We start from the raw sequence: 56,241 nt of genomic DNA on the forward strand, positions 1-56,241 counted from the left end.
GATCGGAAGCCCGCTGTTTACCCACACGCTGTTCGGACTGTATCTCGGTCTCATGCTATGGGGTGGGCTGTGGCTGCGCGATCGCAACCTGCGCACGCTGATCCCCTTTCAACGCTGACTCATTTTGAAACCATTCACGTAACCGGAGTTGGACATGCTCGAAGTCATTGCCGTCATCGCCGTCATCCTGGCGGTCGCCATCGCCGTGGTGCTCGTTCTCGCCGCGACCAAGCCGGGCCGTTTCAGCGTCCGCCGCGAAATCAGGGTGCACGCGCCGGCGGAAAAGATCTTTCCGCTGATCAACGATTTTCATCGATGGGTCGACTGGTCGCCCTATGAGCACAAGGATCCCGCGCTGAAGCGCACCTATAGCGGCCTGGAGAGCGGCAAGGGCGCGGTCTATGCGTGGGACGGCAACAACAATGTCGGTTCCGGCCGCATGGAAATTCTGGAAAGTGCCGCGCCGTCGAAGATCGTCATCCAGCTCGATTTCTTCAAACCGATCGAGGGCCACAACACCGCCGAGTTCACAATGCTGCCGCAGGGCGATGGCACCCATGTGATCTGGCTGATGCACGGTCCGGCGTCGTTCATGAACAAGCTGATGCAGGTGTTCATGAATCTGGACCGGATGATCGGCAAGGATTTCGAAGCCGGTCTCGTCAATCTGAAAAACGTCACCGAAAAATAGTAGATCCACGCCAGCCACCAAGGAGCTAACGATGCAAATCAATCCCTACCTGTTCTACGACAGCAATTGCGAAGCGGCGTTCAAGTTCTATGAGAAGGTGCTGGGCGGCAAGATCGAACTGATGTTGCGCAACGCGGAAGGCCCGCCTGAGATGGGAACGGCGCCGGATCGCATGCAGAAAATCATGCACGCCCGGATGTCGATCGATGGCGAGGTGCTGATGGCCTCGGACGCGCCGCCCGATCATTTCAACAAGCCGCAGGGCTTTGCGGTATCCCTCACCGTCAACGATCCCGCCGAGGCCGAGCGCAGGTTCAAGGCGCTGTCGGAAGGCGGCAGCGTCAACATGCCCTTCAGCAAGACCTTCTTCTCGAAGGGCTTTGGCATGTGCAACGACCAGTTCGGCATACCCTGGATGGTCAACTGCCCGCTGGAAGACTGAAGCGAGGTCTGTAGGGTGGGTTAGCCGAAGGCGTAACCCACCAGCATCTCGATGCGTGGATGGTTCGTCGGTGGGTTACGCGGAGTTTATCATCGGGCGCGCGTACGCGCGACCCGTTGGCTAACCCACCCTACGAAATTCTACCTGCATGTCGGATAGATCGCGGCGAGTTCCCTGCCGCGCAACAGCAGCAGCCGCGACGTCAATCCGCCGCGGCGGCTGATCCAGCCTCGCACCGGCGCCGGGTAGGCCTCCAGCACCGCCTGCGAGGCTTCCGGTTCCGCATAGAGCCGCCCGCTGCGGTCGATCGAGCGCGCAGCGTGAAATCCGAGCACGGCACGGCGCGTCACGCAGATGCGGTCGCTCGGCACCGTGCTGAGCACCAGCGTGCAGGCCGAGAGACAGGGACCGTCGATCACGACGCGTTCGCCGGACTCGCGAACGCGGTCGAACAGTTCGAGGAACGGCCCGACCTGTCCGCCGGGGCTGGCGAGAATGCGCACCTCGGCCTGCACAGGTGCCATCGCGGCGAACAGCGCCGCCGTGACCAGAACTGCCTTCATCACCGCCATGCACATGCGCGGTTCCCTCGCATCGATCGTCCGTTGATCTAATGACGCCCGCGCCCGCGACAAGGTTTCGTCAATCGCCTGCGCCGGAAACGCCGGCCTCGGCGAAGGTTGCCATTCCGAGGTGGCAGGCAAGCGCCGCGCGCAGCAGCAGGATCGCAACCGCCGCGCCTGAGGCTTCGCCGAGCCGCATGTTGAGATCGAGCAGTGGGTCGAGATGGAGTTCGCGCAGGAGATCGCGATGGCCCGACTCGGCCGAGACGTGCCCGGCACGGCAGTGATCCAGCATGCCGCCGGCAAGCCGCGCCAGCGGCAGCACCGCGGCTGTTGCGACGAAACCGTCGAGCAGCACCGGGACGCCACGTTGCCGTGCGGCGAGAACGGCGCCCGATATCGCCGCGAGTTCGCGGCCGCCGAGGGCTGCGGCCACCGCCAGGGGATCGCCGAGAAGGCGCTCGTGCACCTTCAGCGCCGCCTCGATCGCGGTGCGCTTGCGCGATAGCCCGTCATCGTCGACGCCGGTGCCGCGCCCGGCCCAGTGGCTGGCGCCGCCGCCGAGCAGCGCCGCGCACAGCGTCGCGGCGGTCGTGGTGTTGGCAATTCCCATTTCGCCGACGACCAGGAGATCGCAATCGTTGGCCACCGCGTGACAGCCGGTATCAATCGCGCTGAGGAAATCTTCCGTGTCCATCGCCGCCGCCACCGTGAAATCCCGCGTCGGCCGGTCGAGTTCGAGTGGCACCACGCGCAATTCGGCGCCGGCGAGCGTGGCGATCTGGTTGATCGCGGCCCCGCCGGCGGCAAAATTCGCCACCATCTGCGCAGTGACTTCCGGCGGATAGGCCGAGACGCCGCGGGAGGCGATGCCGTGATTGCCGGCGAACACGGCAATGGTGATCCGGTCGAGCCGCGGCGTGGCGTTTTCCTGCCAGCGTGCCAGCCAGATCGCCAGCTCTTCGAGGCGACCGAGGCTTCCCGGCGGCTTGGTCAGGTTCTGCTGCCGGAGCGCTGCGGCATCGGCCGCCTGCGCATCGCCCCCGGGCAGGTCGCGACAGAACGCGCGGATGTCATCTAGACTGTTAAACCGCATGCGATTTCCCTACAACGTCACCTGAAAAAGCAAACCGGTTTCCCGGGCAACACCATGCCCGGACATGTCGAGCCGATCGCACGCTAAAACGATTCCTTGGGCACCACCATGAATGAATGGCTCGCCGATTTCAAAATGGCCACGGGTTTTCTGACCCGGCTGCCGGTGCCGCATCCGGACGGCGCGGGGCCGGCAAATTTTGCCCGCGCTTACCGGCTGTTTCCGCTCGTCGGCGCCCTGATCGGTCTCGCGATGGGCGTGCTCTGCCTGGCGCTGCGGCAGGTCGGTGTGCCCGATCTGGCGGTCGCGGCGCTGGTGTTGGGCGCCGGCGCGGTCTTGACCGGCGCGCTGCACGAGGATGGCCTCGCCGACGTCGCCGACGGCTTTGGCGGCGGCCGCGACGTCGAAGCCAGGCTTGCGATCATGCGCGACAGCCGGATCGGCACCTATGGCGCCATGGCCCTGCTGGTCAGCTTTGCGACCAAACTTTCCGCGCTGGCGGCGATCCCGGACGGCTATGTCGTCCATAGCCTGATCGTGGCGCATGCGCTGGCGCGCGGTATGTTGCCGGCCATTGCGGCAAACCTTCCCTATGCGCGCCAGGATGGTTTGGCCCGCACCTCAGGCCAGCCGGATACGACGACGGCGGCGATTGCAGGTGCGCTCGCGCTGTTGATCGCGCTGCTGTCGCTGTCATGGGCCGAGGCGCTGTGGGCCGCGGTTGCGGCTGGCATCAGCGGCTTCGTCATCGCGCGGCTGGCGCTGCGGCAGATCGGCGGCCAGACCGGCGACGTGCTGGGGGCAGCCGAGCAGGTCGCCGAAACCGCGATCCTGGTGCTGCTCGCCGCAAGACTGGCATAGGCCCGAGATGAGCGCTGCGACACAGCTGTGGCTGATCCGGCATGCGCCGGTCGATGGCCCGCGCGGCGTCATTCATGCCGCCGACGCGCCGGCCGATCTCAGCGACATCGCCGCCTTCGCGGCGCTGAAGGCGCGGTTGCCCGCTTCCGCGCATGCCGTCTGCAGTCCGATGCGCCGCACGCGGGAAACCGCTGCGAGGCTCGGGCTCGATGCGGTCAACGAGTCCGATTTCGCCGAGCAGGATTTTGGGGCCTGGACCGGACGGCGTCACGACGATCTTTCTATCGAGCTCGGCGCTCCCTATCAGGAATTCTGGAAATCGCCGGCGGTTAGCCGCGCGCCCGGCGGCGAAAGTTTTGTCGATCAGATCGAACGCGCCAGAGCGGGCCTTGCGCGTTTGCCCGCCGGCGACGCCGTGCTGGTCGTGCATTCCGGCACCATCCGCGCCGTGCTCGCCATCGCGCTCGACCTTTCGCCCGACTCTGCCTTGCGCTTCGCGATCGATCCGCTGTCGCTGACCCGGATCGATCGGCTGAAGGATGGATGGCGCGTGGTTGGCGTCAACCAGCGCTACCCGTTCCGCCGTTCGCCGCGCAGGGTCGGCAGGCCGATGCCGGCGGCATCGAAGCCGCCGTCGACGGCGAGAACTTGCCCGGTGATGTAGCTCGAACGGTCGCTGCACAGAAAGAATACCGCTTCCGCCAGCTCCTCTTCGAGGCCGTAGCGGTTGAGCGGAATGGCGTCGTGATAGTCGGCGCGGATTTCCGGCGTGTGCACCGCTTTGGCCATCGCGGTTTCGACCGGGCCGGGCGCCACGGCATTGACGCGAATGCCGAGCGAGGCCAGTTCGACCGCGAGCTGTTTTGTCAGATGCGCGAGGCCGGCTTTGCTGGTGCCGTAGGCCGAGCGCAGCGTGGAAGCGCGCACCGCGGAAATGGAAGTAATGTTCACGATGGCGCCGCCGCCGTGCTCGCGCATCAAGGGTGCGGCCGCCTTGGTGCACAGGAACGGCCCGGTGAGGTTGACTTCCAGCACCCGGCTCCAGTCCTCGTCCGAGGTCTCGAGCAGCGGTGCGAATACCGCGACCCCGGCATTGTTGACCAGCGCGTCGAGCCGCCCGAACCGCCGTTCGATCCCGGCGATGGCGGCCGCCACCGCCTTTGCAATGGAGACGTCGCAATGCAGCGCCAGTGTGTTTTCAGGATCGGCGAGACCGGCGACCGCGCGATCCAGCAATTCGCCTTCGATATCCAATAGCGCCACGCGCCAGCCGTCAGCCAGAAACCGTTTCGCCGTCGCCAGTCCAATGCCGCGCGCGGCGCCGGTAACGAGTGCGACTTTTTGCGGGGAGGTGGCCATGGGGATCCGTTCGCGAAAGGTGAGGTTTCGCGACCCTATAGCCCATGCCCCGCGCCGAGTCCCGGCAACCGTGGCGCACATCTCCCCGGCCCGGGCCGCGCCGTGCGGCGACCCCGGGGGCAGAGGCGCCAGGCGCCCCGCTTACGATTCAACGATGGTTCAAGCGGTCTTGTTCTTGAGGGCGCCGACGATTGCGGTGAGAACCGCACCCGCAACGCCGCCACCGGCGACCTGGCCGACAATGCTGCCGATATCCGGCGTCGAAGCCGAATTGGCGAGCAGCGGAATCAGCATGCCGAGGATCTGGCCTCCGGCGCCGCCGCCGATGGCGCCCGCGACCGTGTTTCCGAGTGTACCGAGATCGATATTCTTGGCCGCCCCCGCAGCGACGTTTCCACCGATGGCGCCGCTGACGATCTGGATCAGCAGGTTGATGAGTAATCCCGACATGACGCGATGCTCCCCTAGTCCGGAGAATCAGTTTCAGCGTGTGCGGTGCCGGACTATCGCCGCAGGGTAGAGCTTAGGCGCTGGAACGCCAAAGGTCATGCTGCGTGCGTGAAGGATTGCGACGAAATATGCGTTTCTACCCGGTGATGTTGCCGATCGGTTCGACGATCCCGCCCATTACCTGCGCCGCGTCGCGGTTCTAATAACTATTTTCGATTCACGACGCTCAAATACGCCGCCTGCAACCGCTCGCCCACCGAAGGTCCTCGCTTCCGCCTGACGGCGCCGAGATGGATCTCGCGCAATTCGTCCATGAACTCGGCCCACATTTTCGGTCCGCCCTCGCTCAGGAGTCGGGCGCGGATGCCGAGCTCCTCGCTGACGGGAAGATACTTGTAACCCCACGCCGACATCTGCGCGAGAACCGGCAGCAGTTCGATGCCCTGTTCGGTCAGCGAATAGATTCCCTTCTGCTTGTGGGTGGGGTCGCCGTCGCGGGTGATGATGCCTTGCTCGAGCAGCGTCTTCAGCCGGTCGGCGAGGATGTTGGAGGAGATGCCCTCATCGGACTTGGTCAGCAACTCGCGAAAATGCCGCCGGTTGCCGAACATCATGTCGCGGATGATGAGCAGGCTCCATTTGTCGCCGACCACTTCCAGCGTGAGGTTGATCGGGCAGCCGGAGCGCTGGGCGTCGGTCATGGCGTGGTCTCGCGGCAGGCGGCGCCGTCAAAAAAACTGCTTGCAATATTGCACCGGTTTGGCCAGAGTACAACCAGTTGCAAAACGCAATCGGTTTGACGAAGCTGATCGGCGCGCCGGCTGCGAAATAATTCGCGTGATCCATGTCGGCGGACCTCAACACGGTTCGTCTTGCCTCTATACCGGGAGTTTCCATGTCGCTGACGCTGCATTTCCACCCCTTGTCGTCGTTCTGCTGGAAGGCGCTGATCGCGCTGTACGAGAACGACATTCCGTTCACGCCGAATTCGGTCAATCTCGGCGATCCGGTCGAGCGCGCGGCGCTGCTCAAGCTGTGGCCTGTCGGCAAGTTCCCGGTGCTGCGCGACGACGCACGCGGCGAGACCGTGCCGGAGTCCAGCATCATCATCGAATATCTCGACCGCCACTATCGCGGCCCAACCAGGTTCATTCCCGACGACGTTCACAGCGCATGGCAGACGCGGCTGCGCGACCGGTTCTATGATCTCTATGTCCATCTGCCGATGCAGAAGATCATGGGCGACCGGCTGCGGCCGGACGGCAACAAGGATCCTCACGGCGTCGCGGAGGCGCGCGCCCAGTTGCGGACATCGTATGCGATGATCGAGCACCAGATGGCCCGTGGCGGCTGGGCGATGGGCGGCGAATTCGGCCTTGCCGATTGCGCCGCGTTGCCGCCGCTGTTCTACGGCAACATGGTCGAGCCGTTCGGCGCAGCCCACGGCCGTGTGAGCGCGTATCTCGAGCGCCTGAAGGCGCGCCCTTCGGTCGCCCGCGTGCTGAAGGAGGCCGAGCCTTACTTCCACATGGTGCCGAAGGAGCGCTAGATGGATCAGGCCAACCGGGCGGATACCATCCGCGCCATCTTTGCGGCCTATCTGTCCAGCAACCGCAAGCTGCTCGAAGACGCGCTCAGCGACGATTTCCGCTTCACCAGCCCGTATGACGACAACATCGACAAACCGGGTTATTTCGAGCGGTGCTGGAAGAACAGCGACTGGATCGAGCGGCATGAGCTGGAGCGCATTTTCGTGGAAGGCGACGAGGCCTTCGTGACGTATCTTTGCGTGGCCAGAGGCGGCAAGCGCTTTCGCAACACCGAGTTCTTCGCCTTCGATGGCGACAAGGTGAAACGCATCGACGTCTATTTCGGCGCGACTTACGAAAACGGCCTCTTCGTCAGGCAGAGCGAAAGCTGATTTGCGATGGCTGCGGTCAGCAGTGGCGACAAATCGCGAGCTTGCGATCGAACTCTTCCTCGTTTCTGATAAAGGCATCCTGCCTGGCTTCGGTCGGAACATCGCTGGCACGGGGTTGGCGATGCCCGGTCGGCGCCGGCCATGGTTTGACGCCGGCGTCGATCGGCAGATTTGCCGGAGGACGCGGTGTGGCGATCTCCGCCCGTGCTGCGGCGATGGGAGCGGCGAGTATTGTCGCGGCGAGGCCGAGGACTTTCAGGTGTGATGAGAACGGCATGGCAACTGGCTCCGTTGTGACCATGCATTGCCTATCGTCGCCGGGTCCGCGATATTCCAATGCGCGCTGGCCGGATTTCCGGAGGCCGCCGATTCGTCGGCAATGACTTCCAAAATAATTCTCAGGCCATGTCGGCGCCGCAAAACCCCGTTCGTCTAGTTGACGAGCGCCGATGTGATACGGCCTGATGAGACCTCAAACGGAGCGTGACGATGCGATTTATGGTGATTGTGAAAGCCAGCAGGGATTCCGAGGCCGGCGTGATGCCCAGCACGGAATTGTTGACCGCGATGGGCAAGTTCAACGAGGAGATGGTCAAGGCCGGCATCATGGAGGCCGGCGAGGGCCTGCATCCGACCTCGAAGGGCGCGCGGATCAAATATTCGGGAGGGCAGGGCACTGCGACAAATGGTCCGTTCGCGCTGAGCGGCGACCTCATCGCCGGCTTCTGGCTGATCAAGACCAAGTCGCTGGACGAAGCGATCGCCTGGATGAAGCGCGCGCCGTTCGGCGGCGGCGACGAGATCGAGATTCGCCAGGTGTTTTCCGCCGAGGACTTTGGCGAAGCCCTGACCCCCGAATTGCGCGAGCAGGAAGAACGCCTGCGGGCGCAGGCGGCAAAGAAATAATTCTCTCCGCGTCATTCCGGGTCTGGTCCTTCGGACCATCCCGGAATGACGGTAATCATCAAGGACACCCCACCATGCGATTCATGATGCTGATGATCCCCCTCGGCTACGAGACCGCGCCGCCGGACGTACAGCTCGATCCCGAGCGGATGACGGCGATGATGAAATACAACGAGGCCCTGAAGGACGCCGGTGTGCTGATCACGCTCGACGGCTTGCACCCGCCGTCGATGGGCGCGCGGGTCTCCTTTGCATCAGGTAAACCTGTCGTGACCGACGGTCCGTTTACCGAGGCCAAGGAAGTGCTCGGCGGTTACTGGATGATCGACGTTGCCTCCCGCGAGGCCGCGATCGCCTGGGCCAGCCAATGTCCGGCCTCGGCGAACGAGATCATCGAAATCCGCCAGGTGCACGAGATGTCTGATTACTCGGAAGAGTTTCAGCAGGCCGCCGGCGGATTCGAGGATCTGCCGGGCAGGGCAAGGCTTCGGTAATCCTTAAAGGTTCCGTTAATCTTTCTGAACACCGGAGGAACGGTTCAAAAACCGTAGCGTTTTCGGCCGGCTCATGTAAAAGCCTTTCACATGAGCTGGCGCAAGGAAGAGCGCCGCGCCGAGCGCGGCTACCATCACGGCAATCTGAAAGAGGCGTTGCTGCAGGCAGCCCTTGGCCTGATCGCCGAAAAAGGCGCGGCCGGTTTCACCTTCGCCGACGCCGCCCGCATGGCCGGCGTGAGCCCGGCAGCGCCCTACCGGCACTTCCGTGATCGCGAGGAATTGCTGTCCTCGATTGCCCAGCGCGGCTTCGAGCAGTTCGAGGCATTGCTGACGCAGGCCTGGGACGACGGCCGCCCCGACACGGTCACGGCGTTCGAACGGGTCGGCAAGGCCTATCTGGCGTTCGCCCGCAATGAGCCCGCGTTCTATTCGGCGATGTTCGAATCCGGGCTCCCGGTCGATGCAAACCCCACCTTGATGGCCGCCAGCGAGCGCGCTTTCGGCATTATCCGCGCCGCAGCCGAGCGGTTGGCCGCGCTGGCGCCACCCGGCACGCCACGTCCGCCGGCGATGATGATGGCGCTGCACATCTGGTCGATGTCGCACGGCGTGGCGTCGCTGTTCGGCCGCGGCGACGCAGCGCGGCGCAAATTGCCGATGTCCGCGGAAGATCTGCTGGAAGCCGAAGTGCTGATCTATCTGCGCGGTCTCGGTTTCCCGACCGACCGCCGGCCTGAGGCCGCGAAAGCGGACCCAAAACCGTCTGGTCCGCCGCCGGTGCCGCCGTCAGGTCCCTGGGGCACCCCAAAATAATTTGGCGGGCGCGGTTTGCGCCCGGCTTGACAAAATCGCGGGATGGTTTAGGTATGTAAATGTTATTTACATTCACAACGGCGTGAAGCCGTCATGGAGAGGGAAATGGCCTACACCGCAGATGTCAATCGATGGCGCGGCCCGACAGAAGAGCCCAACCGCCCGCATATGCTTGATAGCCCCTGGCATCCCGGCTGGATCGCCGTGACCATCCTCGGCTTCATCATCTGGTGGCCGATCGGACTTGCCCTTCTCTTTTTCACACTAGGGAGCAGAAAAATGGGTTGCTGGAGTCACCAGGATCGCTGGGCGAACAAGATGGAGCGGATGCAGTACAAGATGGAGCGGATGCGCGGTCGCATGGAACGCCGTGGCTTCGGCTTCGGCGGCTTCGGTCCCGCCTCCAGCGGTAACCGCGCCTTCGACGAGTACCGCACCGAAACGCTGCGGCGTCTCGAGGAGGAGCAGGTCGAGTTCCGCGACTTCCTCGATCGCCTGCGCCACGCCAAGGACAAGGAAGAGTTCGACCAGTTCATGGCGCAGCACAAGACGCGTCCGACCCCGCCGAACGACCAGCCGCAGAGCTGAGGCTCTCACCTGGGGTCTCCATAGCGTTTTCGAGCGAAGTGGACACCGGTTCGCGTAAAGAAAACGCGTCAAACTAAAAGACTTCAGCCCTCAGGCGATGTGCCCCCATAGAACCTGATGGCAACGAGCCGCCCGTTTGCGAACAGCAAGCGGGCGGTTTGGTTTTGGGCAGGCTTTGCGCGAGCGCCGCCGTGGGCAGGGCGGTTATTCCCAGCTGCCGAACCTTCGCGCGAACGTCGACGATTCGATTGAGCCGAAAGATTTCCTGATCGACGGGAACTTTCCAGCGTTTCGGAGACTATGTTCCATACGCGTTAGTGCTCGACGGGCCCCAGGTAGGCGAGGTTCAGCTCAGCGAGCAGCGTAGAAGAGTAAAGCCCTCCTTCTTCCACTCCGCACACCTTGCATCCACGCATCGCTTCCGCCGCCGCCCGTCTCCGCAGGGGCGTCGACGCCGGCCGGGTCATCCGGCCGGTGGCGCTGTCGCATAGGCGCATATCATCCATCAGGATCAACATCATGATTACGCAAATACACGTCCCAACGATATCAAATGCCGGACCCAAATTGTCCGTCGGACGATGGTTCAAACGGGTGGGTGATCCCGTCACCGTCCAGGAGCCGCTGGTTGAAATAGAAACCGACAATGTCACCCACGAGATCCACGCTCCCGTCACCGGCGTGCTGTCGCAAATTTCAGTGAAGGCCGGCGCGTCGGTTGAATGCGGAATGGTGCTGGGAAACATCAGCCTGTTCTGATCGCGCTCGACCCGGGCGCCCCGACTCCCATTCCTGCCTGTCGATTTTGAAAGAATCTCATGGACATGATCCACCAACTTGTCACAGCGCAGCCCCTGCTGGCCCTCTTCGTCACTATCGCGCTCGGCTACTTGGCCGGAAAAATCAGAATCGGTGGTTTCGTGCTCGGCGGTATCGCCGGAACGCTGCTGGTCGGTGTCCTGATTGGTCAGTTCGGTGTCGCAATCGATAGCGGCATCAAGGGCGTGTTCTTCGCTCTCTTCATCTACGCCGTTGGATTCCAGGGCGGACCGCAGTTCTTTCATGCGCTGAACCGACGCTCCCTGAACCAACTCGCTTCCGCATTCGTCATGTGTCTGACCGGTTTGCTCTGCGTGCTCGCCGCGGCCTGGCTGTTCGGCCTCGATCGCGGTTTGGCGGCCGGACTTGCGGCCGGCGGTCTGACGCAATCGGCGATTATCGGAACTGCCGGCGACGCCATCGGCAAGCTCGGGCTCTCGCCCGAGTTGATCAAGACCATGCAGACCAACGTCGCGGTCGGATACGCCGTTTGTTATATCTTCGGCTCGCTGGGGCCGATCGTCATGGTGAGCTGGTTTCTGCCGCTCATCATGAGGTGGAACATCCGGACCGAAGCCGTCAAGCTGGCCAAGGAGCTATCAGGCGGTCACGCCGAACTCGAACCCGGTGAATTCAATGCAGCCAGCCAGATCGCGACCCGTCTCTATGAGATGGGGACGGACAGCAAAGCCACCGGCCTCACCGCGATCGAGATCGACAGGCAGCTCTCGGACGCATCCGTTGAGGCCGTCTATCGCGAGGGCAAGACGCTCGATCTCAATGAGGCCGTTGTCGTTGTTGCACGTGACAGAGTAGCGATCACCGGGATTATTTCGCAACAGGCAGCCGCAGCAGTCCTGTTCGGTCGCGAGGTGACACCGTCCAATGGCCTGTTACTGGTCCAGGAAAACCGCGAGATCGTTCTCACCAATCACGCATTGAGCGGTCGTGCGATCAGTGAAATCCACGATCAAGTCAACGTCGAAACGCGCCACGGCGTGTTCCTTACGGCAGTCAAGCGTATGGGGCTGGATCTGCCCGTGCTGGACAAGCTTCAACTCAAGCGCGGCGACGAGTTGCATTTCACCGGAAGTCCGGCCGATCTCGATCGCGTGGAGCCGAAGATCGGCTACCGGATCACCGCTGCGGCGATCACCGACTTTGTGTTCTTCGGCCTCGGCATGTCGATCGGTCTGTTGATCGGCATGATCGAGTTCAAAATCTGGGGCATCCCGATCTCGATCGGAAGCGGCGGCGGTTGCCTGTTGGCCGGCCTGCTGTTTGGCTGGCTGCGCAGCGTCCATCCGAACTTCGCGGCGCTGCCGGTCGGCGCGTCAAACTTTCTGCGCGATTTTGGCCTGGCTGTGTTCGTCGGCATCGTCGGTATCACCGCGGGCCCCCAGGCCCTGGTCGCCATCGAGAAATACGGACTGACGCTGTTCTTCTTGGGCGTCGGTGTAACCTTGATCCCGCAGATCCTCACCTTCTTCTTCTCCTACTATGTTCTGCGCATTCAAAACCCGATCGAGGCACTCGCATGCGTCGCCGGCGGCCGCAGTGCCAACCCGGCATTTGCTGCTCTTTTGACGAAGGCAGGCAATGCCACACCGGTGGTGTCGTTCACCGTCACCTATGCCGTTGCCAACGTGTTTCTCACCCTATGGGGACCGCTGATCGTCGGCATCATCGCAAAAAATGCTTCGTAACAGATCAGCATCGAGGAATTCAGCATGTTAGAACGTAATTTCAAGCAATACGCCGCTCTCAGTCCGTTCGAACTCAAGGACAAGCTCATCGCGGTTGCGTCCTCGGACGCGCAGCGGCTGATGCTGAACGCCGGGCGCGGCAATCCCAATTTTCTGGCGACGTTGCCGCGCTGGGCGTTTCTCAGTCTGGGCGATTTTGCGCTGCGTGAATCAGAGCGCTCCTATTCATATCTCGACAGTGGCTTCGGCGGCCTGCCCGAGCACGAGGGCATCGTGCAGCGCTTCGAGTCCTATGCCGTGAACCACAGGCAGACCGACGGGGTGCGGTTCCTGCGTGCGGCGATCTCCTATGTCAGCGATCAGCTCGGCCTCAATCGGGATGCGTTTCTGTTCGAAATGGTCAGCGCTTTTCTGGGCAGCACTTATCCGACCCCGCCGCGGATGCTTTGCCATGTCGAGGAGATCGTCAAAGCCTATCTGGCTCAGGAGATGTTCGGCCCGCTGCGCCCCAGTGGGGCGTTCTCGGTTTTCGCGACCGAGGGTGGCACGGCTGCCATGACCTACATCTTCCAGACACTGCGTGTGAACGGGTTGATCAAGCCTGGCGACAAGATTGCCATGGCGACGCCGATATTCTCGCCCTATCTGGAAATTCCCGTACTTGCGGAATACGGACTCGAGATCGTCGACATACGCATGGACCGTGTCGATGACTGGCAGCTGCCGCAGGCGGAAATCGACAAGCTGATCGATCCCGCCATCAAGATATTCTGCCTGGTCAATCCGAGCAATCCACCGTCGTCGAAATTGTCGGACGCCGTTCTCGATCAATTGGCCGCAACGGTCGCGAAGCGGCCGAATTTGCTGATCGTGACCGACGATGTCTATGGCACCTTCGCTGACGACTTCGTTTCGCTGTTTGCGAAATGCCCAAAAAACACCCTGTGTGTGTATTCGTTCTCGAAATTTTTCGGTGCGACCGGCTGGCGGCTCGGCGCGATGGCCTTGCATGAGGACAATGCCTTCGATGCTGCTCTGGCGGCCCTGCCGGAGACCACCAAGCTTCTGCTCGACAAGCGCTACAGTTCCTTGACCACAACGCCGCGAAACCTGCGCTTCATCGATCGCCTGGTTGCCGACAGTCGCGCGGTGGCGCTAAACCACACGGCAGGTCTTTCGGTACCGCAGCAGTTGCAGATGGCACTATTTGCCTTGAGCGGACTGATGGACAGGGAACATCGGTACAAGGACGCAGCTAAGCAGTTGATCCGAAAGCGGTACCTCACGCTGTACCGCCACATGGGTGTGGCGGCGCCGCATGAGCTCAATGACGTGAACTACTATTCCCTGATCGACCTGCAGGAGATCGGGGGGACACTTTATGGGCCGGAGTTCAAGGCATGGTTCATCAGGAGCAACCTCGGAGTGAGTTTTCTATTCCGTCTCGCCGAGGAGACCGGCGTCGTCCTGCTGCCGGGCAATGGATTCGAAGTGGTCGATACCTCGGCGCGGGTCTCGCTCGCCAACCTGACCGAGATTGAATATGCCTCGATCGGAAAGTTCACCCGTCAGGTTCTCGACGAGTGCCATGCGGACTTTGTGAAAGCCGCTGCATGAATCGTTCCTGATGTCTGCCAAACCACGAGAGGGCTTTCGCCTGCGTCCGCCGTATTGCAGAGGCTGAGCAACGAAGTACCGAAGGAGATACCCAACGTCGGTCCGCACAGGCCCTTCCAGCAACCAAATATCGGTGGCATTCTGGAAGAACCCAAGTGCGGTGGTTGGAGCGAATATTACCGGCTACGTGAACCTGGATGATGCTGTTTAGCGCTCAGGGGCTGACGTCCATGATTCAGAACGCAATGGTAACGGCCGGGCAGCTTTGGCAATCCGTTCGCGGCGAGGCCGAAAGCGCCCTTGCCCGCGATCCGCTGTTTGGCGGCACGTTGACGCGCGCGATCCTCGATCATGCCGATCTCGGCAGCGCGGTGGCGCATCAGATCGGCGAACGGCTCGGCAGGAGCGCGGCGGACCGCGCGCAATTCGCACGGCTCACGCGTGAGGCACATCGCGCGGCGCCCGATCTGGTCGAGGCGGCGAGCCGGGATCTGCAAAGCATTGCCGTTCACGATCCCGCCGTAACAGGATTTCTGCCGCCGCTTCTGAACTACAAGGGATATGTCGCGCTGCAGGCCTGGCGGGTGTCGAACTGGCTCTGGCGTCAGGACCGCACCGATCTGGCGCTGTTGCTGCAGAGCCTGTCGTCGGATTCGCTTCAGGTCAGCATTCACCCCTCGGCGTCGATCGGCACCTCGGTGTTTCTCGATCATGCCACCGGCATCATCGTCGGCGCCAACGCTGTCGTTGGCGACGAGGTGACGATCCTGCAAAACGTCACCATCGGCCGAAAGCAGGCGATGCCTGGCCGCGCGCCGAGAATCGGGCGCGTCGCGCTGCTCAGCTCGGGCGCCTCGATCCTCGGCGATATCCGCATCGGCGATTTCGCCAAGATCGGCGCCGGCTCGGTGGTTGATCGCGACGTGCCGGATGGATGCACCGCCGTCGGTGTGCCGGCGCGTCTCGTCAATTGCGCGGAAGCCGGACTGCCGGCCTGAACGTCCACCTTTTGCGGTGGAAAACATCGTCAGAACTTCCGCGGCTGGCGCTTGATTTGCCCGACGACGCAACCCACAAGGCCCGCGACAAATTGGCACGACGGGCAAATCACCAAAAGTCTGTCCAGCCCTTCGCGCAAAAATAATTTCGTTGCCCCGTCGGGCAAATCAGACGTTTAACTCCGCGCATCCTGTCCCACCAGAGCAACTGTGCTGAAGTAGACCGGTGATCGGCTGGCCTCAAGGCTGGCGCGAGGCGCGCCCCCGCCTTCGGCGGCTTACGGCCTTGACGCCGTCCGCTCCCCGGTCTGTTGGCTAGGCATGCGCTCGGTCGAGGACCGAGCGCGGTGAAGTGCGCTCGCTCAATTCAGTGCGTAACGGCTGGGATCCCATTTCTGCCGGCGTGCGATCATTGTGTTGAGGATGATGATCAGCTTTCGCATGCAGGCGACGAGCGCAACCTTCGGCTCCTTCCCCTTGGCAAGTAGCCGTTGATAGTAGGCCTTGAAGACAGGATTGTTCTGTGTGGCCGCGCCGAGGCACGGCATGTAGAGGGCGTTTCGGACCCAACGGCGGCCGCCCTTGATGTGGCGTTCGCCGCGGCGCTTTCCGCTATCATCGTCATAAGGGGCAACGCCTAACAACGCCGCGGCGATCTCGTCGCTCACTTGGCCAAGCTCCGGCATTCCAGCAATGAGGTTCGCTGAGCTCGTTTCGGCAAAGCCCGGCACGCTCTCGACGATCTCGGCGCGTTCGGCAAGATGAGGTGTGGCCCTGACCTGGGCCGAGATCGCGACTTCGAGCTTGGCAATTTCCTCGAGCAAGCTCTTCAAGATACGGGTCCGCGCTTTCCGAGCCTGTCCTGGTGCAGCATGCTCGTTTTGAGCTTCCAGTCGTATCTTGAGATCGACCAGATTGAGACGAGCTTTCACCAGCGCCTGCAGCTCTTCGCGCGCGGCATCGTGCACTTGGCCCGGCGCCTCGCTGAACGTCTCTGCGAACCAAGCGATCATCTCTGCATCAATCGTATCGTTCTTGGCCAGGCGTCCGGCCGACTGCGCAAAGCTGCGGACTCGCTTGGGGTCGACGATCCGTACGGCGATGCCGGCCAGACGGAGCACCTTCCCCCAATCGCGCTCATAGCCGCCGCTGGCCTCCATCACCGCCCTGTTCACCTTGTGCTTGCGAAGCCAGGCAACCAGCTTGCGATGACCCTGGGCAGTGCTCGGATACGTCTGCCGCAGCGCCAACTCGCGAATGCACGCATCGACCTTGTCCTTTGCTACATCGATGCCGACGACAACGAGACCATTTTGTGCCATCATCCACTCCCTTCCTTGCTCGGTACGGGCTCAACGGCCCTTGCAACTGTTCGGGTTGAGGAAGACACCGGAGCTGTCCCTCGCTCTCATACAGGCTCTGCCGCTTTGGGGCGTTACGGGCTCAGTTCCAGCAACGGGCGGTTCTGCTTCAACCGCCCGTTCGCACATTCTGCCAGTTTTTGCCGACACAAGGGGCGTTGGCCATCGTCGCAAACGAGGGGCAGGGAGCGGTGGACGCGGCAGCACGCGAGACGAACGAGCTGTAGCGTACGGCGAAATCGTTTGGGTCCGACGCCCCGGTGCTGGCGTCAAGTTGGCGGAGCAATCTGCAAGCGATGGTGGCAAGAAAGCCGGTCACCAGGACGATTACGTATAAGCCGTAAAGCCATTGCGCAGGGAAGGCCGGAGGCTCTCCGCTGAACCTGTATGCTCGTGTGCGTGTTCTTGTTGCAACTATTGCACGCGAGACCGCGGGTGCAGCGCGCATCCGGTCTTCCCTGCGCCCTCTGATTTCGAGGGCAAGGTTTCCAGCAAAACTTCGGGCAGGTCATGCCGCGAGAATGCTTCTTGCTGTCATCACCGGCGAAAGCGGGTGATCCAGTATTCCAGAGGCCGCAGTGGCTGAAACGAGGGGCCGCGGCGTACTGGGTCGCCTGGGCCGGGCGATGACAGTTGGGGGGGCGGTTTGACGATTCTGTCAAAATGGAACCCGTGATAACCCGCCGTACCGCCAGCATTTCCCGCAGCCGAATTCCCCTTTGGTAACCTCGCGTTAACCACGCGTGGCGTCTGGTTGGAGGCGTAATGACGCGCGAATAGCCCTCGTTTTGACATGTTGGCAGGGGATGCAGGACCCGGCTTTCGGCGGGCCCCCCATGTGACGCTAAGTGAGGCTCTTGCGCTGGCGCACATCGCCGCGCCCGACGCGCGGCTGTGGAACCGGCAGCCCGTTGCTCCGGAAGATTTGGGACCGAGCATGATCCGGAAAAGTGGAAAAGATCACGCTCAAACCGGAGCTAAAGCGTTGAGAGGATACCGACTATGAATCCCGCCGACGTGGCCCAATCAGCACTGCCGCTGGCGTCCAGCGACGTGTCGCTGATCGCGCTGTTCCTGCAGGCCCACTGGGTCGTGAAAACGGTCATGCTGGGGCTATTGTCCTGCTCGGTCTGGGTCTGGGCGATCGCGATCGACAAGATCATCCTCTACTCCCGCACCAAGCGCGCCATGGACCGCTTCGAACAGGCGTTCTGGTCCGGGCAATCGATCGAGGAACTGTATCGGGCGCTGTCGGCCAAGCCGACGCAATCGATGGCGGCGTGTTTCGTCGCGGCCATGCGCGAATGGAAGCGCTCGTTCGAAAGCCAGACGCGGTCCTTTGCCGGCCTGCAGATGCGGATCGAGAAGGTGATGAACGTTTCCATCGCCCGCGAGGTCGAGCGGCTGGAACGGCGGCTTCTGGTGCTGGCAACCGTCGGTTCGGCCGGGCCGTTCGTCGGCCTGTTCGGAACCGTCTGGGGCATCATGTCGAGCTTCCAGTCGATTGCAGCCTCGAAAAACACCTCGCTGGCGGTGGTCGCCCCCGGTATCGCCGAGGCGCTGTTTGCCACCGCGATCGGCCTTATCGCCGCCATTCCGGCGACTATTTTCTACAATAAGTTCATTTCCGAGGTGAACCGGCAGGCCCAGCGCCTGGAAGGTTTCGCCGACGAGTTTTCGGCCATTTTGTCGCGCCAGATCGACGAGCGGGCGTGAGGACGGCACATGACGAGCGCATGGTGAGATCAAGATCATGGCGATGAACATGGCAGGTTCGTCGGGTGGCGGCGGACGCGGCCGGCGTCGGGCCGCTGTCATGGCGGAGATCAACGTCACGCCGATGGTCGACGTCATGCTGGTGCTGCTGATCATCTTCATGGTGGCGGCGCCGCTGATGACCTCGACCATCGACATCGACCTGCCGGTCGCCAGCGGCGGCAAGTCGCTCGCCTCGAATGCGCCGCCACTGACGCTGTCGGTCAAGCGCACCAATGGTGCCTGCAATTCGAACGTCGAACTCTACCTCGGGGACACCCTGATCTCGTCCGCCGACCTGCTGCCCAAGATCAAGGCGATCCGGGAGACCCGGTCGGATGCCGACAGCGTGGTCTTTCTGCGTGGTGATAAAGACGTCTGCTACACGGATATGATGAAATTATTGGGATATATTCGGACCGCGGGGTTCAAGGCGAACATCGTCATCGTGCCAGAGCAGGGCTCGTGAGCCATGACGGGGCGGGCCAAATGGCAAGCAATGGCTGACGGCGGAGCGGGAAGGGCCGGGTGAAGGTCAAGTGAAGGTCAAGGTCGACAAGACACTGGTTGCGTCGGTGGTCCTGCACGTCCTCGTGCTGGGCTGGACGATGGTGTCGTTTTCGACCCGGGCGCTCGAAATGACACCGGAAGACTCGGTCCCGGTGGACGTCGTCTCGCCCGATCAGCTCGCGCACATCATGGCCGGCATGAAGACCGGCAAGAAAGAAAACCCGAAGCCGCTGGTCGACAAGGTCGCCGAAGCCAAGCCGGTCGACGACGCCGTCGGCAAGGTGAGCGAGAAGGCGCCCGTCGTCACCGATACCTCGCCGCCGCCGCAGCCGAAGGTCGAGGAAAAGCCGGTCGAGAAAAAACCCGATCCGCCGAAGGTGGTCGAGAAGCCGAAGGAAGAACCGAAGCCGATCGAGAAGAAGCCCGATCCCGTCAAGCCCGATCCGATCGCTGAGGCGATCAAGAAGGAAGAGAAGAAGCCGCCGCCAAAACCGGTCCAGCAGGCCGCCAAGCCGCCGGAGCCGGCAAAGCCGAAGACTGAGCGCGCCTTCGATCAGTCGAAGATCGCGGCGCTGCTCGACAAGCGCGATCCGACGCGCCAGGCCGCGACCGGCGACACACTGAATTCCAATGCCGCCCTTGGCCTGTCGAAGGGCGCGGCCGCGGACAATTCCGCGACCTGGGGTGCGATGTTCAAGCAGCAGGTCGAGCGCTGCTGGAAGAAACCCTATGGCGGCATCGAGCAGCAGAAGTCCGAGGCTGTGTTCGCCATCCGCCTGAAGCGCGACGGTTCGCTGGAAGGCATGCCGGTTCCGGAAGGCACGCCGGCGACCCCCTACCTTCGCGTCTATCAGGAGAGCGCGTTGCGCGCGATCATCGAATGCCAGCCCTACCGACTGCCCGCGGCGTTTTTCGAGGAATGGAAATATTTCGCGCCGGTTTTCACCGAACAGAAGACCTGACATTCGGTCCCCGGCGACCACAGATGAGCAAAGCTTGAAGCCATGACCGACAAATATGGATTGCCCAACATGCCGTTCCGCCTGAGCCGCCGGCAGATCATTTCCGGAATGGCCGCCCTTGGCGCCGTCGCCGGCGCTCGCAATGCGTTGGCGCAAGGGCCGAAGCGCATCATCGTTCCCGAAGGCGAATTCACGCCGCTGCCGATCGCGATCCCGAACTTCGTGGCGGGCACGCCCGGAGACGCCGAGGTCGGCGTCGGCGTGTCGCAGGTCATCACCAACAATCTCAAGCGCTCAGGCTTGTTCGCGCCGATCGATCAGGCTGCCTTCATCGAGCGCATCAGCAATATCGACGCCGCGCCGCAGTTCCAGAGCTGGAAGACCATCAACGCGCAGGCGCTGGTGACCGGTCGCATGACCCGGCAGGGTGACGGCCGCCTCAAGGCGGAATTCCGCCTCTGGGACGTCAACACCGGCCAGCAGCTCACCGGCCAGCAATATTTCACCTCGCCGGAATACTGGCGGCGGATCGCGCACATCATCTCCGACCAGATCTACGAACGGCTGACCGGCGAGAAGGGCTATTTCGACAGCCGCGTGGTGTTCGTCGACGAGACCGGTCCCAAGGAACGGCGGGTCAAGCGGCTGGCAATGATGGACCAGGACGGCGCCAATGTCCGCTATCTGACCAAGGGCTCCGATCTGGTGCTGACGCCGCGGTTCTCGCCGTCGACCCAGGAAATCACCTATATGGAATTCGGCCAGGGCGACCCGCGGGTCTACCTGTTCAACATCGAGACCGGGCAGCGCGAGATCGTCGGCAATTTCCCCGGCATGTCGTTCTCGCCGCGGTTCTCGCCGGACGGCCAGCGCGTGATCATGAGCCTGCAGCAGGGCGGCAACTCGAACCTGTTCGTGATGGACCTGCGGTCGAAGACCACCACCCGACTGACCGATACGCCGGCGATCGACACCTCGCCGTCCTACGCGCCGGACGGCAGCAAGATCTGCTTCGAATCCGACCGCGGCGGAAAGCCGCAGATCTATGTGATGCCGGCAGGCGGCGGCGGCGCGCAGCGAATATCGTTCGGCGAGGGCAGCTATTCGACGCCGGTATGGTCGCCGCGCGGCGATTATATTGCGTTCACCAAGCAGGGCGGCGGGCAGTTCGCGATCGGCATCATGAAGACCGACGGCTCGGGCGAGCGCATCCTGACCTCGGGCTATCACAATGAAGGCCCGACATTCGCGCCGAACGGCCGGGTCCTGATGTTCTTCCGGGAGGCCGGCGGCGCCGGCGGACCTTCGCTGTTCACCATCGACATCTCCGGACGCAACGAATTGCGGGTTCCAACACCGGGCTACGCGTCCGACCCGGCGTGGTCCCCGCTGTTGTCCTGAAGACGCACACGGCCAAAGTGTGTATCGGCGTTGATCGGCAAACATTGCCTATCATGCTGATTTTCCGTGCAGATTTCCGCAACCGGAATGCCATGAAAAGATATCGGTAACGATATTCCCTCAGAAAGACTTCATCTCGGAAGGGTACAACGACGCTGTCTGACAGGATCGCGTACGCCCCCAATGCAGCTTGCAAGCCAAACCGCAGAGCAGGACCAAAATGTCTCGCCGTCGACTTACGCGGCGCTGATCGATTCGCTGTTTCAGAACGCGGCGCCGCTGTTCGCGGGCGCTGTGATGGTCGCCTTCGCGGCGGCAATGACGGCGCTCAAGACCGGCCTCATGCTGCTCTGGCCCTGCGTCGCATTCCTGATGCTGATCGGCGCGATCCGCGCGGTCGACATGCACCTGTATCGGAAGCGCAAGTCGGCCTCTGACTTGACCGCCGACGAAGCGGCACGCTGGGAAAAGCGATATCAGATCTGGGCGATCATCTACGCGGGGGCGCTCGGAGCCTGGTGTTCGATCGCGTTGCTGGGCAGCAATGACGCCGTCGCTCACATGATATGCCTGTCGGTCACGACAGGGTATGTCGCGGCCGGTGCCGGCAGGACCTTTGGAAGACCGCAGATATTCCAGGTGCAGATTGCAGCCGCGACCGGCCCGACCTCGATCGCGCTGGCGATGCATGGCACGCCTTATTACATCGGAATGGCCTGCGTCAGCGGCGTGTTCTTCCTGGCGCTGCGGCAAATCACGACCAGCCTGCAGGAAATCTTCGTTCGGGCGCTGGTGGCGCGCGAGCGCGAGTCCGCGTTGGCGAACCAGTTCGATACCGCCTTGAACAACATGCCGCACGGGCTGTGCATGTTCCGCGCCGACGATCGGCTCGCGGTCATGAACCACCGCTTCAGCGAAATGATGAATCTACCCGACGACCTGGTGAAGCGAGGCGTCACCGCGTCCGACATCATGGCGGCAGGTATCGCCGCGGGTTCTATCTCCGTTGCCAGCAGCAGAATGATCCTCGCGGAGATCGAGGACACGCAGGCGCGAGACATGATCACGACCGATCCCGACCCCGACCGGGGCCGCTCGCTGTCGTGGACATTCCAGCCGATGGCGGATGGCGGCGCCGTCGTGCTGCTCGAAGATATTACCGAGCGGCGCAATGCTGAGGCCCGCATCAGTCATCTGGCCCGCTACGACGAACTCACCGCGCTGCCGAACCGGGTCAATTTCCGCGACGAGATCGGGCGGCTGCTGGCGATACAGCAGGGCGCCGAGCAATTGTCGGCGCTGCTGTTCGTCGATCTCGACCAGTTCAAGCAGGTCAACGACACGCTTGGTCACCCCTGCGGCGACCAGTTGCTGTGCGCGGTCGCCGAACGTCTGCGCGAGATGCTGCGGCCCGAGGATTTCGTGGCGCGGTTCGGCGGCGACGAGTTCGTCGTATTCCAGCAGAACATTCATTCGGCCGACGACGCCGCGGGCCTCGCCCGGCGCATCGTCGATCGCCTGAGCGAGCGCTACAAGATCGACAATCATCTGGTCGAGATCGGCGCCAGCGTCGGTATCGCCATGAGCACACGCGGCGTCAGCGCCGATACGCTGCTGAAGAACGCCGATATGGCGCTGTACCGCGCCAAGGCCGACGGCCGCGGCACCTTCTGCTTCTTCCGGGATGAGATGGCGCAGGTCGTTGAAGCCCGCCGTACTCTCGAACTGGACCTGCGCAAGGCGCTGGCGAACGAGGAGTTCGAGCTCTACTACCAGCCGCTGGTCAATCTCAAGTCGGGCAGGATCTCGACCTGCGAAGCGCTGCTGCGCTGGAATCATCCGGTTCGCGGCACGGTTTCCCCGATCGATATCATTCCGGTCGCAGAGGACATGGGCCTGATCGTCGACCTCGGCCGCTGGATCCTGCGCAAGGCCTGCATGGAATGCATGAAGTGGCCGGAAGCCGTCAGCGTCGCCGTCAATTTCTCGCCGCAGCAGTTCCATCAGCGCGACGTGCTGAGCGAAGTCCGTTACGCGCTCGAGGTTTCGGGCCTGCCGGCGAACCGGCTCGAAATCGAGATCACCGAATCCTCGCTGCTGCGCAATACGCAAATGACACATGATGTGCTGTCGCAATTGCGTTCGCTCGGCGTGCGGATATCGCTGGACGATTTCGGCACCGGATATTCCAGCCTTAGCTATTTGCACAACTTCCCGTTGCAGAAAGTGAAGATCGACCGCTCGTTCCTGGAAGGTATCGATAGCCAACGCCCGTTGACCTTGCTGCGCGGCGTCGCGCGGCTGTCCGCCGACCTCGGCATGTCGGTGGTTGTCGAGGGCATCGAAACCAACGAGCAACTCGAGCTGATCAGCGCCGACGGCACGGTCAGCGAGGTGCAGGGCTACCTGTTCAGCCGGCCGGTGCCGGCGGCGCGGGTCCGCCAGCTCCTGAACGTGTCGCACGGCCGGCGGTTGCCCGACGACCCCTTGCAGCTGGTTCCATCCCGCTCTATCGCTTGACGGTTGCGACGCGGTAGCGCAACCTAAGGTATGAAGTATGCTGCGGCGGCAGTTAACCCTAATGTGGCGATGGCTTTGCAATCTCGTTAACAAGCTGTTAATCTTTAAGCCGCTCGCAGAAGTTGCTTGTAAGTGTTAGGAGTACTGCATGAGGTCCCCGGCCGAAGCGTCTACGACGGCCATGGGGCGGAGTTCGGACTGGCTAAATCAAGCCGACTACCGTCTCGCAACAACGCCTGAGGAAAAGGACGAGATTTACAGGCTGCGCTACCGAGCATACTTGCGCGAGGGTGCCGTCCGTCCCTCTACCGAGCAGCGCGTGGTGGACAGTTACGAAGACGCCCCCAACGCGTGGACATTCGGTGTTTACTTCAATGGCGAACTCTACAGCTCGATCCGCATCAGCGTGCTGACGTCCGAATGGCGGATGTCGCCTTCGGTCGAACTGTTCGGTGATGTCCTGCATCCCGAACTCGACAAGGGCAGGATCTTCATCGATTCAACCCGTTTCGTTGCGGATCCTGACAAAGCCCGTAATTTTCCTGAGCTGCCCTATGTGACCGTGAGGCTCGGTTCCATGGCCGGCGTCTACTTCAACGCCGATTATGGACTGGCTATCGTTCGTCCGGAGCATCAGGCATTCTACCGTCGGGTGTTCCTGCAGGAAACCTGGTGCGAGCCGCGATTGTATCCGGGCTTGGTGAAGCCGGTCGGATTGATGGCCGCCCATCTTCCGACGGTGCGGGAGCCGGTCCTTGCGCGCTACCCGTTCCTGCGTTCGACCGCGTTCGAGCGCCGGATGCTGTTCGAGCGCCCAGGCCAGCCGCAGTCGTCGCCGGATCCCGCGGCCTCCTACGAGCGCGCTTCCATCGTTCCAAGTTCCTGAACCGGCAAGGACCTCGCGGATCGGAAATGGTCCCGGCTGGCTGATCGGCCGGCAGATACCGCGCAAATGAACGTCTATTCGACGCCTATTCCACCGCTCGGTGCAAATCCGGCCTGCCGAACGCCTGAAATCAGGTGATTCAGGTCCTGAGCGCGCTTGCCTTCACCATCGCGCCACATTTACAAACCATTAACCATCACGGTCGCTTTTCGCCGTTCGTTGGCATTTGAGCGGGTCTGGCAACATCCCATCAAGGTTGACGGAACGTTCGTTTAACCATCGCCCTGTAGACCGGATGACAGTGGAATAACGTGAGCGTGGAGGCTCCGGAATGAAATATCAAATGCGTAACCTCCAGGGTTGGAAGTTGGTTGCGGTGCTTGCCGTGGCGCTGTCGATGGGTGCCTGCGCCAAAAACAACGTCGGCCCCGATGGCGCGATGGCCAGTGCTGCGACCCCGGGCAGCCAGCAGGATTTCGTGGTCAATGTCGGCGACCGCGTGTTCTTCGAGAGCGACCAGACCGAGCTGAGCCCGCAGGCGATCGCCACGCTTGAGAAGCAGGCACAGTGGCTGCAGACCTACAACCGCTATTCCTTCACCATCGAAGGACATGCGGACGAGCGCGGCACCCGCGAGTACAACATCGCGCTTGGCGCGCGTCGCGCCCAGTCGGTGCGGACCTATCTCGCCTCGCGCGGCATCGATGCCAACCGCATGCGCACGATCTCCTACGGCAAGGAGCGTCCGGTCGCGGTCTGCAACGACATCTCCTGCTGGTCGCAGAACCGCCGCGCCGTCACCGTGCTGAACGCCAGCTCGTAAGTTCGGCCTCTCTTCGGCCCTTCGCAGAATTTCGAAACCGGCGCCTTCGGGCGCCGGTTTTATTTTATGGCGTTTGCGAGCGAAGTCGGCAATCGGGGACGAACTTCGCACCCTCGACGTCGACGAACAGCCGCACCCCGTTCACGGACACATGCATCGGCTCGCCTCCTTCAGCTAGATGAACGGAGCCGCCGACGATCACGCTTGCTTGTTTTGAAGCCGCCACTAAACCATAGCGTAATCATCGTACGGATTCGGAAACGCCAGTCACAATTCCGGCGTACTCCCTCCCTCAATTTGGACCGCTTTCGCGGGTCAACGCGATTTTCTTCGTCAGGGCAAAATGTCACCCAGGTTTCTCAATGCTGCCGGCGCTGCGGCGATCGTCGCGATGCTGGCTCTGTCTTCTCAGGCCGCGTTCGCACAGGTACTGGCCCAGGCCGACGACGCCGATCCGGAAATGCGGATCCAGCGGCTGGAAAACCAGCTCCGGCAACTGACCGGCCAGAACGAGGAGCTGCAATACCGCAACCGGCAGCTCGAAGACCGGCTGCGTCAACTCGGTGCGGCACCGGCCGCGCCCGGCGGACCGCCGCAGGCTGTCCAGCCTCAGGTCGCCCAACCCCAAGCCGCTCAGCCCGGCATGGCCGCGCTGCCGCCGCCTCAGCCGAACCCCGCCTATCGGCAGCCTCAGGCACAGCCCGGTTATCCCGCGGCGCAGCCGGGTTACGACCAGCCGCAGATCGCGGCACCCGCCCCGATCATGCAGGAGCCGGCAGCCCCGCAGGCGCCCGGCCGCCGCCGTGGCGATGCCTTCGACCCCAACCAGAACCCGAACGCCCCTGGGGCACCGCGCGCGCTCGGCGGCGGTCAGTTGCCGGTCGCCGGCGAAGCGCCGATCGGCGCGCCCGGTGGGCGTGGCGCCGGCGAGCCGCTCGATCTCGGCGCCACCAGCCCGCGCGACCCCGTTGGCGCGCCGCGCGGCCCCGCCAGCGCGGCGCTGACCACGCTGCCGCCGTCGGCCACGCCCAAGGACGAGTTCGATCTCGGTATCGGCTACATGCAGCGCAAGGACTACGCGCTGGCCGAAGAGACCATGAAGAATTTTGCGCAGAAACATCCGAGCGATCCGCTGATCGCGGATTCGCAATACTGGCTCGGCGAGAGCTACTTCCAGCGCCAGCAGTATCGCGACGCGGCGGAAGCCTTTCTCGGCGTGACCACCAAATTCGACAAGTCAGCCAAGGCGCCGGATTCCCTGCTGCGGCTCGGCCAGTCGCTGGCGGCGCTGAAGGAAAAGGAAGCCGCCTGCGCCGCACTCGGCGAAGTGACGCGGAAATATCCGCGGGCCTCGGCCGGCGTCAAAGCCGCGGTCGACCGTGAGCAAAAGCGGGTTAAGTGCTAACGTTGTAGCTGGTCGAGGCCAATACCGGCCTCGCATAAGCCAGCGCCACAATGCCCGACGACGACCAATCCCCAATCTCGGCCCAGCAGGCCAAGCGCCTGTTCGCGGACTGGAAGGCCGCGCCCGCGATCGTGCTCGCGGTTTCCGGCGGCCCGGATTCGATCGCGCTGATGTGGCTCGCGGCGCGCTGGCGCCGCGCCATGACACGCGGCCCCCGGCTGATCGCCGTCACCGTCGATCATGGCTTGCGCAGCGAGGCCGCGCGCGAGGCGCGCGACGTCAAGCGGCTGGCGAAGGACCTCGATCTGCCCCACCGCACGCTGCGCTGGACCGGCGTCAAGCCGAAGACCGGATTGCCGGCGGCGGCCCGCGCCGCGCGGTACCGGCTGCTCGCCAAGGCCGCCCGCACCGGCGGCGCCACGCATATCCTGACCGCGCATACCCGCGACGATCAGGCCGAGACGCTGTTGATGCGGATGCTGCGCGGCAGCGGCATTGCCGGTCTCGCCGCCATGGCGCGGGAGAGCGAGCGCGACGGCGTGCAGCTGGCGCGGCCGTTGCTCGATATCCCGAAATCGCAGCTCATCGCGACACTGAACCGGGCGAAAATCGCCTATGCCGACGATCCGTCCAACCGCGACGCCAGCTACACGCGCCCCCGGTTGCGGGCGCTGATGCCGGCGCTTGCCGAGGAAGGCGGCGACAGCCGCAACCTGGCGCGGTTGGCCTCACGGCTGGCGCGGGCGAATGCCGCGCTCGAAGTACTGGCCGACGGCGCCGAGCGTTATCTCGCCCTGAGGGATCGCAACGATGCCTCGCGCTTCGGGTTCGATGCCACTGCGTTTGCCGGCCTGGCCGAGGAAATCCGGCTGCGGCTGTTGAAGCGGGCGATCGATCGCGTCGGCCACGAGGGACCGGTGGAACTCGGCAAGCTGGAGGCCCTGCTGGGGGCGCTGGATCGGGCCATTGCAGACGGCCAGCCCAGGCTGAAACAGACCCTTGCCGGGGCGGTGATCGGGCTCGTCCAGGGCCGAATTCACGTCGATCCGGCACCGCCGCGCCGCAGCAGGACGGGGTGAGAAGGTGCCTCATATCGCGATATGTGCCCGAACGGGGCTGACAGCCTTAACCAGCCCCAAAAAACTGCTGAAACAACGCCATTATTTGACCGGGAATCGCGCTAGGATGCGTTAAATAGTCCTGTGTCGTTCCCTTGGCATCGAGCCGGGCGGCACCTAGATTGTATCCAGTTATCCGGGGACTCCCTCGTGGCTACCCAAGGGATACTGCCAAGGACATAAGGCCGCGATCCGCGCGACCACGAAGGAAGTTCAATGAACGCCAATCTGCGCAATTTCGCCCTCTGGGTCATCATTGTCTTGCTGCTGTTGGCACTGTTTACGCTTTTCCAGAATCCGGGTCAGCGCGCGTCCTCGCAGGACATCTCGTTCTCGCAGCTGTTGAGCGAAGTCGACCAGAACCATGTTCGCGACGTCGTGATCCAGGGGCCGGAAATCCACGGCACCTTCACCAACGGCTCGTCGTTCCAGACCTATGCGCCGAACGATCCAACGCTGGTCTCGCGGCTCTATAACGGCAAGGTCTCGATCACCGCGAAGCCGCCCGGCGACAACGTGCCGTGGTTCGTGTCGCTGCTGGTTTCCTGGTTGCCCTTTATCGCTCTGATCGGCGTGTGGATATTCCTGTCCCGGCAGATGCAGGGCGGCGCCGGCAAGGCGATGGGTTTCGGCAAGTCGCGCGCCAAGATGCTGACGGAAGCGCATGGCCGCGTCACCTTCGAGGACGTCGCCGGCGTCGACGAGGCCAAGCAGGACCTGCAGGAGATCGTCGAGTTTCTGCGCGATCCCGGAAAATTCCAGCGCCTCGGCGGACGGATTCCGCGCGGCGTGCTGCTGGTCGGTCCTCCCGGCACCGGCAAAACCCTGATCGCACGTGCGGTCGCGGGCGAAGCCAACGTGCCGTTCTTCACGATTTCCGGTTCCGACTTCGTCGAAATGTTCGTCGGCGTCGGCGCCAGCCGTGTCCGTGACATGTTCGAGCAGGCCAAGAAGAACGCGCCCTGCATCATCTTCATCGACGAAATCGATGCGGTCGGCCGTCATCGCGGCGCCGGTCTCGGCGGCGGCAATGACGAGCGCGAGCAGACCCTCAACCAGTTGCTGGTCGAGATGGACGGTTTTGAAGCCAACGAAGGCGTGATCCTGATCGCGGCAACCAACCGGCCCGACGTGCTCGATCCGGCGCTGCTGCGCCCCGGCCGTTTCGACCGCCAGGTGGTGGTGCCTAACCCGGACGTCGTCGGTCGCGAGCAGATCCTGAAGGTTCACGTCCGCAAGGTGCCGCTGGCGCCGGATATCAACCTCAAGACCATCGCGCGCGGCACGCCCGGTTTCTCCGGCGCCGACCTGATGAACCTCGTCAACGAGGCGGCACTGACCGCTGCCCGGCGCAACAAGCGCATGGTGACGCAGGCCGAGTTCGAAGAGGCCAAGGACAAGGTGATGATGGGCGCCGAGCGCAAGTCGCTCGTCATGACCGAGGAAGAGAAAATGCTGACGGCCTACCACGAGGGCGGCCACGCCATCGTCGGCCTCAACGTCGTCGCCACCGATCCGATCCACAAGGCTACGATCATTCCGCGCGGACGTGCGCTCGGCATGGTGATGCAGCTCCCCGAGCGCGACAAGCTGTCGATGTCGCTCGAGCAGATGACATCGCGGCTCGCCATCATGATGGGCGGACGCGTTGCGGAAGAGCTGGTGTTCGGCAAGGAGAAGGTGACGTCAGGCGCATCGTCCGACATCGAGCAGGCGACGCGGCTTGCGCGCATGATGGTGACGCGCTGGGGTCTCTCCGAGGCTCTCGGCACCGTGTCCTATGGCGAAAACCAGGACGAGGTGTTCCTGGGCATGTCGGTTTCCCGTACCCAGAACGCTTCCGAAGCCACGGTTCAGAAGATCGACACCGAGATCCGGCGCTTTGTCGAGGAAGGCTACAACGAAGCCACGCGAATCCTGACCGAGAAGCGCGCGGACCTTGAAGCGCTTGCCAAGGGTCTGCTTGAGTTCGAAACGCTGAGCGGCGACGAGATTCAGGACCTGCTCGACGGCAAGAAGCCCAATCGCGAGTCTGTGCTGGAGCCGAGCACGCCGCGTGCTTCCGCCGTGCCGCCGGCCGGCAAGTCGCGCCCGCGTCCCGATCCGGACGCTGGCCTGGAGCCGCAACCGCAGGCGTAAGCCGGCATGATGGTGAAGTAAGCAAACGCGGCGGAAACGCCGCGTTTTTTTATGCCTGACGGTTGGCCGGATGGTGGCGCCCGCTGCGGCGCCATGTCATGTTTTCCTCGTCCGGAACCGCGCCGTCAGAGCGCGGCGGCAACAACAGGGGAGGCAGGTCGATGCGTTGGGTCACGGGGTTCGGCGCGCTCGGCGCCGTCGCTTGTCTGATGCTGCCTGACGCCGCAATGTCGGCCGAGATGCGCGGTGTCACCGCCACCGAAATCAGGATCGGCCAGACCATGCCCTATAGCGGGCCGGTGTCGGCGTTCGGCGCGCTCGGCAAGGGTGAGGTCGGCTACTTCAAGATGGTCAACGAGCGCGGCGGCATCAACGGCCGCAAGGTCAATCTGATTTCGCTCGACGACAGCTACGCGCCGCCGAAGACGGTGGAGCAGACGCGGCGGCTGGTGGAGAGCGACGAGGTCGCGCTGATCTTCTCCTCGATCGGTACCGCCCACAACACCGCGATTGCGAAATACCTGCAATCCAAGAACATCCCGCAATTGTTCGTCGGTTCCGGCGCCTCGAAATTCGCCGACATCACGCAGTACCCGCAGGCGACGCTGGGCGTGCAGGGGCCGTTCCGCTACGAGGCGCGGCTTTATGCGCGCTATGCGCTGGCGAAAAATCCGGACGCCAAATTCGCCGTCATTTCGCAGAACGACGATTTCGGCCGCGATTATCTCGCAGGCCTGAAGGACGTGCTCGGCGAGAAATACGACTCGGTCGTCACCGGCGTGACCTACGAAATCTCGGATCCCACGATCGACTCCCAGATCGTGAAGCTGAAGGCTTCCGGCGCCGACGTGTTCGTGATCGCAGCAACGCCGAAATTCGCCGCGCAGTCGATCCGCAAGGCGTTCGAGATCGGCTGGCGGCCGATGACGTTTCTCTCCAACGTCGCGGTGTGGATTTCCACGGTGATGGAGCCCGCGGGCGTCGAGGCCGGCACCGGCATTCTCTCCACCGCCTATGTCAAGGACCCCGACGATCCTGCCTGGAAGGACGATGCCGGCGTCAAGGGCTGGCGGGAATTCATGACCAAATACATTCCCGACGCCGACCAGCACGACACCAACTACGTCAACGCCTACAACGGCGCGATGACGCTGGAGGCGGTGCTGAAGGCCTGCGGCGATGATCTGTCGACCGAAAATATCCTGAAGCAGGCCTATGCGATCAAGGATCTGGAATTGCCGATGCTGCTGCCGGGCATCAAGGTCAATACCTCACCGACCGACCACGTGCCGGTCGACCAGATGCAGTTCATGCGCTTCAACGGCAAGACCTGGGATCGCTTCGGCGAGCTGCAGACCGGGAATTGATGGGGCGTGATCGGTATCAAAATCCGTCGTCCCCGCGAAGGCGGGGACCCATACCGCGTGATCTCTCGATAAGGCAGTGCGGCAGGCAACTTTCGTAAGCAACTGACTTTCGTGGTTATGGGTCCCTGCGCCCGTGCGCAATTGCGCACTAGGCAGGGACGACATGCGCCAAAAATCTCGCGCCTCCGTCCCTAAACCTTAAGATTTCCTCAATTCAGTCAGGCCTATTGCTGAAGGGGTGCGCGCGCTTGAGCAGGCTGCGCGCAAGCCTCGGGGATCTCGCATGGCCGATTCCGTTTCCACTTCCGTGACCGCGCCGGATCAAAGCGCTGTTCCCATGGCGCTGGTGAACGCGTGCTTCGTACTGTTCGTCATCAATGCTTCATTCTTTCCGACCGCGTATTTTTCGCATTGGTGGATCTACGACGTGAACGGTCTGGGAATCCCGACCGACTTCGTCAACGTCTGGGCCGCCGGACGGCTGGTGCTCGATGGCCATCCGGCGCAGGCCTATGACTGGGTGATCCAGAAGCAGGTCGAGGTTGAACTGCTGGGGCAGGACTTTGTCGGCTATTTCGCCTGGCACTATCCGCCGCCATTTCTGTTCGTCGCATCGCTGCTGGCGCAGTTTCCTTACCCGGTCGCGTTCATCGGCTGGATAGCCGTCAGCATCCTGCCCTATCTCGCCGTCATGCGCGCCATCGTCGGCCGCAACTTCGGCTTCCTGCTGGCGCTCGCCGTCCCCGTCGCGTTCAGCAATATCTTTGTCGGTCAGAACGGCTTTCTCACCGCGGCGCTGATCGGCGCCACGCTGTATCTGTTGCCGGTGCGGCCGATCCTGTCAGGCATTTGCCTGGGATTTCTCAGCTACAAGCCGCAATACGGGCTGCTGTTTCCGGTGGCGCTGATCGCTGCCGCGCAATGGCGTGCGTTCTTTGCTGCCGGCGTAACCGTCGTTGCGCTGGCGTTTGTCTCCTGGCTCGCATTCGGTACCGAGAGCTGGCAGGCCTTCTTCCACTGGATGCCGATGTTCTCGCAGGCGTTCCTGACCGAGGGCAAGGCGCCGTGGTGGAAGCTGCAGAGCATCTTCGCGCTGGTGCGCTATTTCGGCGGCACCGAACAACTGGCGTGGGGATTCCAGTGGGTCCTCACGGTGTCCGTCGCCGTCGTGCTGGCGCTGCTGTGGCGCAGCCGCGTGCCCTACACGTTGAAGGCGGCAGCGCTTGCCGTCGGCACGCTGCTGACCACGCCCTATCTCTTCATGTACGACGTGATGGTGCTCGCGATTCCCGTGGCCTTCCTGGTCCGCATCGGTCTCAGGAACGGCTTCCGCGCTTACGAACTTCCGGCACTGGGCTGCGCGGCGCTCATGATCATAGGCTTCATCTGCTCCGGCGTGCCGCTCGGGTTCGGCGCCACGCTGATCGTGGCCGCTCTGGTGCTGCGCCGCGCCGGTCCCTGGTGGCGGCGCGAGCCCGCGCCCGCGCTGGTTGCGGCAAGCGCTTAAGGCTCCGTCAAGCCCGTTCGCCGGCTGCCACTTTCATGGTCATTTCGATGTCGCGAAACCGTCTTGTCAGGCCGTCTGAATAGTTGTTCACTTCTTCAAAGCGGTTGGCGCTCAATCGCTCAAAACGTTGAAGACGCGCGCGTTCCGAGGCTCCAGAAAGCCTCCGCAAGGCGCGCTGGGGACGGGAAACGCGCCATGGTGTATCGGCGAACCCATCAGGTCGTGAAGCGGCTGGCCGCCCGGCGCGGCGCCATCTTGGCGGCAGCGCGGGATGCTGCGGCCGACGGTGGCATGGCCGCGGTGCAGATCGCACCGGTGGCGGTCCGGGCCAATGTCGCGGCCGGCACCGTCTACCGTTATTTCCCGTCCAAGGCCGACCTGATTTCCGAACTGATCGCCGAAGTTTCGCGCGACGAACTGGCCGCAATCCGGCGTGCGGCGGACGCAGCGCCCGGTCCGTCCTCCGCGCTCGCGGCAGCCGTCACCACCGTTGCCGTCCACGTGCTGTCGCAGCGCAAGCTCGCCTGGGGCATTCTGGCCGAACCTGTCGATGTCGACGTCTCGGCATCGCGGCTTGCCAGCCGCCGCGAAATCTCCGGCGAAATCGCCGCGCGCATCGATGCCGCGGTGCGCGCCGGACATCTGCCGGCGCAGGACACCGCGCTCGCCGCCACTGCGCTGCTCGGCGCGTTGCACGAAGCTTTGGTCGGCCCGCTGGCGCCTGATAACAAGGACGATTCCGGCAAGCTGCGCGACGCCGTGCAGACCGTGACGTTGCTGGCGCTGCGCGCCGTCGGTGTCATGGACGCCCGCGCCCGCGGCCTTGTGGTGCAGGCGGTGCTGCCGGCGAAGACGCTGGTCGGCGCCTGAAAAATTCCTCCCCGGCCGACACCGCTTTGACGCAACCATCCGCCAGATTGCGGCTTGGTCAATAACGCCAACCAATGGTGCAAGGAGCGACACATGACGGTGACACACGGATCGGCCAAATGGCAGGGCGGCATCAAGGACGGCAAGGGCGCGATCTCGACCAAGAGCGGCGCGCTCACCGATTACCCCTACGGCTTCGCCAGCCGGTTCGAGGGCAAGCCCGGCTCCAATCCGGAGGAATTGATCGGCGCGGCGCACGCTGCCTGTTTCACCATGGCGCTGTCGCTGATCCTCGGCGAAGCCAAGCTCACCGCCGAGCAGATGGCGACCAAGGCCGACGTCACGCTGGAGAAAGTCGGCGACGGCTTTGCCATTACCGCGGTTCATCTGACGCTGACCGCCAAGATCCCCGGCGCTGACAACGCGAAATTCCAGGAGTTGGCGGGCATGGCGAAGGCCGGCTGCCCGGTGTCGAAACTCCTGAATACGAAGATCACGCTCGACGCGACGTTGCAGTAGTTTGCTCGTCATTCCCCGGTGCGCAATTGCGCGCCTGAGGGCGCGCGGAAGCGCGACCCCGAAATCTCGTGCGACGATCTCCAGATTCCGGGGCCGATGCTTCGCATCGTCCTCGGGTGCGCGATTGCGCACCGGGGAATGACGGTCTGAAAGACGCCGTCACTTCTTCGCGTCGCCGTCCTTCCCGACATAGGCGATGCGGACCATGTTGGTGGTGCCGGCGATGCCGAGCGGCACGCCGGCGACGATGATCACGCGCTGGCCGGCCTTGGCGAAACCGTCGCGGAATGCGATCGAGCCGGCGCGGTCGACCATGTCGTCCTGGTCATGCGCGTCTTCCGCCACCACGCAATGCACGCCCCACACGACCGACAATTTGCGGCCGGTGGCGAGGTTCGGCGTGATCGCGACCACCGGCGGTTTCGGCCGTTCGCGCGCGACGCGGATGGCGGTCGAGCCCGACGAGGTCCAGCAGATGATCGCGGATAATTCCAGCGTCTCGGCGATCTGCCGCGCGGCATCCGCGATGGCGTCGCCAACCGTATTCTCCGGTTCGGGCTGCTGTGCCGACAGCACCGAGCGATAGGTCGGGTCGCGCTCCACTTCCTCGCCGATGCGGTTCATGGTCGAGACCGCCTCGACCGGGAATTTTCCGGCGGCGGATTCCGCCGACAGCATGATGGCGTCGGCGCCTTCATAGACCGCGGTGGCGACGTCGGAGACTTCGGCGCGGGTCGGCACTGGCGCCTGGATCATCGATTCCAGCATTTGGGTCGCGATCACCACCGGCTTGCCGGCGCGGCGCGCCATCCGCGTCATCTGTTTCTGCAGGCTCGGCACCCGCTCCAGCGGCAGTTCGACGCCGAGATCGCCGCGCGCCACCATCAGCGCGTCGGAGACTTCGAGTATCTCGGCAAGCCGGTCGATCGCCTGCGGTTTCTCGATCTTGGCCATCACGGCGGCGCGGCCGCGGATGATGCGCTTGGCTTCGTTGACGTCCTCGGCACGCTGCACAAAGGACAGCGCGATCCAGTCCACGCCGGTTACAAGCGCGGCCTCAAGGTCGGCGCGGTCCTTCGGCGTCATCGCCGACACCGGCAGGTCGGTGTCGGGCAGGCTGACGCCCTTGCGGTCCGACATCCTGCCGCCGATCACCACCCGCGTCACCGCGCGGTCGTGCGAGGTTTCCTCGGCGATCAGGCGCACCTTGCCGTCGTCGAGCAGCAGCGCATGGCCCGGCCGTAGCGCCGCCAGGATTTCAGGATGCGGTAGCTGTACGCGGCTGTTGTCGCCGGGCGTCTTGTCGGAATCGAGTACGAAGCTCTGGCCGTTGTTGAGCTGGGTCGAGCCTTCGGCGAAGGCGCCGAGCCGCAGTTTCGGCCCCTGCAGATCGACGAGGATGCCGATCGGCCGGCCGTAACTGCTCTCGACATTGCGGATGGTCTTGACCAGCTCGCGCATCTTGTCGTGCGGCGTATGGCTCATATTGATGCGGAATACGTCCGCGCCGGCCTCGAACAGCTTGCGGATCATCGCGCTGTCTGACGATACCGGGCCGAGCGTCGCGAGGATCTTGATCCGACGAAGCCGCCTCATTGCTTGGGTGCCGCTGGCGGCAGTCCCGGTCCGCCCGGTGGCGTCCCGCCCGGCGCCAGCCCCGGCACCCCGCCCGGGCCGCCCGGACCCACCGTCCCCGGAATTCCCGGCACGCGTTGTGCCGGCTGCTCGTTGGCTTCGGTCAATTGCACGGTCCATGCTCGCTGTTCGCCGGTATCGACCTCGAAGAACCCGGTGCGGTCGAAGCCGCGCGCCAGGCAGTTCTCGGTCCCCTTGATGGTGAATTCCTTGTCGCGCGAGCACATGAAGGCCTGCCCCGACCATTCGCCGCCGCGGTCATAATCCAGCGCGTAGATATAATAGAAGCGCGCCACAAGCGTTCCACGTAGCAGCGTCTCGCAACTGCGCGAGGAAACGTTCCACCAGCCCTCGGTGGTCCAGCCCTCGGCGTCCTTGTAGCCCAGCGCGATGCCGACCCGGCTCGAGGTGTTGTTGCAGAGACGGAAATCTGCCGCGGCCGAGCTGTTCCACAGGCACATCACCGCAAATGCCAGGACCGGCAGGAGGCCGACGGTCAGGCGAGCGGAGAGGGGGGTGGAACGGAGAGAATCTGTTGCAGTCATGCACCGAGGCTATATCAAATGATTGACGATTTGGCGCGGTCCGCCGGTAAAGCTCGAATTGGCCCAACCTTGAAACTAATCTGGGCCGAAGTGGCCCCCGGAAGGCCCCTGTCTTGCATGCCGATGTGGCAAAATCTGTGACAATTCCCACCTGATATCAATATGCTGAGCTGTCTGTTTGGGCATGATCTTTCGCAAAAGCAGATCTCCGCTTTTCCGGATCATGCTCGCCAATGCGGGACCCATGGCCATGACGATTGACGACAAAACCAGAACGGAACTCGAAGCCGCCGCTTTTCGGCGCCTGGTCGAGCATCTGCGCTCCCGCACCGACGTCCAGAACATCGATCTGATGAATCTGGCCGGCTTCTGCCGCAACTGCCTGTCGAACTGGATGAAGGAAGAGGCCGACGCCATGGGCGTGGCTGTCAGCAAGGACGAGAGCCGCGAGGCGATCTACGGCATGCCGTATGAGACCTGGAAATCGAAATTTCAGGGCACCGCCACGCCGGAACAGGTCGAGGCGATGAAAAAGTCCGACAGCGGGCATTGATTACGCTCCGTCCTCATCCTGAGGAGCGCGCCGCTTGGCGCGCGTCTCGAAGGATGGCTGGCTCGTGGTTCGAGACGGCGCCGGAGGGGCGCCGCCTCACCATGAGGCTTACCTTCCTGTGGGCGCGCTGTGGATGAGCGCGATGTTGCCTTGACGCAGGCAGCCCCAGTCTTGAGGGTCAATCCGACAAAAGCGCCGCGCGGGAAAGCGTGCGGCGCTTGATCTTTCAGTCTCAACTTCAGTTCCATTCAGGAGTACCCGATGGCCACTTCCGCCGCCGCCGTCCAGGACGAGCCCGCGACCAAATTCGCCAAAGACCAACTCAAGGCCATCATCGAGCGCATCGAGCGTCTGGAAGAAGAAAAGAAGACGATCTCCGACGATATCCGCGACGTCTATGCCGAGGCCAAGGGCAACGGCTTCGACGTCAAGGCGCTGCGCACCATCGTCCGGATGCGCAAGCAGGACGCCAACGAGCGTGCCGAGGAAGAGACGATCCTGGAAACCTACATGCAAGCCCTGGGGATGCTGTAAGGCCGGCAGGCATTTTTCGGCGCGCGCAAGCTTGGGCAGGAGAGTGGAGCCAGCGCGGCTGGCGCTGAATGGCGCGTTCGGCGTATACCGAACGCGATCCAATCCCCGGCCTCGGCGAACACTCCACCGGTTCGCATGACGAGAGCTCACTGAGCGCGCAAACTGTAACGACGTGATCGAGGCGCTTTTTTTCGATTTCATGGAATCGAAAGAACGCCCAAGAAGCCGTTTAAGCACGCCTGAACCGTGAAGCGGTGTGATCGTTTATGAGTGCAGCGGTCTGATGTTCTGGTTCAAGCGGAAGAAGTTCGTCGGGTCGTATTTGCCCTTCAAGGCGACAAGGCGATCATAGTTGTCGCCATAGGTGGCCTTGAGCCTGCTGTCGTCTCCATCGTCCATCATAAAGTTCACATAACCGCCGTCAGCCGAGTAAGGATGCACGGCCTCCCAGTAGCCCTTGGTCCAGCGCGTGATTTCGCCCGCCTTTTGCGGATTGGGATCGATGCCGGCGATGACCATCGACCAAGTCGCGTCGCGCGTGTTCCAGGCGGTGTCGTTCTTGCCGACGCGGCGGACAGCGCCGTCGATCGGATAAAGATGCATCAGCGAGAGCGTGCTCGGCAGTTTCTGTGCCTGGGCGATATGCGCGTCAATTGCTGCGTCGGTCAGTTCCTTCACGAAATCGCCGCGCCAGTACCATTGCAGGCCCTTCGGGAAGAACGGGTCGAACATGGACTGGAGGGCCGGATAGGGCATTTCTCCCATCCAGTTGAAGAGCGGCGGGGGCAGCTCACCGAGCAACTTGGCCATGACCGCCTGGCCATCTTCCATTGGTCCATTGTAGCAGGCGATGATGGCGCAGGCGCGCTTGCCCTGATGCTCGGCCGGGAATGGGTCCACAGGTGGAACAGTCTTCAAACCGACAAAAGCGCCGAGTTCCTCCGGAGCGCCAGGCAGGAAATCCCGGTATTTCTGCATGACTGTCCGGGCATTTTCGAGATCCCAGAACACTGGACCGGCATAGACCATGTTCACCGGATGAGCCTGGAACAGGAAGCTCGTGACGATGCCGAAATTGCCGCCGCCGCCGCGCAGGCCCCAGTAGAGGTCGGCATTCTCTGATTTGTTGGCGGTGACAATGCGGCCGTCGGCGAGCACGACATCCGCCTCGAGAAGATTGTCGCTGGTGAGGCCATGCTCGCGGGTGAGGTATCCGGTGCCGCCGCCAAGCGTGAGGCCAGCAATACCGGTCGTCGAGACAATGCCGGCCGGCACGGCGAGGCCGTAGATATGCGTGGCGTGGTCGACATCGCCTTGCGTGCAGCCGGGACCGACGCGGACAGTGTGGGCGGTGGGATTGACCCGCACGCCTTTCATCATCGACAGGTCGATCATTAGCCCCTCGTCGACACTGCCGAGGCCCGGCCCGTTGTGACCACCCCCGCGGATCGCGACCTGGAGATCGCTTTGTCTTGCAAAATTGACCGCAGTGACAACGTCAGCGACGTCGGTGCACCGCGCAATCATCACGGGACTCTTGTCGATCATCCCGTTGTAGAGGCTCCGTACAGTGTCATAATCGGCATCGGTTCGCCTGATGACCGGGCCGCGCATGTTGCCGATGAAAGCTTCGGTGGCCATGGCTTGCATGACATCCTCCTGTTCCACACGGTGATCGGCTGGTTGAGCCTGAGGTTACTCCCGTCTTCGGGCGTTGGCAAAATCGGGCCTTCACCGTGGGATGCCACGTTTGAGACATCGCGGTGTCCGTCATTTGGTCGCTCTCAAGGGAAGAGCCGACGTAGTGCCGACATCGCATTTCTGTAGCGAATGACCCCTGACCGGACATTCGCGAAGGACCGCAATTGCCCCATTTCGTTCTCCGATCGAAGGATGCGGCGCGCCTGTTAGTTTGTTAATGTAACGTCGGAGTGTCCCTTGCGCTCGCTACCGATAGCGAACGAACTCGAAGGAGGGAGCCGATGCCTCACTTTGGAAGCTGCTTTTGCGGCGCAGTCAAACTGGAGGTCACGGGGTCACCGGAGGCCATGGGCTATTGTCATTGCAGTTCTTGTCGTTCGTGGTCCGGCGGACCTGTAAATGCCTTCAGCCTCTGGAAGCCGGAGGCGGTACGGATCACATCGGGAGCCGAGCATGTCGCGATGTTCCAGAAGACTGAGCTCAGCCAGCGCAAGTATTGCGCGAAATGCGGCGGGCACCTGATGACCAATCATCCGCCCTTGGGATTGGTCGACGTTTTCGCGGCGACACTACCGACGTTGAAATTTACGCCCGGTGTACACGTAAATTACGCCCAGACAGTTTTGCCGATGCGAGACGGCGTTCCCAAGCTGAGGGATTTTCCGAAGGAGTTTGGCGGTTCGGGAGAGGCCGTCCCGGATTAAGAGAACGGCGAACGCATCTACAAGTCGCATGGCCGTTACTTGGCGATCGCCGAAACCATTGAAGGCCCGGTCTTTCCCGGGAGAGTTGTTCTGTTCGGCAGCCCGCTCGGACAAGTCGCGCTAAGGCCTAAGCTCGCTAACGGGTGCGAGGATATTTTTGCGCTTATCTTTTGATTTCGGGGCGCAGCGGCGGTGACGTGGCCTGCTCGCGGCGCGCGAAAGCTTGGGCTAAAGCCCCTGATCTGCTAGACTGCCCTGCGAAGGGACCGAAGAAATGGACGTGCCTGGACCAGAGCGACGGCTCGCTGCGGTCCTCGCCGCCGACATGGTCGGCTATAGTCGGCTCATGGAGGCTGACGAGACGGGCACACTTGCGCGCCTGAAGACCCATCGGATCGAACTGATCGATCCGGCCATCACCAAGAATCGCGGCCGCATCATCAAGACCACCGGCGACGGCATGCTGGTTGAGTTCCACAGCGTCGTCGATGCGGTGCTGTGCGCGGCTGAGGTTCAGCGCCGGATGGCGCGACGCAATGCCGACGTCGCGCCGGCGCGGTGGATGCAGTTTCGCATCGGCATCAATCTTGGCGATGTGATCGTTGACGGCAACGACATCTTCGGCGACGGCGTCAATGTCGCATCCCGTCTGGAAGTGCTGGCCGAGTCCGGCGGCATCTGTGTTTCGGGCGCGGTCCGCGATCAGGTCGGCGATCGTCTGGAAGATATGAGCTTCGAGGATCTCGGCGATCAGACCGTCAAGAACATCGTTCGCCCGATCCGGGTCTTCCGCGTCCGTCTTGAGTCGGATTCAAGGGGGACGCCTGATCAGGCGAGGAATGCGGCGGCGCCAATGGTCGCCAGAAAGCCCTCGATCGCGGTGCTGCCGCTCGTCAACATGAGCGGCGATCCCGAGCAGGAGTTCTTCGCCGACGGACTCACCGAGGACATCATCACTGAGCTGTCGCGCTTCCACGATTTGCTCGTGATCTCGCGCAACTCGACCTTCGTGTACAAGGGCAAGGCCGTGAAGGTGCAGGAGGTCGCGAAGGAGTTTGCCGTCGACTACGTGCTGGAAGGCAGCGTGCGAAAGGCGGGCGATCGCATTCGCGTCACGGTGCAGCTGATCGACGCCGAGGCCGACCGGCACATTTGGGCCGAGCGCTACGACCGGGAGCTTGCCGACATCTTTGCCATCCAGGACGAGATGACACACGCGATCGTGGCAACCCTGCCGGGCCGCGTCGAGGCGGCGGCCCACGACCGCGTCAAGCGCAAGCCGACCGACAACATGGCGGCCTACGAGTGCGTGCTGGCCGCCAAGGTGCTGCACCATCGCTCGACGCGGGAAGACAATGCGGAAGCGCAGCGTCTGCTCGAGCGGGCGATCGCGCTCGACCCCAACTATGCGCACGCTCACGCCTGGCGGGCCTGCGTGCTCGGGCAGACCTGGGTCTACAGCTGGTGCGCCGATCGTGACGCGGCCCTCGACCAGGTGGCCGCGGAGCTCGAGATCGCCCTCAAGCTCGACGACAACGACAGCGACGTGCACCGGATCCTCGCCGCGCTCAACCTCAATCGCGACGATCATGACAAGGCGTCCTACCATCAGGAGCGGGCGCTCGCGCTCAACCCCAACTACGACCTCGTCGTCGTGCAGCAGGGCGAGCTTCTGACGTGGCTCGGGCGGCCGGAGGAGGGCATCGACTGGATCAAGAAGGCGATGCGCCTCAATCCGTACCACCCGGAGCGATTCTGGAGCCACCTCGGGCGGGCCTGCTATTGTACTGAGAAATACGCCGAAGCCGCCGAAGCCTTCTCACGGATCACGCGGCCCGACCACACGCATCATGCCTTCCTTGCCGCCACGTTCGCGCAAATGGGCAACGCCGTCGCAGCGACCGCGCACGCGGGGGAAGTCTTAAAGCGTGAGCCGGCATTCTCGACAGCCGTCTATCTCACCACCCAGCACTACAAGCGAGGCGTCGACCGCGAGCGCCACGCGGCTGGTCTCCTCAAGGCGGGCCTGCCGGCCTGACGCGGCGAAGGGGAAAGCGCGGCAGGCACGAAGGCGTCCCTGGAATATGCTTGGGGTTATGGGTTCGCGCACCCCGTGCGCAATCGCGCACTAGGCGAGGACGACATCGAGCTTGTGGAAGCGGTGAGCTTTAGCGCAGCGAAGCGGTGCGCAGCGCGAACGACTGCGTCGACAGCCTGGCGGTGGCCGAACCGGTAAACCGGTCGGTGGTCATGCCCATCATCGGATCGTCCGAGAAGGTCATGGCGATCGCGGCCTGCGGCTTGACGAAGAAGCCGCGCATCATGGTCATGTCGGTATCGCCGAGCACCGTCGTCGACATCGCGTTGCTCGCGCTCGGCGCCAGCATCACGACCCGCATCCAGATGTCGTGGCCCTTGGCGGCGGCAAGCCGGGTCGAGGTCGAAATCACGCTGTCCTGACCCTGAACGCCACCCTGAATTCCCTTGGCGACCACGGTATTGATCTCGGTCGCGGCGACCGCGGGATTGCGCGTCGGGCGGCCGCTGCGCGGGATCGGTGCCGACGCGGCGACGATGTTGGCGCGGTCGACTGGCGAGGTCGCGGCCGGCGCATAGGCGAGCGCCTTGTTGAAGGCTTCGGTAACGCTGGCGGTCGGCTGTGGGTCGGCGGCGCCGAGGGCCTGGCGGGCCCTGAGGGCGGCGACCTGCGCGGGACTGGCCTGCTTGGCTTCGGCGGCGCTGTCGCCCCAGAAGCCGCGGGCGTTGATGATATCGGCCGGCGTCTGCGGCTTCGGCTCGTCGGAGGCCAGCACGGCAGGTTTGGCTTCTGGCTTGGATTCAGCCTTGGATTCAGCCTTGGCCTCAGCCTTGGATTTCGGCGCCGGAACGATCTGCGCGTCGGCCGAGGCCAGTTGCAGGGTCGCTGCGGCCTTCGCGCGCGGCGTCGGTGCGGCGGCGGCCACGACGGGAGCCGGTGCAGGTTTCGCGCTGACGACCGGCGCGGCGGCTTCCTCGTCGTCCTCGGAAGGCTTGCCCTTGAACAGCGCGGCGAACAGGCCGGGCTTCTTGCCGACGGTGGCGGCATCGTCGCCATTGCCGCGCTTTTCGATATCGGCCAGCGCCAGCTCATACCCCTTCAACGGCTTGCCGTCGGTGGGGACATGCACGGTGCGGCCGTCCGGGAATACCTTGGCGAGCTGGTCGTGATTCATGCGCGGCCAGTGACGGATGCTGCCGGTATCGAGATGAACGAACGGCGATCCCGAGGTCGGATAGAAGCCGACGCCGCCGCGCTGCAGACGCAGCCCGGCGTAGCGGATCTGCTCCAGCGGCACGTCCGGAATGTAGAAATCCATCGCATGGCCGAGCATGTGCTGGCTGAAGCGCGCCACGCCCGAGGAGCGGCGGCGGAGCATGGCGTTGGTGGCGGGGGAGCGGTAGGAGGAGATGATCTGGATCGGCTTCTTGCCGTCGACGTCGCGGTAGACTTCCCAGAGGATGTCGAACAGATGACGATCCATCGTGGTCTGGTCCTGGCTGCGCCAGTCGCGGAGGAAGTGATTGAGCTGCTTCAGCGCTTCTTCGTCGTAGCGGCCGTCGCGCTTGAAGGTGACGGTGAGGTCTTCGTCGGAGTGGGTGTGGTGGAAGGAAAGGGTGCGGGTTTCATTCAGCGCGGTCGCGTCATGGACGGAGCCTGCTCCGGCGACGAGCAACAGCGAGGCCAGACCGATTTGATATCCGGCCTTTGGAAGCGACAGCGGATTGAATTGGCGCGCGAAAGCAGCCAGCACGTATGAGCCCACCCAGTCGAACGAGCGCTCAAGGATTTCCTTCGCCTTTCCCCAGCGAAAGAAGGTGAACGCTTTCTTAAAGCGGGAGGGTTAACCGAAGCTTACCGTCCCGCCCCCAAGCAAGCGATAACCTAACCCGTGGACTATGGCGAAAAAGTGCCCGGTGCTGAAATCGAGATGGATAATGGTTAACGTAAACGACCTCGCCCGAAGGGCGAGACCGTTGATTCTGTTCGGAATTTCAAGCCGCCTGCCACCGGCAGGGATTAACGGGTGATAACCCGCTGTTGCTGCGGCCGGCGGCCAACCGGTGCGGGGGGCGACGGCCTCGACGGGCCGCCGAACAGCCGCTCGAAGAACGACGGGCCGGAAGAAGAAGAGGTGTCGCTGGCGAAGCTGACGCCGGCCGGCAGGCTGGAGCCCGGCGGACGCGAGTAGCTCGGCTGTGAATGCGCGACCATGTTTTCCAGATCCTTGCTGCGGCCGCCCTTGAGCAGCGACAGCATGGTGGCGTCGCGGCCATAGACGTCCTTGCGGATCTGCAGCTTGCCGGCATCGTCCACGAACGCGGTCTGATAGGTGATGTTGACCGGGATCGGCGTCGGGAACTTGAGGTCGATCTCGCTCTGGCCGTACATGCTGCGGATTTTTTCCGGCGAGTAGTTCTTCTCCGGCATCGTGATGTTGAGCAGCGTCGCGGCGTACTGATCCGGATACTGCACCCGCATGCAGCCATGGCTGAAGGCACGCTCGTCCTTGGCGAACAGGTTCTTGTCCGGGGTGTCGTGCTGATAGACCAGGAACTTGTTCGGGAAGTTGAAGCGGACGCGGCCGAGCGCGTTGGCTTCGCCGGGCGGCTGCGAAATGTGAATGCTGCCGTCGCGGTTACGCTCGAGCTTCAGGCCCATGCGCTGCAGCACGGTGGGATCCTGCTGCAAAGCCGGCAAATATTCGTTGTAGATGATCGACGGCGGCACGTTCCAGGTCGGGTTGACGGTGATGAACTTCATCGTTTCCGTCAGCAGCGGCGTAGCATGCTGGCCCGGCTTTCCGGTCACCACGCGGGTGGTCCAGACCTGCGCGCCGTTCTGCATCACCTTCAGCGTGTAGTCGGGAATGTTCAGGATGACATAGGCATTGCCGACGTTCGCCGCGCCAAGCTGGCGCGGCAGCCAGCGCCAGCGCTCCATGTTGACGATGACGGTGTCGATCTGCTTGTCGCGCTTCGGGCTGTTGATGGCCTTGACGGTGCGGTCGTCGAGCACGCCGGTGGGCTTCAGCTCGACGCTCTCCTGGAACTTGCGCACGGCCTCGGCGACCTTGGCGTCGTAATGGGTGTCGTCGGCGTTCTCGGTGATGCCGAGCTTGGCGCGCAGCTGCGGCACGCGCGGATCTTCGATCGCGACGCGGGGCTGCTTCTTGGTGCCGGCCTTGAAGGCCAGCGCCGGACCGTCGGCGATCTGCACCACCGGTCCATCGCCCTGGCCGCGCAATTCGGCGAGCTTCGCCTTCAGCTCCTTGTAGAGCTTGTGCGGCGGGTTGTAGCCGTCGAGTGCTGCGGAAGCGTCCTTGGCGGCCGAGATGTTGGCCAGCACTTCGGCGGTATCGGTCGGGTGCTCGGGATAGAGAATATCGGCCGAGACCTGCGACCAGTGCATGCGGCCGCTCTGCGCTTGGCGCGCATAGTCCAGCATGCTGTCGGTCAGCTTCAGCTCGGCGTCGGCGAGCTGGTCCGGGGAGGTGGCAGCCGCGAAATCCGGCAGCGGGTAGTCGGTAGGGTTCAAGCCTTCGGCGGCAGCGTCCTTCAGCCGGGCGATCACGCCCTTGGCGCTGGCAGTCAATTGACCGGCCTGGGTCCACAGTGGCGCGTATTCGCGGGCCGAGTAGAACTTCTCGACGGCGGCGCGCTCGTTCTTGCGGTCGAAATAGCGCAGCGACTTGCTGCCGAACATGTCGCGCAGTTTGTCGGCAACCGGCTGATCGGCCGGGGCGACGTTGCTCGCAGCCTTCGCCGGCTCCTTGGCAGGTTCGGCAGCAGGCGCCGTGGCGGTCGCCGCCGGAGCGGGCGTCGCGGTGTCGTTGGTCGCGGCGGCAGGCGCGGTGACGATCTCGGCCGGCTTGGGGTCGGCCGCCTTCGCGGTCGTGCTCGGCTCAGGCGTCTTTTCGGTCGCCTTGGATTCAGTGGCCTTGGCGGCATCGGGTACCGACGCGGTGGCGTCGGTCTTGAAATCGCCGGGCGACGGCGGCGGGACGTTGGCGGGTTCGGGACGAGGGACTGCCGCATCGATTGCGAGCTCGGCGGCGCTGGCGCGTGGCGTATCCGACTGGGCTGCCAGAGCCGAGGTCGCGGAAACCGCGAGGAAGGTTGCCGCGACGGCCATCAATACGCGGTCAAATCCAGCACGGTTCGTCCAACAGTCACGCATCGTCACACCCCCTTGGGCGAAACTGCCCCGGCATGGAACAGTCGTTAGGTATCGTCGGTCACAGCTTGCGCGCTAGCGCCGGCTTCTGTCGGTACGCCTGCACGCAACGAGTCAACGCAGACGATACATGCGCCCCCATGCTGCAGCCAGCGTCATACGGGGCAACTCACGACAAACTGACCTCAAGCCCCAGTTGCATTAGGGTGGCGAGGTTTTGCCACGCCGACCGTCCTTTGTCTGTCACCTGCAAGCCACGGTTCAAAGGTTCCGGAATCACCCATGCGTTTGATTCGCCGTGATCTTTGCCACCGGACCGCCACAATTGCGTTTCGTGCAAATTGGCTTCGTTCAATTCGCGTCTTGCGCGCCGCCTTCGGCCGGGTCGTTGGCGGCAGCTTCGTCGAGCTTGCGATAGAGCGTCGAGCGGCCGATCTTCAGCCGGCGCGCGACCTCCGACATCTGCCCGCGATAATGCGAAATGGCGAAGCGGATGATCTCGTTTTCCATCTCCTCGAGCGGCCGCACCTCGCCGGTGGAGGTCAGCAGCGCCAGGCTGCCGGCATTGGCCAGCGGCGCAATTGGTATTTCGTTACCTGAGACCATCGCGGGTGCGGTTGACGGTGCGATGACCAGCGGCTCGCCATGCGAGATCGGGGCGTCCAGACCGGCATGGGCCGCGGCCTGCGGGAAATCCGCCAGGCCAAGCTGGTCGCTCTCGCTCATGACCACGGCGCGATACACCGTGTTCTCAAGCTGCCGAATGTTGCCCGGCCAGTCGAGCTGCGCCAGATGCGCCACGGCCTCGCCGCTGATGCCGGTGATGGTGCGGTTTTCCTCGGCGGCAAACCGCGCGAGGAAATGCCGCAGCAGATGCGGGACGTCCTCGCGCCGCGTGCGCAAGGCCGGGATCGTCAGCGGCAATACATGCAGGCGATAGAACAGGTCTTCGCGGAACGCGCCGTTCTTGACCAGATCGAGCAGCTTGCGGTTGGTCGCCGAAATGATGCGAACGTCGACCTTCACCGGCTTGCGGCCGCCGACGGCCTCGACCGAGCCTTCCTGCAACGCGCGAAGCAGCTTCACCTGGGCTGCCAGCGGCAATTCGCCGACTTCGTCGAGAAACAGCGTCCCGCCCGAGGCCTCGACGAACTTGCCCATGTGGCGTTCGGTGGCGCCGGTGAACGCGCCCTTCTCATGGCCGAACAGGATCGATTCCACGAGGTTGTCGGGGATGGCGCCGCAGTTGACGGCGACAAAGGGTTTTGCCTTGCGCTCGCTCGAGCCATGGATGGCGCGCGCGAACAATTCCTTGCCGACGCCGGACTCACCCTCGATCAGCACCGGAATGCTGGAGGCTGCCGCCTTCTGCGCGATGCGCAGCACGGCGGCCATGGTTTCGCTGCGGGTAATGATGTCGGCAAACGTCAGCCGGCCTTCGCGGCTGTGCCGGATGCGCTGCAATTCGCCCTTGAGCGCACTGGTGTTGAGCGCGTTGCGCAGCGACACCTGCAGCCGCTCGAAGCCGACCGGCTTGACCACGAAATCCTGGGCGCCGGCGCGCATTGCCGAAACCACATTGTCGATGCCGCCATGGGCGGTCTGGACGATGACGGGGATATTCAGGCCGGCGTCGCGCATCTTGGCGAGCACGCCGAGGCCATCGAGGCCGGGCATCACGAGATCAAGCACGACGGCGTCGATCGCGGGAGCGTCGGAGGCGGTCAGCAGGGCCAGCGCGGCGTCGCCGCTCTCGACGATGAGGGGCTCATAACCGCACTTCTGCACCATGTTTTCAACCAATCGGCGCTGTACCGCGTCGTCATCGGCAATCAAAATGGTGGCAGCCATGGTTTTCCCCGCACGTTACAACTATCTGTCTCGAATCGGGGCACTCTCGCCGATGCCGATTAACGCACTCTTAAACGTTGCCGTCCCGGTCTGTTTCCGCCGACATAGCCTTAATGACTGAACACAGGTTTCGAACAAGATGACCTCGCGCTCCGCTCAACGAAAACCGATCGCCAAGAAAACCGCCAACAAGACCGCCAAAACTTCGGCGCCGAAATCTGCCGCCAAATCCAGACCGGTAAAGCTGCCGGAATGGAATCTGGCCGATCTTTATTCCGGCATCGACGCGCCCGAAATCGCGCGCGACCTGGAAAAGATGGATGCAGATTGCGTCGCGTTTGAGACCGACTACAAGGGAAAGCTGGCGGAACATGCCGCGGGGGAAGACGGCGGTCGCTGGCTTGCGGGCGTGGTCAGGCGCTATGAGGCGATCGACGATCTTGCCGGCCGGCTCGGCTCCTATGCGGGCCTCGTTCATGCCGGCGACAGCGTCGATCCCGCGATCTCCAAATTTTACGGCGATGTTTCCGAGCGGCTGACGGCGGCTTCGTTGCATCTGCTGTTCTTCGCGCTCGAACTCAACCGCGTTGACGATGCCGTGATCGAGCGTGCGATGCAGACGCCCGAACTCGGGCACTACCGGCCGTGGATCGAGGACCTGCGCAAGGACAAGCCGTACCAGCTCGAAGATCGCGTCGAGCAGTTGTTTCACGAAAAGTCCCAGAGCGGTTACGCCGCCTGGAACCGGCTGTTCGACCAGACCATCTCCGGCCTGCGCTTCAAGGTCAGCGGCAAGGAGCTGGCGATCGAACCGACGCTGAACCTGTTGCAGGACCGCGCGCCGGAAAAGCGAAAAGCTGCAGGGCAGGCGCTGGCGAAGACCTTCAAGGACAATGAGCGGACCTTTGCGCTCATCACCAACACGCTTGCCAAGGACAAGGAGATTTCCGACCGCTGGCGCGGCTTCCAGGACGTGGCGGATTCCCGCCATCTCAACAACCGCGTCGAGCGCGAGGTGGTCGATGCCCTGGTAGGCTCGGTTCGCGCGGCCTATCCGCGGCTGTCGCACCGCTATTACAATTTGAAAGCCGGCTGGTTCAAAAAGAAGAAGCTCGCCCATTGGGATCGCAACGCGCCGCTGCCGTTCGCGGCGACCGGCGCCATCGCCTGGCCCGAGGCGCAGAAGATGGTGCTGACGGCGTATCGCGGCTTCTCCGGCGAGATGGCCGATATCGCCGAGCGGTTCTTTACCGATCGCTGGATCGATGCGCCGGTACGGCCCGGCAAGGCGCCCGGCGCTTTCTCGCACCCGACCACGCCGTCGGCGCATCCCTATGTGCTGATGAACTACCAGGGCAAGCCGCGCGACGTGATGACGCTGGCGCATGAACTCGGCCACGGCGTGCATCAGGTGCTGGCGGCCAGGAACGGCGCGCTGATGGCGCCGACGCCGCTGACGCTGGCGGAGACGGCCAGCGTGTTCGGCGAAATGCTGACTTTCCGGCGACTGTTGTCGGAGACCAAAAATGCCAAACAGCGCCAGGCGCTGCTCGCCGGCAAGGTCGAGGACATGATCAACACCGTGGTGCGGCAGATCGCGTTCTATTCGTTCGAGCGCGCCATCCACACCGAACGCAAGAACGGCGAACTGACCGCGCAGCGCATCGGCGAGATCTGGCTCAGCGTGCAAGGCGAGAGCCTTGGACCGGCAATCGACATCCGCCCGGGATACGAGAACTTCTGGATGTACATCCCGCACTTCATCCATTCGCCGTTCTACGTCTACGCCTACGCGTTCGGCGATTGCCTGGTGAACTCGCTCTACGCGGTCTACGAGAATGCAGCCGAGGGCTTTGCCGAGCGTTATCTGGCGATGCTCGCCGCCGGCGGCACCAAGCATTATTCCGAGCTGCTCAAGCCGTTCGGGCTCGATGCCAGGGACCCCAAATTCTGGGACGGCGGGCTGTCGGTGATCGCGGGGATGATCGACGAGCTGGAGGCGATGAGCTAAGCAGGGGCAGGGCGTAAAACATTTGTTGAACGGTCGGCGTAAGTCTGTTATACAATTTGTATAACGGAGATTGTGCCATGAACAAAAAACCGCGCGGCTTGAGCGAGGCCCCTCGCGAATACAAGCTTGAGGACAACGCCCTTCAAATTCGGAAGATTGGCAATTCGGTTGGCGTGATCCTGCCGAAAGAGCTTCTTGCCCGGCTTAATCTCAAGGAGGGGGACAAGTTCTATCCGGTTGAGCAACCGGACGGCAGCTTGCGCCTTTCGCCATTCAACCCCAAGCATGCGCGGACCATGGAAATCGCCCGCAAGATCATGCACGAATACCGTGATACGTTTGCCGCGCTCGCAAAATGAGCGAGCCGATCTGGCTCGATGTCGACGAAGTTGTCGACATGCATGCCGAGCAACTGGCGATATTCGGTGGACCGGAAGGCATCCGGGATCGGGGCCTTCTCGAGTCGGCGGTCCTGCGGCCAGTCAACCAACGGAATTACCGGCAAAAGGATATGGCTGCACTCGCCGCAGCCTACGCGTTTGGTCTCGCCCGTAACCATGCGCTTATGGACGGCAACAAGCGTATCGCGTTCCATGCCATGATGGTCTTCTTGCGCGGCAACGACATACCTTTTGCCCCCGAGCCAGCGCATGCCACCGCGATCATCCTCTCCCTCGCCGCGGGCGAGGTGAGTGAGGAAAGCCTGACCCGCTGGATCCGCGACAATTGGCCCGCATAGCCTAGCAAATAGGCAACGCCGGATCTGTACAAAAAGACAGCATCGGCGTTGCCCTCTCAATCGCTTTGCGGTAATTGCACGCCAGATTTCGATCTTTGACTGGGGACACCGATGGCTGACCATAACGAAGTTGCCTACACCACCGCCGACGGCAACGACTATCCGGCCCATGAGCAGACCTATGAAGGTTTCGTCATGCTGGTCAAATACGGCACCGCGGCCGTCGTCATCATCGTCGCCCTGATGGGCTTTTTCCTGACCTGATTCCCCGCATGCTGCGCTGCCAATGAGGGCGGCGATCCGAAAATTTGCATCTCATCCGGTTGCGAAACCGGTTTCCTAGCTGGCGGAAATAACGCTAGTTTGCTTGCGCGCGCGCTCCTCGCGCCGCCGGAGGCCCCATGAAGATTGCCGTTGCCAAGGAAATCGATCCGTCCGAGCCGCGGGTTGCCGCTTCGCCCGACACCGTGAAGAAATTCAAGGCGCTGGGTGTCGATATCGCGATCGAGCCGGGCGCGGGCATCAAGTCGGGCCTGCCGGACTCCGAATTCACGGTGGTCGGCGCCACCGTCAGCGCCGATGCCCTGAAGGATGCCGACATCATCATCAAGGTGAAGCGGCCGGAGGCCTCGGAGCTTGCGCAGTACAAGCGCGGCGCGCTGGTCATCGCCATCATGGATCCCTATGGCAACGATGCCGCGCTGAAGGCGATGGCGGACGCCGGCATCTCGGCGTTTGCGATGGAATTGATGCCGCGCATCACCCGCGCGCAGGTGATGGACGTGCTGTCGAGCCAGGCCAACCTTGCGGGTTATCGCGCCGTGATCGAGGCGGCGGAAGCTTTCGGCCGCGCCTTCCCGATGATGATGACGGCGGCCGGCACCATTCCGGCAGCAAAGGTCTTCGTGATGGGTGTCGGCGTTGCCGGCCTGCAGGCGATCGCAACCGCGCGGCGGCTGGGTGCCGTCGTCACCGCGACCGACGTGCGGCCGGCGACGAAAGAGCAGGTTGAATCGCTCGGCGCCAAATTCCTTGCGGTCGAGGACGAGGAGTTCAAGAACGCCCAGACCGCCGGCGGCTACGCCAAGGAAATGTCGAAAGAGTACCAGGCCAAGCAGGCCGCACTCACCGCGGAACATGTCAAGAAACAGGACATCGTGATCACGACCGCCCTGATCCCGGGCCGGCCGGCGCCGAAGCTCGTCAGCGCCGAAATGGTGAAGTCGATGAAGCCCGGTTCGGTGCTGGTCGATCTTGCCGTCGAACGCGGCGGCAATGTCGAGGGTGCCAAGGCCGGTGAGGTCGCGGACGTCGATGGCATCAAGATCGTCGGCTACACCAACGTCGCCGGCCGCGTCGCGCAATCGGCCTCGAGCCTTTACGCGCGCAACCTGTTTAACTTCATCGAGACCATGATCGACAAGCCCAACAAGGCGCTCGCGGTCAATTGGGACGACGAACTAGTGAAAGCTACCGTCCTGACCAAGGACGGCGCCGTCATCCACCCGAACTTCCAGCCGAAAGCGTAAGGAGAGAAGCCATGGAGCACATCGCCCAAGTCGTCGATCCCTTTGTATTCCGGCTGTCGATTTTCGTCCTCGCCGTGTTCGTCGGCTACTTCGTGGTCTGGTCGGTGACGCCTGCGCTGCATACGCCGCTGATGTCGGTGACGAACGCGATCTCCTCGGTGATCGTGGTCGGCGCGCTGCTCGCGGTCGGCGTCGGCATGATCTCGAGCGGCTCGGGCTGGGCGCGGGGCTTCGGCTTCATCGCGCTGATCTTCGCCTGCGTGAATATTTTCGGCGGCTTTCTTGTCACCCAGCGCATGCTGGCGATGTACAAGAAGAAGGCCAAGTGAGCTCAAGTGAGATGACGATGGGTGGCGTGCACCTCGTGGTGACGAACACAATGGGGACCTCTAGATGAACGCCAATCTGGCCGCAGTATTCTATCTCATCGCCGGCGTCCTGTTCATCCTGGCGCTGCGCGGGTTGTCCAGTCCCGCCTCGTCGCGTCAGGGCAATTTCTTCGGCATGATCGGCATGGCGATCGCGGTCGCGACCACGCTCGCCAGTCATCCGCCGGCGGACGGCCTTGCCTGGATCCTGGTCATTCTCGGCATCGCCATCGGCGGCAGCGTCGGCGCCGTGATCGCGCGCCGAGTGCCGATGACCTCGATGCCGGAACTGGTCGCAGCGTTCCACTCGCTGGTCGGCATGGCCGCGGTGCTGGTCGCCGCCGGCGCGTTCTACGCGCCTGAGGCGTTCGACATCGGGACGCCCGGACACATCCACGCCCAGAGCCTGGTCGAAATGTCGCTCGGCGTCGCCATCGGCGCCTTGACGTTTACCGGCTCGGTGATCGCGTTCCTGAAATTGTCGGGCCGCATGAGCGGTGCGCCGATCATCCTGCCTGCTCGTCACATCATCAACATCGCGCTAGGGCTGGCGCTGGTGTTCTTTATCGTCGGCCTCGTGATCTCGGGCAGCGCGCTCGACTTCTGGCTGATCACGATCCTGGCGCTGGTGCTCGGCGCGCTCCTGATCATCCCGATCGGCGGCGCCGACATGCCGGTCGTGATCTCGATGCTGAACTCCTATTCCGGCTGGGCCGCGGCCGGTATCGGCTTCACGCTGGGTAACTCGGCGCTGATCATCACCGGCGCGCTGGTCGGCTCCTCCGGCGCGATCCTGTCCTACATCATGTGCCACGCGATGAACCGTTCCTTCATCTCGGTCATCCTCGGCGGCTTCGGCGGCGAAACCGCCGTGGCCGGCGGTGGCGGCGGTGAACAGAAGCCCGTCAAGCTCGGCTCGGCCGACGACGCGGCGTTCATCATGAAGAATGCGCAGAAGGTCATCATCGTGCCCGGCTACGGCATGGCGGTGGCGCAGGCCCAGCACGCGTTGCGCGAAATGGGCGACATCCTGAAGAAGGAAGGCGTCGAGGTGAAGTACGCGATTCATCCCGTCGCAGGCCGTATGCCCGGCCACATGAACGTGCTGCTGGCGGAAGCCAACGTGCCCTATGACGAAGTGTTCGAGCTCGAGGACATCAACTCCGAATTCGCGCAGGCGGACATCGCCTTCGTGATCGGCGCCAACGACGTCACCAATCCCGCGGCCGAAGACGACAAGACCTCGCCGATCTACGGCATGCCGGTGCTGCAGGTCTGGAAGGCCGGCACCGTGATGTTCATCAAGCGCTCGCTGGCCTCGGGCTATGCCGGCATCGACAATCCCCTGTTCTACCGTGACAACACCATGATGCTGCTCGGCGACGCCAAGAAGGTCACCGAGAGCATCGTCAAGGCGATGTAGGATCCAACGGCGGACGGGACTGATGACCGTCCTGAAATGGCTCCTGATCGTCATTTCCATCGGTTATGCCGGCGGTCTCGTTGCGCTGTTCTTCGCGCAGCGCTCGTTTCTGTTTCCGGTTCCGACCGTGGCGCGCACTTCGCCACAGCAGGCGGGCTTTGGCGAAGCGGAAGAGCATGTCATGGATACGGCGGACGGTGAGAAGGTCATCGTCTGGCACGTTCCGGCAAAGCCCGGCCATCCCGTCGTTCTCTACTTCCACGGCAACGGCGATTTTCTCGCCGGCTTCTTCGGCCGCTTTCACGACCTGATCGCGGATGGCATCGGCGTCGTCGCGCTGTCCTACCGCGGCTATGCCGGCTCGAGCGGGCAGCCGAGCGAGCGCGGACTGCTGAGCGATGCCGCGGCGGCCTACGCCTTCGCCGTGGCGCGCTATGACGCCGCCAGGATCGTTGCGTGGGGTTTTTCGCTCGGCACCGGTGTCGCGGTGGCGCTGGCCGCAGACAGGCCGGTCGGTCGGCTGATCCTGGAAGCGCCCTATACCTCGACGGCGGATGTGGCTGCGTCGCTGTTCTGGTTCATGCCGGTGCGCTTCGTGATGCGGGACCAGTTTCGCTCCGACGAGCGCATCGGGCGGGTCACGGTTCCGCTTCTGATCATGCATGGCGAGCGCGATCCGGCCATCCCGATTCGTTTTGGCGAACGGCTGTTTTCCCTGGCGCATGAGCCGAAGCAATTCGTCCGCTTTCCCGAAGGCGGCCACGAAAACCTGCAGAATTTTGGCGCCATTGAAACCGCGCGGCATTTCATCAATGCCGTAAGCGGTTGACGGCTGCTATGGTTGGCGCATCGTACGCCAAAGCGTTTTCCAGCGAAGTGGAAACCGGTTCGCGTCAAGAAAACGCGTTAAATCAAAACTTGGAGCCCCTTCCGATTCGATCGGAACGGAAGGGGCTCCAGTGAGACCTTTGAGGATTTGATCGCATGAGCGCACACGGACCGATGCCGAGATCGTCGTGGATATTTCCAGCACTCGCGGTCGCGCTCTTTGCCGTCGCCACCGGCCTCGGATTGACGTTCACGCCGTCGGCGGCCGGGCTGGTGTTCGCGGCCGCGCTGCTGGCGATCCTGTTCGGGACGGTGTTCGCGGCCGTGCATCATGCCGAGGTCATCGCCGAGCGGATCGGCGAGCCCTATGGCACGCTGCTGCTGACGCTCGCCGTCACCATCATCGAGGTCGCGCTGATCGCAACCATCATGCTCGGCGACAAGCCGGTTCCGGCGCTCGCCCGCGACACCGTTTTCGCGGTTGTCATGATCGTGTGCAACGGCCTCGCCGGCCTCTGCATCTTCATTGGCGGGCTACGTTTCAAGGAGCAGGATTTTCAGGTCTCGGGCGCCAACCTGTATCTCAGCGTGCTGTTCGTGATGGCGACGATCACGCTGATCATGCCCAATTACACCCTGACGGCGCCGGGGCCGATCTATTCGGCGGCCCAGCTCGGCTTCGTCAGTGTCGTGACGCTGCTTCTCTACGGCGTTTTTCTCTACACCCAGACCATCCGGCATCGCGATTATTTCATCAATCAGGCGTCCGGCGCCAGCGACGACGGATCGCCGATGTCGAACCGGATGCTGGCGGTCAGCGTCGCGCTGCTGCTGGTCTCGCTGCTGGCAGTGGTGTTGCTGGCGAAGAAGTTCTCGCTGGTGGTCGATATCGCCATTGCCAGCATCGGGGCGCCGCCGGCCTTCGCGGGCGTCCTGGTCGCGCTGTTGATCCTGCTGCCGGAGAGCGTCGCCGCCGTTGCGGCGGCCCGCAAGAACGACCTGCAGAAGAGCATCAACCTCGCGCTCGGCTCCTCGCTCGCCACCATCGGGCTGACCGTGCCGGCGGTGGCGGTTGCGGCCTACACGCTCGACAAGCAGCTGGTGCTCGGGCTCAACGCCCAGGAGATGGTGCTGCT

55 protein-coding genes (2 of these 55 cut by a window edge) are annotated in these 56,241 nt (G+C 63.2%); 42 read left to right on the plus strand and 13 right to left on the minus strand.

Going from position 1 to position 56,241, the window contains the following annotated elements:
• The 3 genes in view from BLR13_RS22395 to BLR13_RS22405 are tightly spaced (at most 36 nt apart) and all read left to right on the plus strand, a layout consistent with a single transcriptional unit that may run on beyond the window.
• A protein-coding gene (locus BLR13_RS22395; protein WP_074819487.1) for a DoxX family protein crosses the window boundary here: on the plus strand, positions 1–118 show its 3' portion. 296 nt of this gene lie to the left of the window's left edge; only the last 118 of its 414 coding nucleotides appear in the window; its start codon lies off the left edge, out of view; the stop codon is at positions 116–118.
• Positions 119–154: 36 nt separating this feature from the next.
• Positions 155–691, plus strand: coding sequence for an SRPBCC family protein (locus BLR13_RS22400; RefSeq protein WP_074819485.1), 537 nt, complete (start codon positions 155–157; stop codon positions 689–691).
• 31 nt (positions 692–722) lie between these two features.
• Positions 723–1,133 (plus strand): VOC family protein, encoded by a 411-nt coding sequence (locus tag BLR13_RS22405; RefSeq protein ID WP_074819484.1) that lies wholly within the window; start codon positions 723–725, stop codon positions 1,131–1,133.
• 140 nt (positions 1,134–1,273) lie between these two features.
• On the opposite strand, the gene BLR13_RS22410 is transcribed toward BLR13_RS22405, so the two are convergent.
• Both BLR13_RS22410 and cobT read right to left on the minus strand, forming a co-directional pair.
• Positions 1,274–1,696: a hypothetical protein gene (locus tag BLR13_RS22410; RefSeq protein ID WP_079587853.1), complete on the minus strand. Its 423-nt coding sequence runs from the start codon at positions 1,694–1,696 to the stop codon at positions 1,274–1,276.
• 79 nt (positions 1,697–1,775) lie between these two features.
• On the minus strand, positions 1,776–2,792 hold the full coding sequence (cobT, locus tag BLR13_RS22415; RefSeq protein ID WP_074819482.1) for a nicotinate-nucleotide--dimethylbenzimidazole phosphoribosyltransferase: 1,017 nt from the start codon (positions 2,790–2,792) through the stop codon (positions 1,776–1,778).
• A 135-nt stretch (positions 2,793–2,927) separates the two neighbouring features.
• On the opposite strand from cobT, the gene cobS reads away from it, so the two are divergent.
• Positions 2,928–3,653 carry an adenosylcobinamide-GDP ribazoletransferase gene (cobS, locus tag BLR13_RS22420; RefSeq protein WP_244524915.1) on the plus strand — a complete coding sequence of 242 codons (726 nt, stop codon included), beginning with the start codon at positions 2,928–2,930 and terminating at the stop codon, positions 3,651–3,653.
• A gap of 7 nt (positions 3,654–3,660) precedes the next feature.
• Positions 3,661–4,317 carry a histidine phosphatase family protein gene (locus BLR13_RS22425; protein WP_079586066.1) on the plus strand — a complete coding sequence of 219 codons (657 nt, stop codon included), beginning with the start codon at positions 3,661–3,663 and terminating at the stop codon, positions 4,315–4,317.
• On the opposite strand, the gene BLR13_RS22430 is transcribed toward BLR13_RS22425, so the two are convergent.
• The 3 genes from BLR13_RS22430 to BLR13_RS22440 all read right to left on the minus strand — a co-directional run bounded on the left by BLR13_RS22430 (position 4,224) and on the right by BLR13_RS22440 (position 6,163).
• Complete coding sequence (locus tag BLR13_RS22430) at positions 4,224–5,012, minus strand: SDR family NAD(P)-dependent oxidoreductase (protein ID WP_074819478.1); 789 nt, start codon at positions 5,010–5,012, stop codon at positions 4,224–4,226. The genes BLR13_RS22425 and BLR13_RS22430 overlap by 94 nt on opposite strands.
• A 159-nt stretch (positions 5,013–5,171) precedes the next feature.
• The gene (locus BLR13_RS22435) at positions 5,172–5,462 is read right to left on the minus strand and encodes a hypothetical protein (protein ID WP_074819476.1); all 291 of its coding nucleotides are present in this window, start codon (positions 5,460–5,462) and stop codon (positions 5,172–5,174) included.
• Positions 5,463–5,668: 206 nt separating this feature from the next.
• Positions 5,669–6,163: a winged helix-turn-helix transcriptional regulator gene (locus BLR13_RS22440; protein WP_074819474.1), complete on the minus strand. Its 495-nt coding sequence runs from the start codon at positions 6,161–6,163 to the stop codon at positions 5,669–5,671.
• Between the two features lie 194 nt (positions 6,164–6,357).
• Between BLR13_RS22440 and BLR13_RS22445 the strand changes: the two genes are divergently transcribed.
• Together BLR13_RS22445 and BLR13_RS22450 are read left to right on the plus strand one after the other, a co-directional pair.
• A complete protein-coding gene (locus BLR13_RS22445; protein ID WP_074819472.1) occupies positions 6,358–7,011 on the plus strand; it encodes a glutathione S-transferase family protein in 654 nt (217 codons plus the stop codon).
• Positions 7,012–7,383: a nuclear transport factor 2 family protein gene (locus BLR13_RS22450; protein WP_074819469.1), complete on the plus strand. Its 372-nt coding sequence runs from the start codon at positions 7,012–7,014 to the stop codon at positions 7,381–7,383.
• Positions 7,384–7,399: 16 nt separating this feature from the next.
• Here BLR13_RS22450 and BLR13_RS22455 read toward each other — a convergent pair whose 3' ends face one another.
• Positions 7,400–7,660 (minus strand): hypothetical protein, encoded by a 261-nt coding sequence (locus BLR13_RS22455; RefSeq protein WP_074819467.1) that lies wholly within the window; start codon positions 7,658–7,660, stop codon positions 7,400–7,402.
• Between the two features lie 212 nt (positions 7,661–7,872).
• Between BLR13_RS22455 and BLR13_RS22460 the strand changes: the two genes are divergently transcribed.
• The 8 genes from BLR13_RS22460 to BLR13_RS22500 all read left to right on the plus strand — a co-directional run bounded on the left by BLR13_RS22460 (position 7,873) and on the right by BLR13_RS22500 (position 15,327).
• A complete protein-coding gene (locus BLR13_RS22460) occupies positions 7,873–8,289 on the plus strand; it encodes a YciI family protein (RefSeq protein WP_074819465.1) in 417 nt (138 codons plus the stop codon).
• Between the two features lie 74 nt (positions 8,290–8,363).
• The gene (locus tag BLR13_RS22465; protein WP_074819463.1) at positions 8,364–8,783 is read left to right on the plus strand and encodes a YciI family protein; all 420 of its coding nucleotides are present in this window, start codon (positions 8,364–8,366) and stop codon (positions 8,781–8,783) included.
• A gap of 90 nt (positions 8,784–8,873) precedes the next feature.
• Positions 8,874–9,599, plus strand: a complete 726-nt coding sequence (locus BLR13_RS22470) for a TetR/AcrR family transcriptional regulator (RefSeq protein ID WP_074819461.1) — start codon at positions 8,874–8,876, stop codon at positions 9,597–9,599.
• Between the two features lie 105 nt (positions 9,600–9,704).
• On the plus strand, positions 9,705–10,187 hold the full coding sequence (locus BLR13_RS22475) for a DUF2852 domain-containing protein (RefSeq protein ID WP_074819459.1): 483 nt from the start codon (positions 9,705–9,707) through the stop codon (positions 10,185–10,187).
• Positions 10,188–10,781: 594 nt separating this feature from the next.
• Positions 10,782–10,946 (plus strand): biotin/lipoyl-containing protein, encoded by a 165-nt coding sequence (locus BLR13_RS22485; RefSeq protein ID WP_244524916.1) that lies wholly within the window; start codon positions 10,782–10,784, stop codon positions 10,944–10,946.
• 65 nt (positions 10,947–11,011) lie between these two features.
• Complete coding sequence (gene aspT, locus BLR13_RS22490; protein WP_091977579.1) at positions 11,012–12,712, plus strand: aspartate-alanine antiporter; 1,701 nt, start codon at positions 11,012–11,014, stop codon at positions 12,710–12,712.
• Between the two features lie 24 nt (positions 12,713–12,736).
• A complete protein-coding gene (locus BLR13_RS22495; RefSeq protein ID WP_074819451.1) occupies positions 12,737–14,329 on the plus strand; it encodes a bifunctional aspartate transaminase/aspartate 4-decarboxylase in 1,593 nt (530 codons plus the stop codon).
• Between the two features lie 230 nt (positions 14,330–14,559).
• Positions 14,560–15,327 carry a serine O-acetyltransferase gene (locus BLR13_RS22500; RefSeq protein WP_074831218.1) on the plus strand — a complete coding sequence of 256 codons (768 nt, stop codon included), beginning with the start codon at positions 14,560–14,562 and terminating at the stop codon, positions 15,325–15,327.
• 362 nt (positions 15,328–15,689) lie between these two features.
• On the opposite strand, the gene BLR13_RS22505 is transcribed toward BLR13_RS22500, so the two are convergent.
• Positions 15,690–16,652: an IS110 family transposase gene (locus tag BLR13_RS22505; RefSeq protein ID WP_091976312.1), complete on the minus strand. Its 963-nt coding sequence runs from the start codon at positions 16,650–16,652 to the stop codon at positions 15,690–15,692.
• 1,038 nt (positions 16,653–17,690) lie between these two features.
• Between BLR13_RS22505 and tolQ the strand changes: the two genes are divergently transcribed.
• The 14 genes from tolQ (at position 17,691) to BLR13_RS22575 (ending at position 34,470) form a co-directional block, all read left to right on the plus strand.
• Entirely contained in the window at positions 17,691–18,404 is a 714-nt protein-coding gene (gene tolQ / locus BLR13_RS22510) for a protein TolQ (protein WP_074819449.1), read from the plus strand.
• Positions 18,405–18,441: 37 nt separating this feature from the next.
• The gene (locus tag BLR13_RS22515; protein WP_074819448.1) at positions 18,442–18,912 is read left to right on the plus strand and encodes a biopolymer transporter ExbD; all 471 of its coding nucleotides are present in this window, start codon (positions 18,442–18,444) and stop codon (positions 18,910–18,912) included.
• 70 nt (positions 18,913–18,982) lie between these two features.
• On the plus strand, positions 18,983–19,915 hold the full coding sequence (locus BLR13_RS22520) for a cell envelope integrity protein TolA (RefSeq protein WP_074819446.1): 933 nt from the start codon (positions 18,983–18,985) through the stop codon (positions 19,913–19,915).
• A gap of 69 nt (positions 19,916–19,984) precedes the next feature.
• A complete protein-coding gene (gene tolB, locus BLR13_RS22525) occupies positions 19,985–21,316 on the plus strand; it encodes a Tol-Pal system beta propeller repeat protein TolB (RefSeq protein ID WP_074831216.1) in 1,332 nt (443 codons plus the stop codon).
• A gap of 183 nt (positions 21,317–21,499) precedes the next feature.
• On the plus strand, positions 21,500–23,836 hold the full coding sequence (locus BLR13_RS22530; RefSeq protein WP_074819444.1) for a putative bifunctional diguanylate cyclase/phosphodiesterase: 2,337 nt from the start codon (positions 21,500–21,502) through the stop codon (positions 23,834–23,836).
• Between the two features lie 148 nt (positions 23,837–23,984).
• Entirely contained in the window at positions 23,985–24,722 is a 738-nt protein-coding gene (locus tag BLR13_RS22535) for an N-acyl amino acid synthase FeeM domain-containing protein (protein ID WP_074819442.1), read from the plus strand.
• A 331-nt stretch (positions 24,723–25,053) separates the two neighbouring features.
• On the plus strand, positions 25,054–25,545 hold the full coding sequence (gene pal, locus BLR13_RS22540; RefSeq protein ID WP_074819439.1) for a peptidoglycan-associated lipoprotein Pal: 492 nt from the start codon (positions 25,054–25,056) through the stop codon (positions 25,543–25,545).
• A gap of 343 nt (positions 25,546–25,888) precedes the next feature.
• Entirely contained in the window at positions 25,889–26,950 is a 1,062-nt protein-coding gene (gene ybgF / locus BLR13_RS22545) for a tol-pal system protein YbgF (RefSeq protein ID WP_074819438.1), read from the plus strand.
• 50 nt (positions 26,951–27,000) lie between these two features.
• Entirely contained in the window at positions 27,001–28,029 is a 1,029-nt protein-coding gene (gene tilS, locus BLR13_RS22550) for a tRNA lysidine(34) synthetase TilS (protein ID WP_074819436.1), read from the plus strand.
• 255 nt (positions 28,030–28,284) lie between these two features.
• The gene (gene ftsH / locus BLR13_RS22555; protein ID WP_074819434.1) at positions 28,285–30,207 is read left to right on the plus strand and encodes an ATP-dependent zinc metalloprotease FtsH; all 1,923 of its coding nucleotides are present in this window, start codon (positions 28,285–28,287) and stop codon (positions 30,205–30,207) included.
• Between the two features lie 161 nt (positions 30,208–30,368).
• Positions 30,369–31,574, plus strand: a complete 1,206-nt coding sequence (locus BLR13_RS22560; protein ID WP_074831215.1) for an ABC transporter substrate-binding protein — start codon at positions 30,369–30,371, stop codon at positions 31,572–31,574.
• 283 nt (positions 31,575–31,857) lie between these two features.
• Positions 31,858–33,081, plus strand: a complete 1,224-nt coding sequence (locus tag BLR13_RS22565) for a glycosyltransferase family 87 protein (RefSeq protein ID WP_074819432.1) — start codon at positions 31,858–31,860, stop codon at positions 33,079–33,081.
• Positions 33,082–33,276: 195 nt separating this feature from the next.
• Positions 33,277–33,951, plus strand: a complete 675-nt coding sequence (locus BLR13_RS22570) for a TetR/AcrR family transcriptional regulator (protein WP_074819430.1) — start codon at positions 33,277–33,279, stop codon at positions 33,949–33,951.
• 93 nt (positions 33,952–34,044) lie between these two features.
• A complete protein-coding gene (locus BLR13_RS22575) occupies positions 34,045–34,470 on the plus strand; it encodes an OsmC family protein (RefSeq protein WP_074819428.1) in 426 nt (141 codons plus the stop codon).
• 159 nt (positions 34,471–34,629) lie between these two features.
• Here the strand turns inward: BLR13_RS22575 and pyk are convergent, their stop codons facing one another.
• Together pyk and BLR13_RS22585 are read right to left on the minus strand one after the other, a co-directional pair.
• Positions 34,630–36,066 (minus strand): pyruvate kinase, encoded by a 1,437-nt coding sequence (pyk, locus tag BLR13_RS22580; RefSeq protein ID WP_074819427.1) that lies wholly within the window; start codon positions 36,064–36,066, stop codon positions 34,630–34,632.
• Positions 36,063–36,650, minus strand: coding sequence for a DUF1036 domain-containing protein (locus BLR13_RS22585; RefSeq protein ID WP_074819425.1), 588 nt, complete (start codon positions 36,648–36,650; stop codon positions 36,063–36,065). Before BLR13_RS22585 ends, pyk begins: the two co-directional genes overlap by 4 nt.
• 250 nt (positions 36,651–36,900) lie before the next feature.
• Here BLR13_RS22585 and BLR13_RS22590 point away from each other — a divergent pair, with 250 nt between their 5' ends.
• Both BLR13_RS22590 and BLR13_RS22595 read left to right on the plus strand, forming a co-directional pair.
• Positions 36,901–37,203 (plus strand): DUF1244 domain-containing protein, encoded by a 303-nt coding sequence (locus BLR13_RS22590; RefSeq protein WP_074831213.1) that lies wholly within the window; start codon positions 36,901–36,903, stop codon positions 37,201–37,203.
• A gap of 261 nt (positions 37,204–37,464) precedes the next feature.
• Positions 37,465–37,737 (plus strand): DUF2312 domain-containing protein, encoded by a 273-nt coding sequence (locus tag BLR13_RS22595; RefSeq protein ID WP_074819423.1) that lies wholly within the window; start codon positions 37,465–37,467, stop codon positions 37,735–37,737.
• A gap of 264 nt (positions 37,738–38,001) precedes the next feature.
• On the opposite strand, the gene BLR13_RS22600 is transcribed toward BLR13_RS22595, so the two are convergent.
• Positions 38,002–39,387: an FAD-binding oxidoreductase gene (locus tag BLR13_RS22600; RefSeq protein WP_074831211.1), complete on the minus strand. Its 1,386-nt coding sequence runs from the start codon at positions 39,385–39,387 to the stop codon at positions 38,002–38,004.
• Between the two features lie 332 nt (positions 39,388–39,719).
• Here BLR13_RS22600 and BLR13_RS22605 point away from each other — a divergent pair, with 332 nt between their 5' ends.
• Positions 39,720–40,142: a GFA family protein gene (locus BLR13_RS22605; RefSeq protein ID WP_074819421.1), complete on the plus strand. Its 423-nt coding sequence runs from the start codon at positions 39,720–39,722 to the stop codon at positions 40,140–40,142.
• Between the two features lie 274 nt (positions 40,143–40,416).
• Positions 40,417–42,180 (plus strand): adenylate/guanylate cyclase domain-containing protein, encoded by a 1,764-nt coding sequence (locus BLR13_RS22610; RefSeq protein WP_074819419.1) that lies wholly within the window; start codon positions 40,417–40,419, stop codon positions 42,178–42,180.
• Positions 42,181–42,310: 130 nt separating this feature from the next.
• Here the strand turns inward: BLR13_RS22610 and BLR13_RS22615 are convergent, their stop codons facing one another.
• The 3 genes from BLR13_RS22615 to BLR13_RS22625 form a co-directional block, all read right to left on the minus strand.
• Complete coding sequence (locus tag BLR13_RS22615) at positions 42,311–43,933, minus strand: DUF882 domain-containing protein (RefSeq protein ID WP_244524917.1); 1,623 nt, start codon at positions 43,931–43,933, stop codon at positions 42,311–42,313.
• 266 nt (positions 43,934–44,199) lie between these two features.
• The gene (locus tag BLR13_RS22620) at positions 44,200–46,359 is read right to left on the minus strand and encodes a L,D-transpeptidase family protein (RefSeq protein ID WP_074819415.1); all 2,160 of its coding nucleotides are present in this window, start codon (positions 46,357–46,359) and stop codon (positions 44,200–44,202) included.
• 348 nt (positions 46,360–46,707) lie between these two features.
• Complete coding sequence (locus tag BLR13_RS22625; protein WP_074819413.1) at positions 46,708–48,207, minus strand: sigma-54-dependent transcriptional regulator; 1,500 nt, start codon at positions 48,205–48,207, stop codon at positions 46,708–46,710.
• 139 nt (positions 48,208–48,346) lie between these two features.
• Between BLR13_RS22625 and BLR13_RS22630 the strand changes: the two genes are divergently transcribed.
• From BLR13_RS22630 to BLR13_RS22670, 9 genes are all read left to right on the plus strand, one after another.
• Positions 48,347–50,218, plus strand: coding sequence for a M3 family oligoendopeptidase (locus tag BLR13_RS22630; RefSeq protein ID WP_074819410.1), 1,872 nt, complete (start codon positions 48,347–48,349; stop codon positions 50,216–50,218).
• 77 nt (positions 50,219–50,295) lie between these two features.
• On the plus strand, positions 50,296–50,577 hold the full coding sequence (locus BLR13_RS22635; protein ID WP_079586064.1) for an AbrB/MazE/SpoVT family DNA-binding domain-containing protein: 282 nt from the start codon (positions 50,296–50,298) through the stop codon (positions 50,575–50,577).
• Entirely contained in the window at positions 50,574–50,957 is a 384-nt protein-coding gene (locus BLR13_RS22640; protein ID WP_074819408.1) for a type II toxin-antitoxin system death-on-curing family toxin, read from the plus strand. The genes BLR13_RS22635 and BLR13_RS22640 overlap by 4 nt, the downstream gene beginning before the upstream one ends.
• A gap of 111 nt (positions 50,958–51,068) precedes the next feature.
• On the plus strand, positions 51,069–51,221 hold the full coding sequence (locus BLR13_RS22645; RefSeq protein ID WP_074819407.1) for an aa3-type cytochrome c oxidase subunit IV: 153 nt from the start codon (positions 51,069–51,071) through the stop codon (positions 51,219–51,221).
• A 137-nt stretch (positions 51,222–51,358) separates the two neighbouring features.
• On the plus strand, positions 51,359–52,486 hold the full coding sequence (locus BLR13_RS22650) for a Re/Si-specific NAD(P)(+) transhydrogenase subunit alpha (protein WP_074819404.1): 1,128 nt from the start codon (positions 51,359–51,361) through the stop codon (positions 52,484–52,486).
• 11 nt (positions 52,487–52,497) lie between these two features.
• A complete protein-coding gene (locus BLR13_RS22655) occupies positions 52,498–52,815 on the plus strand; it encodes a proton-translocating transhydrogenase family protein (protein ID WP_027538813.1) in 318 nt (105 codons plus the stop codon).
• 64 nt (positions 52,816–52,879) lie between these two features.
• A complete protein-coding gene (locus tag BLR13_RS22660) occupies positions 52,880–54,277 on the plus strand; it encodes an NAD(P)(+) transhydrogenase (Re/Si-specific) subunit beta (RefSeq protein WP_074819402.1) in 1,398 nt (465 codons plus the stop codon).
• A 22-nt stretch (positions 54,278–54,299) separates the two neighbouring features.
• On the plus strand, positions 54,300–55,106 hold the full coding sequence (locus tag BLR13_RS22665; RefSeq protein WP_074819400.1) for an alpha/beta hydrolase: 807 nt from the start codon (positions 54,300–54,302) through the stop codon (positions 55,104–55,106).
• Between the two features lie 155 nt (positions 55,107–55,261).
• A protein-coding gene (locus BLR13_RS22670; RefSeq protein ID WP_074819399.1) for a calcium:proton antiporter crosses the window boundary here: on the plus strand, positions 55,262–56,241 show its 5' portion. 118 nt of this gene lie beyond the right edge of the window; 980 of the gene's 1,098 nt are visible here — the first part of the coding sequence; it begins with the start codon at positions 55,262–55,264; the stop codon falls past the right edge of the window.

Origin of the sequence: Bradyrhizobium ottawaense (genome assembly GCF_900099825.1) — a bacterium.
Taxonomy (GTDB): Bacteria; Pseudomonadota; Alphaproteobacteria; order Rhizobiales; family Xanthobacteraceae; genus Bradyrhizobium; species Bradyrhizobium ottawaense_A.

Excerpts from the sequence above, each read along its gene's own strand:
- BLR13_RS22430 (WP_074819478.1), bottom strand. The coding sequence starts at position 5,012 with ATGGCCACCTCCCCGCAAAAAGTCGCACTCGTTACCGGCGCCGCGCGC.
- BLR13_RS22410 (WP_079587853.1), bottom strand. The coding sequence starts at position 1,696 with ATGAAGGCAGTTCTGGTCACGGCGGCGCTGTTCGCCGCGATGGCACCT.
- BLR13_RS22560 (WP_074831215.1), top strand. The coding sequence starts at position 30,369 with ATGCGTTGGGTCACGGGGTTCGGCGCGCTCGGCGCCGTCGCTTGTCTG.
- BLR13_RS22440 (WP_074819474.1), bottom strand. The coding sequence starts at position 6,163 with ATGACCGACGCCCAGCGCTCCGGCTGCCCGATCAACCTCACGCTGGAA.
- BLR13_RS22575 (WP_074819428.1), top strand. The coding sequence starts at position 34,045 with ATGACGGTGACACACGGATCGGCCAAATGGCAGGGCGGCATCAAGGAC.
- BLR13_RS22645 (WP_074819407.1), top strand. The coding sequence starts at position 51,069 with ATGGCTGACCATAACGAAGTTGCCTACACCACCGCCGACGGCAACGAC.
- BLR13_RS22460 (WP_074819465.1), top strand. The coding sequence starts at position 7,873 with ATGCGATTTATGGTGATTGTGAAAGCCAGCAGGGATTCCGAGGCCGGC.
- BLR13_RS22565 (WP_074819432.1), top strand. The coding sequence starts at position 31,858 with ATGGCCGATTCCGTTTCCACTTCCGTGACCGCGCCGGATCAAAGCGCT.
- ftsH (WP_074819434.1), top strand. The coding sequence starts at position 28,285 with ATGAACGCCAATCTGCGCAATTTCGCCCTCTGGGTCATCATTGTCTTG.
- tilS (WP_074819436.1), top strand. The coding sequence starts at position 27,001 with ATGCCCGACGACGACCAATCCCCAATCTCGGCCCAGCAGGCCAAGCGC.
- pyk (WP_074819427.1), bottom strand. The coding sequence starts at position 36,066 with ATGAGGCGGCTTCGTCGGATCAAGATCCTCGCGACGCTCGGCCCGGTA.
- BLR13_RS22455 (WP_074819467.1), bottom strand. The coding sequence starts at position 7,660 with ATGCCGTTCTCATCACACCTGAAAGTCCTCGGCCTCGCCGCGACAATA.
- BLR13_RS22405 (WP_074819484.1), top strand. The coding sequence starts at position 723 with ATGCAAATCAATCCCTACCTGTTCTACGACAGCAATTGCGAAGCGGCG.
- BLR13_RS22605 (WP_074819421.1), top strand. The coding sequence starts at position 39,720 with ATGCCTCACTTTGGAAGCTGCTTTTGCGGCGCAGTCAAACTGGAGGTC.
- BLR13_RS22435 (WP_074819476.1), bottom strand. The coding sequence starts at position 5,462 with ATGTCGGGATTACTCATCAACCTGCTGATCCAGATCGTCAGCGGCGCC.
- BLR13_RS22475 (WP_074819459.1), top strand. The coding sequence starts at position 9,705 with ATGGCCTACACCGCAGATGTCAATCGATGGCGCGGCCCGACAGAAGAG.
- BLR13_RS22630 (WP_074819410.1), top strand. The coding sequence starts at position 48,347 with ATGACCTCGCGCTCCGCTCAACGAAAACCGATCGCCAAGAAAACCGCC.
- BLR13_RS22620 (WP_074819415.1), bottom strand. The coding sequence starts at position 46,359 with ATGCGTGACTGTTGGACGAACCGTGCTGGATTTGACCGCGTATTGATG.
- pal (WP_074819439.1), top strand. The coding sequence starts at position 25,054 with ATGAAATATCAAATGCGTAACCTCCAGGGTTGGAAGTTGGTTGCGGTG.
- BLR13_RS22655 (WP_027538813.1), top strand. The coding sequence starts at position 52,498 with ATGGAGCACATCGCCCAAGTCGTCGATCCCTTTGTATTCCGGCTGTCG.
- BLR13_RS22660 (WP_074819402.1), top strand. The coding sequence starts at position 52,880 with ATGAACGCCAATCTGGCCGCAGTATTCTATCTCATCGCCGGCGTCCTG.
- BLR13_RS22495 (WP_074819451.1), top strand. The coding sequence starts at position 12,737 with ATGTTAGAACGTAATTTCAAGCAATACGCCGCTCTCAGTCCGTTCGAA.
- BLR13_RS22595 (WP_074819423.1), top strand. The coding sequence starts at position 37,465 with ATGGCCACTTCCGCCGCCGCCGTCCAGGACGAGCCCGCGACCAAATTC.
- BLR13_RS22640 (WP_074819408.1), top strand. The coding sequence starts at position 50,574 with ATGAGCGAGCCGATCTGGCTCGATGTCGACGAAGTTGTCGACATGCAT.
- BLR13_RS22530 (WP_074819444.1), top strand. The coding sequence starts at position 21,500 with ATGCAGCTTGCAAGCCAAACCGCAGAGCAGGACCAAAATGTCTCGCCG.
- BLR13_RS22570 (WP_074819430.1), top strand. The coding sequence starts at position 33,277 with ATGGTGTATCGGCGAACCCATCAGGTCGTGAAGCGGCTGGCCGCCCGG.
- BLR13_RS22600 (WP_074831211.1), bottom strand. The coding sequence starts at position 39,387 with ATGCAAGCCATGGCCACCGAAGCTTTCATCGGCAACATGCGCGGCCCG.
- BLR13_RS22650 (WP_074819404.1), top strand. The coding sequence starts at position 51,359 with ATGAAGATTGCCGTTGCCAAGGAAATCGATCCGTCCGAGCCGCGGGTT.
- BLR13_RS22625 (WP_074819413.1), bottom strand. The coding sequence starts at position 48,207 with ATGGCTGCCACCATTTTGATTGCCGATGACGACGCGGTACAGCGCCGA.
- ybgF (WP_074819438.1), top strand. The coding sequence starts at position 25,889 with ATGTCACCCAGGTTTCTCAATGCTGCCGGCGCTGCGGCGATCGTCGCG.
- BLR13_RS22610 (WP_074819419.1), top strand. The coding sequence starts at position 40,417 with ATGGACGTGCCTGGACCAGAGCGACGGCTCGCTGCGGTCCTCGCCGCC.
- BLR13_RS22450 (WP_074819469.1), top strand. The coding sequence starts at position 7,012 with ATGGATCAGGCCAACCGGGCGGATACCATCCGCGCCATCTTTGCGGCC.
- BLR13_RS22635 (WP_079586064.1), top strand. The coding sequence starts at position 50,296 with ATGAACAAAAAACCGCGCGGCTTGAGCGAGGCCCCTCGCGAATACAAG.
- BLR13_RS22515 (WP_074819448.1), top strand. The coding sequence starts at position 18,442 with ATGGCGATGAACATGGCAGGTTCGTCGGGTGGCGGCGGACGCGGCCGG.
- BLR13_RS22535 (WP_074819442.1), top strand. The coding sequence starts at position 23,985 with ATGAGGTCCCCGGCCGAAGCGTCTACGACGGCCATGGGGCGGAGTTCG.
- BLR13_RS22470 (WP_074819461.1), top strand. The coding sequence starts at position 8,874 with ATGAGCTGGCGCAAGGAAGAGCGCCGCGCCGAGCGCGGCTACCATCAC.
- BLR13_RS22505 (WP_091976312.1), bottom strand. The coding sequence starts at position 16,652 with ATGATGGCACAAAATGGTCTCGTTGTCGTCGGCATCGATGTAGCAAAG.
- BLR13_RS22465 (WP_074819463.1), top strand. The coding sequence starts at position 8,364 with ATGCGATTCATGATGCTGATGATCCCCCTCGGCTACGAGACCGCGCCG.
- BLR13_RS22500 (WP_074831218.1), top strand. The coding sequence starts at position 14,560 with ATGATTCAGAACGCAATGGTAACGGCCGGGCAGCTTTGGCAATCCGTT.
- BLR13_RS22445 (WP_074819472.1), top strand. The coding sequence starts at position 6,358 with ATGTCGCTGACGCTGCATTTCCACCCCTTGTCGTCGTTCTGCTGGAAG.
- cobS (WP_244524915.1), top strand. The coding sequence starts at position 2,928 with ATGGCCACGGGTTTTCTGACCCGGCTGCCGGTGCCGCATCCGGACGGC.
- aspT (WP_091977579.1), top strand. The coding sequence starts at position 11,012 with ATGATCCACCAACTTGTCACAGCGCAGCCCCTGCTGGCCCTCTTCGTC.
- BLR13_RS22585 (WP_074819425.1), bottom strand. The coding sequence starts at position 36,650 with ATGACTGCAACAGATTCTCTCCGTTCCACCCCCCTCTCCGCTCGCCTG.
- tolQ (WP_074819449.1), top strand. The coding sequence starts at position 17,691 with ATGAATCCCGCCGACGTGGCCCAATCAGCACTGCCGCTGGCGTCCAGC.
- tolB (WP_074831216.1), top strand. The coding sequence starts at position 19,985 with ATGCCGTTCCGCCTGAGCCGCCGGCAGATCATTTCCGGAATGGCCGCC.
- BLR13_RS22400 (WP_074819485.1), top strand. The coding sequence starts at position 155 with ATGCTCGAAGTCATTGCCGTCATCGCCGTCATCCTGGCGGTCGCCATC.
- BLR13_RS22425 (WP_079586066.1), top strand. The coding sequence starts at position 3,661 with ATGAGCGCTGCGACACAGCTGTGGCTGATCCGGCATGCGCCGGTCGAT.
- BLR13_RS22665 (WP_074819400.1), top strand. The coding sequence starts at position 54,300 with ATGACCGTCCTGAAATGGCTCCTGATCGTCATTTCCATCGGTTATGCC.
- cobT (WP_074819482.1), bottom strand. The coding sequence starts at position 2,792 with ATGCGGTTTAACAGTCTAGATGACATCCGCGCGTTCTGTCGCGACCTG.
- BLR13_RS22590 (WP_074831213.1), top strand. The coding sequence starts at position 36,901 with ATGACGATTGACGACAAAACCAGAACGGAACTCGAAGCCGCCGCTTTT.